The sequence below is a fragment of the Eubacterium sp. AF22-8LB genome (assembly GCF_003458715.1).
Lineage (GTDB): Bacteria > Bacillota_I > Bacilli_A > Erysipelotrichales > Erysipelotrichaceae > Holdemanella.
The window spans coordinates 1-40,831 of record NZ_QRVI01000021.1 but is presented as its reverse complement, the minus strand read 5'-3'; the positions used below and the strand labels follow the sequence as shown (position 1 = coordinate 40,831).

Here is a 40,831-nt window from a genome sequence, read left to right as displayed (position 1 = left end):
GGCGACAATAGTTGGGCTTGCCCCTGCGAAGATAGCTAGCTGCCGGGTCCTTTTTTTTTACATTGTCTTTAAATTATATTTATTCATTGAATATCTGAAACATTATGTTTGATGAATAGATAAATATTTATTGATTCTTAAGCATAAATTTGTTATTTTTTTATTTGTAGTATTGACTTAGGGCATGCAGGGAGGCTGATTCATGTATAAAGTGAGTGTATTGATTCCAGTGTATAATGTGGAAAAATATTTATCTAAATGTCTGGATTCGATTATTCAACAGACATACAAAGACATTGAAATAATAATAATAAATGATGGAACTACAGACTCATCATTAGATATCGCAAACCTATATGCTTCAAAATATAATTTTATTCATGTTTTTAGTTACGACAATGCCGGTATATCTACTACTCGTAATCGGGCTTTAGAAAAAGCTACGGGTGATTATTATTTATTTGTTGATAGTGACGATTATTTACATCCTCATATGATAGAAAATATGATAGAAAAAGCTATTACGACAAATAGTGACATTGTCACTTGTGGATATCGTATTGAATGTAAAGGATTGTCGATTCCTGTAAGCCCCATGCGAAAAAAAACAATGGATTCATTATCGGCATTACGTGCTTTAAGTCAAAATAAAGGTATTAACAATTATCCTTGGGGAAAACTATATGCTGCATCTTGCTTTAGAAATGTACAATTTCCAGATGAGAAGAAAGGCTTTGAGGATACTTATACGGTTTTTAAAGCTATTTATAATGCAAATCGTGTTTCAATTTTACCAAATTGTTACTATCACTATGTTAAACGACCTGGCTCTTTGACAGATCATATGGATATTGTACAGGCATATGAAATGCGTGCAGCTTATGAATATCAAGAGCTTTGTTTACATCAGTGGTTTCCACAAGAAAATTTTTATTATGATATTAATTTCTACAATAGTGATATGGTAATTCTTTATACACTAATATTCTTCTATTCTAGAAAGGATCAGCCAGTCTATGTGCCGGCTGTCATTGATTGGTCTAAAATCAATATATTTTATCGAATCGGATATGTTGTGTGGCGTCTGATTGCTTGTATTAAGTTTGGATGGTCTTTAAAATGGCAAGAAAATTAATTCGCAAGGCAACTCTAGAAGATATGCCTATATTATTAGAGATATATGAAAGAGCTAGAAATTTTATGATTTCTACAGGAAATACAAATCAATGGAAAAATGGTTATCCTTCAAGAGATCTTTTAGCTGAAGATATTAAAAAAAATGAAATGTACGTGTTGGAAGATGAAGATGGAATTCAGGCTAGTTTTGTCTTTTATTGTGGTATTGATCCTTGTTATAATATAATTTATGATGGTGAATGGTTAAATGATGAACCATATGGTGTAATCCATCGTATCGCAACACGTGGATTAAAGAAACATATGGCAGATATTATACTCGAATATTGTTCTAATAAAATTGATAATATTCGTATGGATACACATATGGATAATAAACCAATGCAAAATTTCATGTTAAAGCATGGGTTTAAACATGTTGGAACAATTTATTTAAAAAATGGAGAAAGTAGATTGGCATTCCATTGTAATTTAAAGGAAAATTAGGTAAACTAAAATAGTTTAGGGAGATTATTATTTATGGCATTTGAATCATTAAGTGAACGTTTAAATAAAGCATTTAAAAATATTTCAGGACAGGGAAAACTAACTGAAAAAAATATGACTGACATGTTAAAAGAAGTGCGCATGTCATTGTTAGAGGCAGATGTTAACTATGATGTAGTTAAGAGTTTTGTCGAAAATGTAAAAGAAAAAGCACTAGGACAAGAAGTTTTAGATTCTTTAAACCCTAGTCAGATGGTTGTTAAAATCGTACATGATGAATTGCAAGCATTATTAGGTGAAGAGGATGCACGTATTCACTTTAAAAAGCAAGGCATGACAACTGTTATGATGGTTGGTTTACAGGGTACTGGTAAAACGACTGCAAGTGCGAAAATTGCTAACTATGCAAAGAATAAATTGGCACGCCGTGTTTTATTAGTAGCATGTGACGTTGTTCGTCCTGCAGCAATTGAACAGTTACAGACATTAGGAAAGAGTATTGATGTAGAAGTTTTTACTTGTGGACCTGAAACATCGGCTGTTGAAACTGCAAAACAAGCATTATCATACGCAAAGGATCGTCAAAAAGATTTAGTTATTTTTGATACGGCTGGTCGTTTACATATTGATGAAGCATTGATGCAAGAACTTCAACAAATGAAGGAGCTTGTTGTTCCGGATGAAATTTTATTAACTGTAGATGCGATGACGGGTCAAGATATTGTCACTGTCGCAAAGGAATTCAACGAACAATTATCTATAACTGGATTAGTCGTTACTAAGATGGATGGTGATGCACGTGGTGGTGGATTATTATCTGTACGTTCAATCACAAATGTGCCAGTTTTGTTTGTATCGAATGGTGAAAAAGTTGATGATTTAGAAGAATTCCACCCAGATCGTATGGCAGACCGTATCTTGGGAATGGGAGATATTGTATCTTTAGTTGAGCAGGCACAAGATAAGTTAGATATGGATGTTCAGAAGAAAACAGCTGAACGTATGAAACAGGGTGTTTTTACATTCAATGATTTGCTAGCGCAACTAGGCCAAGTATCTAAAATGGGATCTATGCAAAAAATGATGAATATGATTCCAGGTATTAATAAAGTTGCCAAAAATTTAGATGATGAAAAAATGAATTCACAAATGAAAAAAAGTGAAGCCATTATTTTATCTATGACGGAGTATGAACGTGAAAATCCATCATGTTTAAAAGCATCAAGAAAGAATCGTATTGCGAAGGGTGCTGGTGTTAAAGTCATGGATGTTAACCGATTGATCAATCAGTTAGATCAAATGCAGATGATGACGAAATTGATGAGTGGTAAGACAAAAATGCCAGATATGTCAGCACTGCAGAATATGCAACGTGGTGGTGGAATGCCTGGAATGTCAAAGCATGCTGGTAGCAAGAAACAAAAATCAAAGAAGAAAAAGAAGAAAAAATAAAAATTATAAGGTGTAAAGTAAAAATACTTGACACCTTATTTTATTCGTGTTATTCTTTATGAGCTTTAATAAATTAGAAAAGGTAGGAATTTAAATATGGTTAAATTACGTTTAAAAAGAATGGGTAAAAAGGGTGCTCCTTTCTACCGTATAGTAGCTGCTGACTCACGTAGTCCTCGTGACGGTCGTTTTATCGAACAAATCGGTACATACAACCCAACTAAAGCAGAAAACAAAGTAACTTTAGACAAAGAATTAACAAAGAAATGGTTAAGCAATGGTGCACAACCAACTGATACAGTTCGTTCAATTTTATCACACGAAGGTGTTTTAAAAGAAATGCACGAAGCTAAAAGTTCAAAATAATGATTGATTTAGAAAAAACATTATTAGACATTTGTTTACCACTTGTAGATGATCAAAAAGCATTATCTGTAAAAACAATGGCAACTACAAATGATAATGAAATTTTATTGTATGTATATGCCAATAGCGAAGATGTCGCACGTTTAATTGGTCGTAAGGGAATTATGGCCAGCAGTATTCGTCAAATGATGTCTATTGCAGCTCGTGATGTACATAAAAGAATTTCAGTAAAATTTGAAGCTTATTAGGATGTGATTTCACATCCTGATTTTTTTAGGAGGAACATATGATAAAAGTAGCTCAAATCATTAATACTCATGGACTTAAGGGTGAATGTAAATTATATCTTGTGACAGATGATCCGCAACATCGTTTTGAAAAGGGTAGAGTATTACATTTAGAAGATGGTCGTACTTTAACCGTTGTGCGTTATCGCGAACAAAAGGGTTTTGGTTATTGTTACTTTGAAGGGGTAGATTCAATTGAAAAAGCTGAATTGTTGAAGACAAAGAATCTATTTATTGCCCAAGAGGATTTGCCTGAACTTGAAGACGGACAATACTATTATCATGAATTGATGCATTGTACAGTTTATAATGAGGAAAAAGAAAATCTTGGTGAAGTCGTGGATATCTTAGAAACAGGTGCCAATTTAGTACTTCGTGTTAAATCAAAGGGAAATAGTTTCTTATTGCCTTTTGTACAGGCATTCATATTGGATGTAAATAAAGATACACATGAAATCACAATTCGCGAAATGGATGGTTTACGATGAAAATATCAGTATTAACATTATTCCCAGAATATTTTGAACCATTGATGACGACAAGTATTCTTAAGCGTGCCAAAGAAAAAGAGTTATTTGAATTTGAAACTATTGATTTTCGTCAATTCACAAAAGAAAAACATGGCCATGTCGATGATACTCCATATGGTGGTGGAGCAGGAATGGTTTTAATGTGTCAGCCTATATTAGATGCATTAGAATCCATTCGTACGGAAAATAGTACGGTCATTTTATTGACACCACAAGGAAAAACCTTTAATCAGAAGGTAGCTAAAAAATTATCATTAAAAGAACATTTAATTTTTATTTGTGGGCACTATGAAGGATTTGATGAAAGAATTCGCGATTATGTAGATATTCAAATGTCTTTAGGTGACTTTGTATTAACAGGTGGTGAAAGTGCATGCATGGTTATGTGTGATTGTATATTACGTATATTGCCTGGAGTTATTCGTCAAGATTCAAGTGATGATGATTCTTTCTCAAATGGACTTTTAGAATATCCTCAATATACTAGGCCAGAAATCTATGATGGAAAAAGAGTTCCAGATGTATTGTTGAGTGGTCATCATGCGAACATCAAGAAGTATAGACATGAAGAGTCTTTAAAAAGAACAGCGATGTATCGTCCGGATTTATTAGAAAATTTAGATTTAAATAAAGAAGATCAAAAGATTGTCGATGCAGTATTAAAAAAAGAAAATTAACCTTGCGTAAAACCTATTGACATGATAATATAAATAGGCGTTTACGCATAGGTAGTTCCGCTGACACATTGTGTGAATGAACTGATAACCAAATATTAGAAGAGAAGGAGAAAAGAAAATGAACTTAGGATTAGTTAATGAAGTAACAAAATCACAATTGAAGACTGACATTCCAGCATTCCGTTCTGGTAGTACTGTTCGTGTTCACGTTAAAATCAAAGAAGGTGACAAGAGCCGTATCCAGGTATTCGAAGGTGTTGTAATTGAACGTGCAGGTGGAGGAATCTCTGAAACATTTACAGTTCGTAAGATTTCTAATCAAATTGGTGTTGAACGTAAATTCCCTATCCACTCACCAATCATTGATCACATTGAAGTAGTTCGTCACGGTAAAGTACGTCGTAATAAGTTGACTTACTTACGTAACCGTTCAGGTAAAGCTGCTCGTCTTAAAGAAGTTCGTTAATTGTTTAAAAAAGTCTGATTTTCAGGCTTTTTTTTCTAAATAGATTTATAATAGATTTATAACAATTTGGGGGATAAAAAGAATATGAAGAAATCAAACAAAAGTGAGCTAAGATATAACGAAGATGATGATCGCACATTATTAGAGGATATTTTAGGCTTTGTTAAAGTATTTGTTGTTAGTGCGATTGTAATTTTATTATTCGTGAATTTTGTTGCACACCCAGTACGTGTTGATGGCAAGAGTATGTATCCTACATTAAAAGATGGGGAATTCGGTTTCACAAACGTCGGTGGCGTTCTATTAAATGGTGTAGAACGAGGGGATATTGTCGTTGTAACAATGGAAGAAGATGGCCAAAAAACACACTGGGTAAAACGTGTAATTGGATTACCTGGTGATACAGTTACTTGTGTGAATGATGTTGTGTTTATAAACGGAAAGGTTTTGGATGAAACACAATATATTGATCCTGATTATCGTCAATCTTGTGTTGATAAATTTGGGTATTTTAATAAAGTGCCTAATGAAGACAATACAGATGTAAAAGATTTTGATGAAGTTAAATTAGATAACGATGAATATTATGTAATGGGGGATAATCGACCATATTCTAAAGATTCTAGATATGTGGGTCCTGTGAAAAAATCACAGTTATTTGCGAAGAATATGTTGGTATTATTACCATTTTCAGATATGGGAGTGAAAGACTAGTGGCAAATGTTCAATGGTTTCCAGGTCATATGACCAAAGCCAAAAGGCAAATGGAAGAGAATTTAAAAAAAGTTGATTTTGTGATTGAGATTCGTGATGCCAGAATGCCAGAGGCAAGCAAGAATCCAATGTTGGATCAATTGATACAAAATAAGCCAAGACTGATTCTTTTATCTAAAAAGGATAAGGCGGATAAGGAAGTTACCAAACAATGGGTATCTGCTTTAGAAACAGAGAATCAAAAGGTTTTGGCATTAGATTTTATTCATGAGAATTTTTCAAAGCAGCTAATTAAAGCATCCAATGATTTATGTGTGAATTTAATCGAAAAACAAAAACGTCGTGGCATGAAACCAAGAGCCTTGCGTGCAATGGTTTGCGGTATTCCTAATGTTGGAAAAAGTACTTTTATTAATACATTTGCGAAAAGAAAAGCAGCACAAACAGGAGATCGTCCAGGTGTTACGAAGAGTTTACAATGGATCAAGGTTGGACAAACGCTTGAGTTGTTAGATACACCAGGTGTCTTATGGCCAAAATTCGAAGATCAGGAAATTGGTTTGAAGCTAGCTTTACTTGGATCTGTAAAAGATCAAGTTGTAAACATGGATGATTTGGCATTATTTGCGTGTGAATATCTAATGAAGGAAAAGCCGGAAATTTTTGATACAGTATATCATGTTGAAATTGCCGATACACCTTACGAAACATTGCAAAATATTGCTGTTAAGCGTGGGTATTTATTAAAGGGTGACATAGACGAAAATCGTTTGATGTTAAGCTTTGTGAAGGATATTCGTGAAAACAAGTGTGAATTGATAACTTGGGAGAAACCAAATGCTTGCTAGACCATTAGAGTGTGATTTTTGGGATGAGAATAAAATTATACTAGGCATGGATGAAGCAGGCCGAGGACCCATCGCAGGTCCATTAATGGTTGCTGGTGTTATTTTTCCAGTTGGATATGAAAATGCATTGATCGATGATTCGAAAAAGTTAAGTGAGAAAAAGCGAGAGGCGCTTTTCAAAACAATTATTCAAGATGCTTTATATTATCAGATTCTTGTGGTGGATGAAAAAACAATTGATAAAAAAAATATTTATAGAGCTACTCAAGAAGCAATGATGGAGATAGCGAATCGTGCAAAATGTGATTTTGTGTTAAGTGATGCGATGCCGTTACCGAATATTGATAAATCGTATGAAGCTATTGTAAAAGGGGACCAAAAATCATTGTCGATTGCGGCTGCAAGTATTCTTGCAAAAGTAACACGAGATCGTTGGATGAAAAAATTAGATGAAATGTATCCTCAATATGGTTTGGCAAAACATAAGGGGTATCCAACAAAGGCTCATATTGAAGCTTTAAATCAATATGGACTACAAGATTTTTATCGTAGAAGCTATGGTCCTGTAAAAAAACTTGAAGAAATTAGACTTTTCTAAAAAAAAGTCTCTTTTTTTTCGTATATGAGTATATGAAAATAGAACGGGAAGCTATTTTATGGTATGCCATTCAATATGATGGAGATTGGAAAAAAATTGGCAATGCTATAAAGGCACATGAAGATTATTCCATCATTTCATATCCATATACATACTTTACAATCGTAGATGATATGTATCCAGATGCATTTAAAAGGCTACGTTATCCGCCATGGATTATTTTCTATCAAGGAGACATTGATTTATTAAAAAGAAAAGGAATAGGTATTGTAGGAGCACGAAATTGCTCATTAGAAGCATTACAAAACACGGATACAATTGTTCAAAGATTAAAATCAAAGTATGTGATTGTTTCAGGACTAGCAAAGGGAATTGATGCAAGGGCTCATTTAAATGCAGATAAAACAATAGGTGTATTAGGGTGTGGAATCAATGTTATTTATCCAAAGGAAAATGCATATCTATATGAGAGGATGAAAAAAAGTGGACTTATTTTAAGTGAATATCCGATGCACGTAAAACCATTGGCGTATCATTTTCCATGGCGAAATCGTTTGATTGCAGCACTAAGTGACAATTTAGTGGTGATTGAAGCTACATATAAAAGTGGTACTATGATCACGGTAAATGAGTGCTTAGAATTAAGTGTACCCATTTATTGGTAAATTACATTTCCATCCTTAATATTGGCGATATTTAGTTAATATTGATTTTGCAAATAAGCAATAGAATTCCCTCTCATCCTTAATATTGATGATGAGGGATTCTTTTTGTTACGAGTCATCTTTAATATCGAATAGGGGAAATAGCCTAAAATAGGGGGGTTCCAGAATATTGTAGATGTGACAAAATTTAATATTAAGAATGGGATGTAACTGAAAAAATCAGTTTCCGAATTCAATATTAAATTTGGAATGTAAGTGAAACAGCGTGTTATTTTTTCAATATTAAAAATATAAATGTAACAAGAATGTTCGTGAAAAGAGAAATTAGGGGCATTTTTGTTACATCCCATCTTTAATATTGAAATTAAGAATTTGACTAAGTGTTCCTATCCAACCTTAATAATGAAACATCAAATGGTTATGTTTGTTACGTTCCATCTTTAATAGGGTTTTTTATAATGCGTCTAACAATACCCTTATAACTTTAATATCAAATTTGCAACTAATATCCTAAATTACCAGTCATATTAAATATTGACTCATAGGGAGGAAACAATGTATAAATCGAAACGTAGCCTCAAAGTATATGAGGCACCACTTGGTTTAAATGGTAAACAGCAGATTCCAAGAATTCAGCTTCAGAATCAGTGGCTCGAAGCTCTTGGATATCATGTGGGCGATAAGATTGATGTTCAGTTTACTAATGATACAATTATCATCAATAAAATGAAGACTAAATAAACGAAGAGAATTCCCTCTTATATGAGATATCGTATAGGGGAAATTTTTTGTTTCCCTGATATTTGAAATAACGATACCACTAAAACCTTGATAAATAGGACTTTTTTGATGGTAAACCAAATTCGTGGCGTTTGATGTTGCGGGTTTTTCTTTTTCCCAAATATGCTGCCGAAATGCGTGTTTCTGAAGTCATTCATCTGCATTATGATATTATTTCCCACTCAAATATGCAGATTCACGTCCGAAATACTTCGGGTGTTGTACTCTGCCGAAAATATAGTTAAAATAATATTGACAATATGGCATATATACCATATGCTCTTAGCAGAGAACATAAGGAAAGAAAAATGAAAAAATTTAATGATTATTTAAGAGAACAAATGCAGAACCCGGAATTAAAAAAAGAATACGATAATTTGCAGCCGGAGTTCGACATCATAAGAGCAATAGTTGATGCCAGAACATCTCAGAATCTTACTCAAAAGCAGCTTGCAGAAAAAACGGGTATTCATCAGGCAGATATTAGTAAGTTGGAGAACGGTACAAGGAATCCGTCTATCAATTTATTAAAAAGATTAGCGGAAGGCATGGATATGATGCTTAAAATTGAATTCGTGCCAAAACAAAAAGCACACTGATGAAAAATTCTAATTATTCTCCACACAGAGGAATAGTTAGAGTATTTGGTAAACGAGCAACAAAACAAAATGGAGAGGCTTGCCAGTAATGGTGAGCCTTTTTATCTTCAAAAACACCCTTTGAAAAAACAGCCTTCAGGAAAGGAAATTTGCTGCCGGGGTAAAAAAATCAAAAGAGTTTGTGGAAAATTGGAATCAGAGGTTCCTTGATATAAAAGTTCTCGTTTCCATAGTGAATTTCGGAAAGGGAAGTAATTAACGGAAAAAAAGAACGAAAACATGCGAGTTGCCAGGCTTTAAAGGGAAGTGATTAATGGGGGAAATACAATAGTTGTAATTTTCCATTTAATCAGTTCTCTTCGTTAATCAGTTCTCTTTAAATGGGATATTTTCCATTTAATCAGTTCCATTCGTGATTTTAATTAGTTCTGTTCGCAAAATTTGATTAGCTCCGTTCGGAGATTTAATCATGTCTATATTCTGTTAAATATAGCGTATTAAGTTCTATAGGAGGAAACAACGTGTAAATCGAAACGTAGCCTCAAAGCATATGAGGCACCACTTGGTTTAAATGGTAAACAGCAGATTCCAGGAATTCAGCTTCAGGGCCAGTGGCTCGAAGCACTTGGATATCACGTGGGCGATAAAATTGATGTTCAGTGTACTGGTGACACGATCATCATCAATAAAATGAAGACTATATAAAACAAACAAGCGTCGGCTTATAAAGCAGGCGCTTTTTGGTTTTAAAATAAAACAAGCGAAGAGGATGGTAAAACAAATATTAAAAAAGACCTCGTGGCGTTAGATGCTGCGGATTTTTTTCTTTTTCCCAAATATGCTGCCGGAATGCCATTTTTTTGAAAAGTTTCAGACATATATATTGTGAATCAAGAAAAAAGGAGTGATGAATAATGATACGAGGACAGATTCTGTTTCAATTATATTCAAGAAGAAATATGAAAAAGCTAATCAGTTCGAGAAATTAGAAGGGAGATAGTACGGATGGATTTCTCTATAAACAGCGATACAGAAGTAAACAATGTTTATATTGCCACTACGGATGTATATGGTTATTTTAAATCAAGTGCAGAAGGATGGACAAAAGATAACAGTTTTATTACAGATATTGTTTGTTAAGGCAGATTGCCCTTACAAAGGAGAGGAGAATAATATGTCTGAATAGAGTTGTTGGGTATGTTATGAATGGAATTGACATAAGTGTACTGTTTATGTAGATATTCAAAATAGCATCCCTCTCCGTCTTAAAACAACGGAGTCTTGGATGCTTTTTCAGAGCTTTAACAAGATGGCAGTACTGCCATCTGAAAATATGGAGGATGATATTTATGGATGAGAACAAAAAGGATAAAAGAAAGAACATTATTATACTGATACTTGTACTGATTATTGCGTTAGGCGGCTTCTTTCTTTTCAACAGAAAGGATGACGAAAAGCCTCTGGATGTAGATACAGAACAGAGCAGTTATGTTAAGCCAGAAACCCCTGTGGATCGCAGTAAAAATGTAACTTTGCCAGGCTGGGGTGCATTCAATATTCCTGCCAATACAAAAGAAATTACGCAGGGATTTGAATTTCATAATCCAGAAGAGAACTACTGGTATGTTGATAAAATGTCTGTAGACGGCAAGGAAGTGGAAGACCTTGTTGTAGACAGTGGAAATAAAGTGGAATTGAACCACTATTTGAAACTGAATGGAATTGATTCTGAAGTAAAGTCTATCGGAAAGTATGACAAAGATTTGTTTGAAATCACAAAGACCAAGAAAGGGCAATACCAAATCGAGGCGATTGGATATTCAGACAAAGTTCAGGCTATCAAGATCAAAACCAAAGACGGTAAAAGTCATAAGATTGGCGTTGAATCTAAGTCTGACTGTTATTACATGACGTTTGCGTTATATCTTAAAGAAAACGATGAGCTTCTGTATCAATCGGGACTGGTATCACCAAACAACTACATTCAAAAGATGGAGATAAGGCCGTTGAAAAAAGGCTCTTATGATGCCTACATCGTTATCCAGCCTTATCGTTCTGACAAGAAGACAAAGACAAATCAGGGCGTTGTGAATCTAACACTGAATGTAAGATAATCAAACATCTATTCAAGGATTGCAGTACTGCCATCCTTTCGTGTTATATGAGCTTTTATGATTGGATGTACACCTTCCTCCTTTCCAGTGCATCCAGACATAAGGGCTTATATGTATAAACCCTTTATATCTGTATATGTGGGTCATAGACACAGTACAGAACAAATAATCGCAATTTAATTTTAATTTAGGAGGTAAGACGATTATGAAAAACTTTAGAAATTTATTATTGGCTGGTGCAACAGTTTTAGCTACATTAGCAGCTCCAATGAATGTGTTTGCAAAAAATGTAGACCCTGCTACTGTGGATAGTCAAGAAACAACTTTAAACTACAAAGTAGGTTCTCATTATACTTGGGAAATCCACTCTGACATTGATTTTGGTAAAGACGGTGGAACGAATGCAACTTTAAATGGTACTGTAAAAACTGGTGACCAAAAAGTAAAAGTAACAGAAAACGTTATTGAGGAAGGTAAAAAGCTTCACATTACTGCCCACGGTAGTGGAACAGATAAAACATTTACTATTACTAACGGAAGCAATACAGTATTAAATTATGCTGTTAAATCTGGAGATAAAGCTGTCGGTGTTGACGGGGATGTATTAGATGTTGTTGCAGGAACCAATACTGGTGAAACAGTTATGGACTTCAAATTAAGCACAACAACAGATACAGCTGAAAAAGCCGGAACATATACTGGTACAATCACTTACGCATCAAGTGTTGTTGATGCTCAGTAATTCAAAGCGGAACGTACAATTGAATATATGAGGAACGGGCTTCTATGACAGGTCTGTTCTTCTTTTGATTCTTTTATAAAATTGCTGATCCAAGTCAGAAATCAAGATGGCAGTACTGCCACCTTTCGAATATTTCTGGTTTAGATCAATGATTTTTCAGTTTCTTAAGTAAATGGAATGGAGGAGAGAACATGAAAAAACATTTTGTATTACTGGGGATGATGCTGATACCTGTGTTAAGCGGTATCAGCGTGCCTGTGCTTGCGGATGAGGCCACTGTACCCTTAACCTATGCAGTTTCCGCAAAAATCACATTGATAGATGGTGACATTTCATCGGTTGTGGAACTGGATGAATGTGGTCGAATCAGTGAACCCGCCCATTATTTGAAGGATGGTTATGAATTCGTTGGATGGATGAATGTAGAAACAGGAAAAATGTGGGATTTCAATGATGTTGTGAACACAAATATGACATTGAAAGCTGTCTACAGAAAGCTGGAATCAGCTTCTGTTCCACAAACGCCTTCATCAAACCAAACAGCCAATGTGAATACATCTGTAGACATGGATACAGGACGCTGGGTCCTGATTGGTGTACTTGCCTTGTTTGAGATGGGTCTTGTTATCTATTTAAAGAATTATGTGGATGGAACACAGCCACATCGAAAGGAGAAATAAGATATGAAACATATATGTTTAAAGACGGGAACTAGGATCTTATCAGGTATCTTAAGTATGTCTATGATGGCAGGAATTTTATCTATGCCAGTCATGGCCAACGAGGCGGATACATATAAGCCAGTCAATGATTTAAAATTTACATCGAACATTAAAATGAATACTGTAATGGAAACGGAGGAAGATGGCAGTACTGCCACCGACAATACAGTTCAGGAAAGTGAACCTGCCTCAAATGAGAATGTATCTTCTTCACAGAATACTGTGGATTCCTCTGAATCGGAAACAACCGAACAACAGACAAGTGGTGAATTAAAGTCTGAGACAACGTATTCTACAGACAACACATCAGCTACACTTCACATGGAATATACAGATTCTGGTAAAACATTAGAATTAACGGAAGATTCGAGTGAATTCTATAAGGATGTGTTTGATAAGAAGCTTTTAGTACAGAATGATTCTTCTAAGAATGCTTTAGATTTTACTGCAAATTCAAATGGTGTCTACTGTTTTGATGTGAATGTTAAAGATGATAAGGGAACTATAATCGACACTCAGCAGGTCCGATTCAAGATACTTGATATTGTCGATGCAGAAAACGAGGAAGTACAGCAAGACGAAAATGCGGTTGCACCTGCATCCGTACAGACAAATTCAACTGTACAGGCTAGTCATGATTCAAAATCATTAGGAGTCAGCTATACAAGCAATGGCAGTTACGCATGGACGATTCCTTCTGAAATTGATTTGAATAGACAGGATACTTTGACGGTATCGGCTACAAAGGTCAATGAGGAAGCTAACGCCAGTCTTAAAATCAGTGTCAAATCTGAAAATGGATTCAACATGAAATCCAGCTCAGGACGTATGGGTGCTTATAAGATCACAAAAGATGGAAACCAAATCGTAAACAATTCCATTGTTCTTGAGACTACATCATCAGGCACTACGACAGCAGACCTGAAATTTACTGCAAATCCGGCCAACTTTATGACTTCAGGAACTTATAATGACACATTGACATTCAAAGCACAGAATGGATATGCGACAGGTACTGTACTTGAAATCGAAGGAATGAAGTTCATCGTCATGGCTCAGACAGATGATGATACATATATGCTGATTGATGGAGAAAGTCTTGGAAACATCCAGTACCAGCCAAATGTAGATTCTGATGGAAACTACAAAGTTGGAACCTATGAAACACCGGATGAGAAGCGTTCGGATGGCCAGTATTCCAACACTTATGAAGGAAGCTACATTGATAACTATCTAGAAAATACGTGGTATAAACAGCTTCCTGAGAAGCTACAGAAAGCGATTCAGGCAACGGACATCAAGCAGGCTGCATATAATAATACTTCGTCAAATCCAAAATGGAGATGGTTTGATCCTAATGGAGGAAAGAACAACGATTGGTATTATAATGAAGGCACTACAGAAAATCCGAAATGGGTCATCTATTATAAGGCTAGTTTCCCAGATGATGCACAAGGTGCCTATCCTTTGAATTGTTGGAAGTACAGTGAAAAAGGCTATAACAACACAACTTATAACACGATTTCAAGACATGTATTCCTGCCAAGCGTTGAAGAAGTATCCAACCTAGTGGATCTAAACAACGCCAACAAGGTTTATAATTTCTTGAAAGGTACAAATAACTCCTTATCCCACATGTGGTTCAGAGACAGCAACTCCAGCTCGCCTCGCAGTGCGATGAATTTGATTTACGACAATCGTTCCTTGAACTACGACATTGTAACGGATACTTGGATCGGCGTGCGTCCCGCTTTCACGGTCGATTTATCGACCGTCTCCGCAAGCGTGGTGGATTCTGTGAACTACAAATAGGATGAAACATGGCTAGAGATAAAAACCACGCCTTCATTTCCTCAAGAAATGAAGGCAAACCGACATTTGAAGGTGGCAGAACTGCCATCTTATGAGAAACAAATGTCCGAATGAAGAGGGGAGTATGAGGGGAAACATCCCCTCATGATGATTTTGAATTATGGCAGAAAAGAAGAAAGAGTTACATCTGCTGAGACATGCAGAGTTGTTTGATGATGCACTTGTGACAGTAAGTGCTCATGCACCAAAGAAGTTTCGCAACAATATCGTGCATGACTTGCAGATAACATCGGAAAATATAGTGAAAAGTATATTCTGGGCCAATGAATATCGGCAGTCCGATATTCAGGCATGTCTAAAATATACAAAACAGGCAGAAATCAACATCCGCTGGATGACGAGAAGACTTGAAAGAGCCAGACGGATGCAGTGTATTACGCCTGTAGAGGAATTGGACTTAGGTGGACAGCTCGCAACTGTAGAGGAATATTTTGCGGGCTGGTCAGATTCAAATAAAAAACTAAGTGAAGAACTTAGACAAGAAGAACTTAGAAAAAAGAATCTCTAAGTCGGGATACAGGATAGAAACGCCGGTTCGTGTTGGGTTTCTTGAGTGTTTGTTGATTGCGTGGCCTTTTTATGGGTCTAGTCTCCAGCTCGCCTCGCAATGCGATGAATTTGAATTACAACAATCGTTCAATGAACAACAACAATGTAACGAATACTTGGATCGGCGTGCGTCCCGCTTTAGTAAGCATCCAGAAAGGATGTGCCAGCAGTCAGAATAAGACGATATGTCGAAAAGACCAGAGCATAACATAAAGGATCCTGTATCCTGCGTATTGTACGCAAATCAGTCATGCACGGATCTTGAGTAGGGCTACAGATACTCGTGACTACGTGCATGATTTTTTAATTTATTGAATGGAGTGAATGAATGTATATACCCGAACATTTAACAGAAATATTTACGTTTGAAAATCTGTTGAAAGCATTTCGAAGCTCAGCATCGAATCACAGACATAAAGAGGACGTACAGGAATTTCTGAATCATCTGTATCTGAATATACGAAGAATCGAAAAGACATTCAAGAGAGGAGAATATCCTGAAATCACGTATCATAGCTTTATAGTCACACAGCCAAAGCTGAGGGTCGTATGGGCAACATCATTTGAGATACGTGTGATACAGCACTGCTTCTGTGATGTATTTCTTACACCTTTCTTTGAACAGATATATGTACCTAGAAACTGTGCATGCAGAAAGGACAAAGGCACAGATTACGCTGCCAACTGTCTGAAAGCAGACTTGAAGTATTATTATCGGGAAAATGGCGATTCAAATTCAGGATATGTTTTAAAGGCTGACATTCATCATTATTTTCAAAGTATTGACCATGATATATTGAAACGCATGCTCCATCCAATCCTTCCAGATGGAGAAGTCAAAGACTTCCTGTTCTACATTATTGACAGTTTTGACAAAGGAGGTCTTCCTTTAGGCAATCAGACAAGCCAGCTGCTGGCATTATATTATCTTCATCCAGTGGATGTACTGATTCAGAACAAGTATGGTGTAATGTTTGATTACGGTGCCTTGTTTTCAAGATACATGGATGATCTGGCACTGATTGCAGAGGATAAACAGACTTTGATCGATGCATACAAGGATATAGATTTTATATTAAGAAATGCATTGAATCTATGCTTCAACGATAAGACGAGTATCCATCCATTAAAGAATGGAATCGGTTTTCTTGGATGGAACTACTACCTTTTAAAGACTGGACGTGTATTGAAAAAGCGGAAGAAGGATGCAAAGGACAGAGCAAAAAAGAAAGTAAAGCTGGCTATCTATTTATATAATGAGAATATCATTGATGCAAGAAGCTATGGGAATCGTATAACGAGTGTTCTGGCAACTTTGAAAAAAGGAAATGCGGGAGCATTTGAGAGAAACCTGATCCACATGCAGAATACCTGCTCAGACAGGTTTAGAAAGGAAATTTATGATTATTAAATTTGCTGCCGGGGTAAAAAAATCAAAAGAGATTGTGAAAAATTGGAATCAAAGGTTCCCTGATACAAAAGCTCTCATTTCCATAGTGAATTTCGGAAAGGGAAGTGAATAACGGGGAAAAATAAACGAAAACATGCGGCTTTCGAGCATCTAAACGGAAGTAATTAAAGGGGAAATACAGTAATTGTGATTTTCCATTTAATCATGTCCGTTTTTTAATCATGTCCGTATTGTAAGTTTAATTATGTCCGTTTTAGAATTTGATTACTTCTAAGTTGGAATTACAGGAGGGAACAATGTATAAATCAAAACGTAGCCTCAAAGTATATGAGGCACCACTTGGTTTAAATAGTAAGCAGCAGATTCCGAGAATTCAGCTTCAGGGCCAGTGGCTAAAAGCACTTGGATATCATGTGGGTGATAAGATTGATGTTCAGTGTACTAATGACACGATCATCATCAATAAAGTGAAGACTATATAAAATAAGCGTCGGCCAATGAATCGGCGCTTTTGTTTATAAAGTATTATTGTGCCTTACTGAATATCCAGTTATAATAGCAAATATAATAGCCAAGGAGGTTTATATATGAAAACAAAACAAATTTTAATGGCAGGAGCATTAGCTCTTAGTATGGTTTTATCTGGTGGAATGTTGACTGGATGTTCTAATTCTTCAAACACAAAAGATACAAAGACATCCGAAGTTGGTAAGAAAAAGGAAGTAAAAACACTTGGTCAAAAAACCAAGGATTCAAAATCCTTGAAGATTACAAACAGTACTGGAAAGAAGATCACTGTATTTGAAACGAAATCAAGTACAGAAGAAAGTTTCAGTGATAACTTGTTGGAAGATGGAGACGCTGTAAAAAACAAAGAAGAACGTACATTATACTATGATGTAAAAGAAAACGATAAGTTAGATGTAAAGATTGGTTTACAAGATCAGGATAAAACATTCGTTTTCAAAGATGTAGATACAGAAGATACTAAAAAGGTGGACGTTTCTTTAAAAGAAGATAAAGTCAATCTAGATGTAACGAAAAAAGATGGCACTACTGCCACTTTAACACCAAGTGAAGATTCTGCTAAGACAGAGGAAGAAAAAAAGGATGAGTCTGAAGTAAAACAGGAAGAAAAGAAAGAGGAGAAGAAGGAAGAAACAGCAAAAGCCGATTCTTCAAACAAATCGAATACTTCAGATTCAAAGAAGGACAATACAGCTTCGACTACAAATACTAGCTCGAATAAGAACAACTCAAGTTCTTCTAAGCCTTCAAACAGCAGTAACAATAACTCTGGCTCATCAAAACCATCGAATAACAGTGGTTCAAAACCAGCCGAACATCAGCACAACTGGGTGGCTCAGTACAAGACGGTAAATGTTCCTGAAAAAGGACACAACGAGCAGGTTTTGGTGCAGGCGGCTTATGACGAACAGGTTCCAATTACTGAGATGAAGGCGTATTCAATTTGTAATGATTGTGGTGCAGATATTACTGGAAACACTTACGAACATGTGAAAGATCATATGATTAATGACACTGGTAATGGAGGCTATCACACTGAATGGCGTGAAACAGTTGTGGGATACAATACTGTACATCACGATGCAGTGTACGAAACAAGATATGTGGTCGATTCACCTGCAACGACAAAGCAGGAATTGACAGGCTATAAGTGCAGCAGCTGTGGAAAAACGAAAGCTAACTAAATATAGATCAAAAGACAGAATATAGGAACTCAGATTGAGTACCTTTTCTGTCTTTCACACGCAATAAAACGGGGAGTACCCATACTATTGCACCAAAAGAAAGTAGTTATAAGAAAGGGTGGCGAAATATGAACAGATACAGTTTATTTGATGTACCTTAAATTAAATTGAAATAATATCAATATTTTTCCTTTCAGAATATTGATAGTACGAAACACTCAAAATATCAAGATTTCTAACGTTAGAGATTTTTATAAGGGATAGAGATAGAAATAAATAAAGGGGAAATAAATGAATTAAGGCAGTTTGCCAGGACCTGTTGAAAGAGGAACTTCATTTTGCCGGGTTGTTTGATAATTTACAGATTGTCTCGCTTCTTACGGATTTGGAAAGTCTTTTATAGGAGGTAGAGTAATATGCCAAGACAGAAAAAAGATGCAAAAATTCTCAATATCAAACTAGCAAAAGAGATTAGTGATCAGCTGGAACAGTTTTGCGAAGAATCAGGAATATCTAAAACTGTTGCTACAGAAAAAATTTTATCGAAGTATTTTGAGGAATATTTCAGCAGACCGGAAGAAGAGCGCACACTTTTCAAATAAGAATATTTAAGAATGCCCACAGGCCTAATAAGCTTGTGGGTATTTTTATGCCTAAATAGAACATGTATGTAAGATTTCTTTTGAGTTGCAATTAGGAAAAAGCGCGGATTTACAGGCAAAATTACAACATTCAGTTTGAGGCTGTATGAGAAACAAAACATGTTGTCTGATTCTGACATATAGTATATGCCAAAGTAATTTATCCCTAAAAATAGGGACAATATTAGGTATAAACAAATTATGTATTCAAAAAGGAGGAAACACATGGAGAAAATTGAATTCACAAACCCGGAGAGCAAGGAATTTAACGAAGAAGTAAGGAACTACCTTGAATTGATGAGGGATACGGAAGCCCTTATTGGTGACGGGATGGATAAGTTGAAAGGGGCTAATTGGGCAAAGCTTTGGAGCAGCCTTGATAAGCTGGTCTTTTATCCGAAGACATATGAGGGGAATTTGGCTATTTTTAAAACCCGATGCGATATTCGATACGTAAGCTTGTTTACGAAGCCAGCATTTTGCTGTGATAAGGAAGCAGACTTTGAGTTGGGCGGCATCCTTAGATCATGGCTTGATGATGGCCAGAAACGTGGCTATTCGATTCTTATTAACACGACCATCAATGAATATTGGGGACATGGCATTTTTATCGATCCAGATACGGGGCATATTGCGCCTGTGATGACGGACTATGATGCGGAGCACCGTACTTATACATTATATTGATCAGCATCAATTTCAACCGAACCAGGGAACATTTCCCTATATTCATCAACTAATTTTCGGAATATGTAACGGGTAACCGGTCCCTTATCTGGAAGCTTATCTGTCAATAATTTCATCGCTTGACGCTCAGTGATTTTATGTAGGCAGTATTGTTCTATAGCATCAAATGCTTCGCGGTTCAGGCTCATTAGTGATATACGACGTTTCGGTCTTCCAGAAGCTTTTCTGTGACCAGGAAGCTGCTCGATAGGCTGCGACTGACGGTAGTTATGGATTTGACTAAGTGTTCCGGATAATAGCTCATGGTCGTGGGTATCATCTTTGTCGTCATATTCAAGCGATGGGATTCGCAGGTGGATCTGTTTGTCTTGAAGGAGTTTTAGCGTTTTTTGTATTGTTGGCAGAGTACCGCCAAGTACATAGATATTTGCTACATATAACGTATCGCCACTTTGAACAGGGCGACGTGGGGAAATCTCACCTTTAAGTATGTTACCGTCTGAATAGACAGAACGAGCCACGTCGCAACATTTTATGTAGAAGTAGTTGTATTCTGAGCCGAGCCAGTGGGTTGTATCTGGCAAATGTTTGCGTGCTATTTCGTATTGTTCGTTTATATTTTCAATTCGTGTATTACGAAACAGCCACCACTCGCTCATGGCACAGCCTCCTCTCATTTGTAATGGTTACTAAGACTAACCACTGCATTATATCATATAATTTAAAAATGTTGTTCGAAAATTAGAAGTTTCAAAAAAATAAACAAAAATTGCATAAATAAGGTATTTGTAGATGAAATTTTGTCTGAAAATTGTTTGAAAACCCCCAATTATTTGTATGTGAAAATAAAAGCATGTGGAAAATCGGGCATAAGAGTAGGGAAGAGCAAAATCAAAGGAGGCAAAATATGAAAGAAAAAAGCGACATTAACAAACTGTTAGAGGGACGCTGTAGAGGACAGGGCGTTGAATATGTAGCATTCAAAAAAGCAAATGAATCTCACAGCATTGGTACTGCAACAGCTATTTATGACCCAATCGCTGGCAGAACTGTAGATGTACTCAGTATGAATGAGTTTCGATTTTTTATGATTACTAGATTTGATCCGAAAGTGGTCGAGATTAAGGAACAGATGCTTATGATCCCGGGGCTTGTAGCTAAAGCAGCTGCCAAGAACGGATTCCGAATTCCAACTAACATTCTCACAACAGATTTCGTTGTTTTCTATGAAGATGGCACAATCAAAGCTTTTTCGGTTAAGTCTAGTAAAAAGATCTTTGATAAGGAGCGTTATAAGGACAAGGGAAAATGGAGAGCACTTGTAAGACGCCAGAAATTAGAGCGTGATTATTGGGAGTTGCTTGGAGTTGAGTGGTCTATTATATACGGAGATGAACTCAATGTTATGGAAGCGGCAAATATCCGAGCCTGCTTGAAATGCTATAACCAGCAGAATGTCAGCACAATCGACCATATGTATAGATATCTTATCGCACACCATCATGTGGCGGTGGATCTCACCCAAAAAATCCATTTTGCAAAAGTTGCAAAAGAAAATGAAGAAGAAATCAGAAGACTTTATAAGGAGGTAACGGATAATGGCACAAAAACTTGTATTGGAACCCGGGAAAACAATCTGCTTCGAGGGAACCACTTATAGAATTCTTTCAATCAACGGTGGTTTTGTCGATTTGGTTGAAGTGGAAGGGAGTAAATTAAATGCTATTTCGGCAGCAATGGAGTTGTTTGAAGATATTGATCCTAAAAGAGTTTTCGAAATTGCAGATACCTTTGGCCCAAAGGAAGTATCTGTAACAGAAGAACAATGGGAAACAATGCAAAATAAAAGAAGATGTATTGAAGAAATGCTGGATAGTATCAATCATGACTATACTTTGATCCAGACAAAGAGGAGTGGATTGGATATTGGAAAGTACTGTTCTGAATTTAACTGCTCAAGACCAACGGCATTCAAAGCCCTGCGCCAATATATCCAGTCTGGCCGTAACATTTACAGCTTAGTGGATGGAAGAAGACGCGAAAACCTCAGCAGAGGCAATAGAAGAGAAAACAGATACCTGTGCGAGGAAGAAGAGATGGATGATGATACACGTAATATGCTTTACGCATACAAGCAGCTTAAAAAAGGGTTGTTTACATCTGTAAGGGAAGCTTATGACGATATGCTTACATACCGCTATGGACGAGTTCAAAGAGATGAAGATGGTCGTGCAGAATTTGTTGAAGTTTCAAAAGAAGCACCTTCATTGAGGGTTTTCCGTGGGTTCATCGAAACTAAGATTGCACCAATGAGTGTAGAAGCTTTCTTTAAGGGGACAAGGGAGCTCAGAAACTCTGACCGTATCAGATTCGGTCGTGCCCAGGATGGATGTACACATCCAGGTAGCATTATTGAAATCGATGCATGTGAGCTGATCGTGGTTGTAAATTCAGAAAAAGACAGAAGAAAATCAGTAGGAAAGCCGGTGGTGTATTTCGCTATTGATGTGTATTCCTGTTGCATTGTTGGTTATTATGTTGGCTTCGAAAACAATAGCTTTTTAGGGGCAACGTCGTTGTTTGCAAACATTTTTTTCAAACAACATCAGTTAACAAATAAAAATGGTGATGTTTTAACGCCTGGAGGATTTATTCCAGACTCTATCAGAGTCGATCAGGGATCTGAATGGGTTTCAAAAGGAATCCGTCGTATGACAAATGAAACAGAGATTGATGAAACAATTGCTCCTCCAGCAATGGGATCAATGAAAGGTCTCGTAGAAAACAGTTTTCTGGTTTACCAGAAGAAATTGCAGAATCTGGGACGCGGATATGGTGTTATCTATCATGAATACCAGTCCAAGCATTACGAAGAAGCCTGCATGATGTTGGAAGATATCAAAAGAGACATCGAGGATTTTATCATTGAATTCAATCAAAAGGAAAGAGAAGCGCTGGTAACTACCAAAGAGATGGTGCGAGAGGAAATCATTGCTTTGCCGTATAAACTTTGGCAGTTTGGCATTGGTTTCGATGGAAATCCAATCTGGGTAACAGATGCACAAAAACAGAGGCTGTTGTGGTCCCTTCTTCAGACTTGTACAGATGGGATGCATGCATCGGTTAATCTTCGAGGCATCACGATTAAAAGGTTACGCTATATTTCGAAAGAACGTGCGTTTACCAACATGTTAACTTACAACCACTTTCATAAACAAGATAAAATTCCATACGAGGTTCGTTATGACCCAAGAAGTGTAGATTGTGTGTGGATCAAGATTAATGGTGAAATCTATCAGATTCCTATGGCTGCAGATACGGTTGCGAATATGTTTAATATCAAGTATGTGAATCCATTAAAGATTATGAGACAGAATACACTGTATTTTGCGTTGTTCCCTTTTTTGACAGAGGGAACGCAGGCAAAGATAGTTCATCGTTTTTTGTACGGCGGAGATATACATTGGTTTCATACTACCACAGGACTTAAGTATTGTCCGAATTGTGTGAAAGATGATATGAACGACGGCAGATTGCCATATTACAGAGTTTGGCATCAGCTGGATGAAGTACATACGTGCTGCAGACACGGATGCAAGCTTAGAGTTATTCCAGGATTAAAACTTGGGATGTTAGATGCTGATGAAACAGTAGATGCTTCTGAGGAGGTATCTGCAGAAGGAGAAGATTATAGTGAACTTATCTATAAAATGTACAAAAATCCTATATATACCAGCATTGAAAAATGGGGGAATAAAAGTATTATAAATTTCCAGGCATCCCGCATTTCAAAAAAGCAGGGACTTGAAGCGGCCATGAAACAACTTCCAGTATCAGAAGAAGGCTATAAATATCTTACAGAGGGAAATTGTCAGATGTGTGGTAAAAGTTTCGTAGCACATCCATTTGTTCATGAAACTTTCGGAGTGTGTCCGGAGTGTGAGAAGACTCTTACAAAGCAACAGATTATCAACATTAGATCGAAGACGCAGGATGAGTATGAGATGGATGGCAGATTTGTTAAGCATAAAAAATGTGGAAGAAGATTATCAGGAGGATACCATAAGTTCAGATGGAGCAGAATCAGTTGCATGTGCGAATCGCTTCCAACATTACAAGACTATCAAGAGGAATTTGATGATGATGAATTTAAGGTAACAGGTTTTAAAACTGAAAAAGGGAAGACAACTCTTTCTATAAAACATAAAAACTGTCAAAAGGAATTTAATATCTGTAGAACTGATTTTATGACGAGGAGATATTGCAGAGTCTGCGAATCCTATGAAAATAAGTTTACTCAGCAGTTCAATAGTATGGTAAGAGACGAATACACCTTATTAAGCCGGCCTGTTTCTTCAGTAGATTATTTTGAAGCCCGCCACGAAACATGTGGCTTTAAATTTAGAATGCGGGCACGGAATTTCACAGAAGGTCAGAGATGCCCGTTCTGTCAAAAGAATATCGGCTTTGAAAAGGTAATGGGATTGTTAGAGGAGAATTGCAATCTGACAGGATACGAGATTGACGATACATCTCCGGATATAATCGTAACGCTGCCATCTGGGGAAAAGAAAACCATGCGGTGTGCATGGGCGCTACAGGAGCTGACAAGATATGATGAACCAGAATTCTTTTTAAGAAAGAATAGGATCAAACCAGTAATTAGTGAAAAAGCAAAGGTGTTTATATACATCAGGGACCATTGTGATGAAAACGGATATTTTCTTTCAAATAAGGACTATTTAAAGGCAGGGGTAACACAGGGCAATTTCTTTACGAGTGTCAGGTATCTGAAAAAGTCTGGACATTTGGAAGAGGTAGAGAAAGGAAAATACAGAGTATTGAAAAGGAGTGATGATTCATGATTAAATTACCGATTTATTTTCCACCATATGAAGACGAATTACTGTATGGTTGGTTTTTCCGATTAAGGAAAGCAATGCACGTAAGCGTTAGGCGCTTTAGACAGTATTTCTTTATGGATCCGAATGGAACCCCTGAGTTGATTCAATCTTTCAATATTTCGGGAATGTTCTGGGTGAGCAGAGAATGGGAACGTTTTCCTGAAATACTAGATATTTTATTTAGACATAGTACAGTGACTTTAAATTATGATAAAACATTGCCATTGTATGTTGGGAAAAAAGTACTTTCAATTCTATATAACCGTGGGGTCCCGCTTTACGATACGCCCAGCAAGTCGGCGCATTTCCCCAAATTATGCCCAGAATGCATGAGAGAAGACCGGGCAGCTGGAAGAGAACCTTATATCCGAACATGGCACTGCGGACGGGATGTGACGGTATGCAAAAAACATAAATGTAACCTGCATCGTGCAGAGTTTTATAATGGATATTATTCACTTGGGACGAAGCTGGATTCAGACGAAGGATCATATGCTGAAGCGGAGCATTTTTATAAAAAGTGGGCTTGTGCTGTAGAAAGTTCTGAACACCCAATTAGATTAGAGAATGAGCATATTGATGAATGCACGTTACTGATGGAATTTGGTCCAGTTGTCCTGGCAAAGTGTAACCGGTGTGGGCTGGAATTTTTTACTACACGATATATGCTTGAGCTTGGGCGTTCCTGCCCTGAATGTGAGCTTAAAGAGAATGTTCCACAAAATATTATTTCGAAAATAAACGGATACGTCTTTGTTAAAAATATTGAAGACATCAATGAAAAAGATTGCATCCGGCATGACAAATGTGGGGCGGTTCTTCCTTACAGCGCAAATGAAATCTTATACGGGGGAAGTCGATGTAAATGCGAAAGAGAGAGAAGCGATGAAGAATTGAAAAAAGATTGGGGAATCGGAGGCGATTATACAATTCTAGGTAGAAAACATGATGAGTCTGGAAGAATACTTGTAACGGTAAAACATAATCCATGTGGAGAAATTTCAGATAAGGGTAAGTATTTTTTCGATAAAGGTTGCCAGTGCAGGTGCGAGCGCCTGAAACTCACACAAGAAATGATTGACGAAAGGTATTCAATCGACGACCCGGATTGGGAGATCATGTCGGGGTACAGGGATGCAAGGAAAAGAATTCATCTTATTTTGAAACATATTCCATGCGGCCGAGAATATGATAAGGTGTTTTGGTCTACTAATTATCATTATAAACTTGGTTGTGTGTGTGACAAAAAAAATGAAAAAGACTAAGAGTGGAGTGGTAATAAAAAAGAAAACGTATACGAAAAAATATTTGATTGAACATTATCAAATCAGCGATGAATTTGATGTTTTATCGTGGAGGAAAACGAAAGGTGGAGATATTCGAATAACGGTCAAACATAAAACATGTGGTTGCATTTTAGAACGCAATGCACTTGCTTTCAAAAAAGGAATAAAGCACAAGTGCCGCGCTGGATATACAGAAGAAACACTTAGAAAAAAGTACGGAATTGGAGAAGACTATCTGATAAGAGGGTGGGATATAGACGAAAAAGGAGGGGTTACCCTTAAACTAACACATCTCCCATGTGGAAAGGAATACAGTGTACAAGAGCATCGTATTCGTCATGGGTGGCGTTGTCGGTGTGCTCAATCATTAACAGAAGAAGAACTGAGAGAAAAATACCAGATTCCAGATAGTTATGAAATCTATTCATGGTATAGAAAGGAAATTACGGGCATAACCATTGTAAAAGGGAAACACAAGCCATGTGGCTGCGAGTTTGAAAAGATGGCCAGCGTACTGAAAAAAGAAGAGTGTGCTGAATGCGATAGTCGTAGAAGACGAGCTGAAGAAAAAGCGAATTTCGAAAAGAAGGTTTCGGAATTAGTGGGAGATGAGTACGTTCTTGCTGGGGAATATCATGGGATTAGAGAAAAGGTGCCGCTGTATCACTCAAAATGTGGAAGGGTGGTCAACATTATTGCAGATAAGTTTTTAGATGGAGCTAGGTGTAGTTGTGAAAAGCGTATTGAGAAAGTAGATATTGACAGGTATCTTGATTCATTTGAACCAAACTTTACGATTGAGAAAGTAAAATCGGGATACAAAGTTACATTTAAAGACAGCGGAAATGAAGTAACAATGCAGGCCAGAAGAATAAGGCAGGAAGCAACCTGTCTATGTGAACCGACTTACTTCACAAGAAAGAAAAAAAGTTGAAAAGGTACGTCCATAAAAGTGGGCGTATTTTTTCTGTCATAAACTGTCGAAGAAAATTATATTTTTTTGACATATATAATTATTATAGAAGAATATTGTTCAGTATTTAAGATGAGATGTAACATAAAAGACGATTTCTAAACTTAATATTTAAAATGGGAAGTAACTGGAATGGGAGATGGAATTTCAATATTCAATACGGAAGGTGATTACAAAGCGAAACTAGCATATCGTATTAAGAATGAGAGCGGAGAAAAAGTGAAAATCAGAAATCCAGTATTTAAGATGGAAATCCAAACCGGTATTTAAGATGGAATGGGGATCTATCATTATTGCGTGCCAACTGCTTTTCAAAATGTAAAATATCAAGGCTGTAATTATTTGATTAACAATGGAGCGAATATTTTAGTGGATATAAACGATGTTGATGACATCTGAGGATTGACAAAATGAATTTTTTAATGTTTGATATAGCGTGAATATGGGGGAACCAAATGAAAAAACATTTAGTTATAGTGGAGTCGCCTTCCAAATCGAAGACGATTGAAAAATATTTAGGAAAAGACTATAGAGTTGTTTCCAGTAAAGGCCATGTATGTGATTTGGCAACAAGCGGAAAAGAAGGTTTAGGAATTGATGTGGATCATGACTTTGAACCTAAATATAAAATTAGTAAAGAAAAGAAAGAAGTAGTAAAAGAATTAAAGGAATACGCATCCAAAGCACAAGATATTTATCTTGCGAGTGACCCCGACCGTGAAGGGGAAGCTATCGCATGGCATTTAGCTCGTGTTTTAGATTTAAATACAGAAGACAATAATCGTATTGTTTTCCACGAAATTACGAAACCTGCAATTCTTGAGGCTATGAAAGAACCAAGAAAAATTGATATGGATCTTGTAAAATCACAGGAAACACGTCGTATGTTGGATCGTATTATTGGATTTAAATTAAGTAAACTTTTGCAGAATAAGATTCAGTCTAAATCTGCAGGACGTGTACAATCTGTCGCATTGAAATTGATTGTTGATCGTGAAAATGAAATTAAAGCCTTTAAACAAGAAGAATACTGGACGATTCATGCACAGTGTAAGAAGCAGAATAAAGCATTCGAAGCGGACTTGGTTAAGGTTGAAGGAAAAAAACCTAAAATCAAGAATGAAGAAGAGGCAAAGGCATTATTAGAAAGATGTAATGGAGAATATGTTGTTACGTCTATTTCAAAGAAACAAAAGAAAAAACAGCCAAAGCTTCCATTCACTACATCGACTATGCAGCAGGAGGCCAGTACAAAACTAGGTTTTGGTGCAAAGAAAACAATGAGCGTAGCACAAAAGATGTATGAAGGTATAGACCTAGGTGGAAACATGGAAGGTTTGATTACTTACATGCGTTCCGATTCAACACGTTTATCTGATATTTTTGTTGGGGATGCCAAAGACTTTATCACAAATACATATGGCAAAGAATATGTTGGACATGTACATCAAAAAAATGGTAAGAATACACAAGATGCGCACGAAGCAATTCGACCAACAAATATTAATCGTACACCAGAATCGATTAAGGACCACCTTACAAATGATCAATATCGTTTGTATTCCTTAATTTATGCACGTACATTGGCATCTTTAATGAAAGATGCAGTTTATGATGTGACAAGCATTAAGATCACAAATAACGATTTAGAATTTAGTGCAAGTGGGCAAACAATGACTTTTGATGGTTACTATAAAGTATACTCAAAATATGAGAAACAAAGCGATGCATTACTTCCTAAATTAGAGGAAAATGAAGTCTTAAAAAATGTGACACCAATTTCAAAACAACACTTCACAGAGCCACCAGCACGTTATACAGAAGCACGTTTAATTAAAGATCTAGAAGAAAAATCAATTGGTAGACCAAGTACATATGCGACAATTATTGATACGTTACAAAAACGTGGCTATGCATCTTTAGAAAAGGCAAGTGAATCATCAAAGACAAAAGTGTTTATTCCTAGTGAACAGGGAATTTTGACAAATGAAAAGCTTCAACAATACTTTTCAAGTGTAATCAACGTTGAATATACGGCAGACATGGAAAAAACATTGGATGAAATTGCCGAAGGAAATGAAGATTCCATTTCTTATATGCATAAGTTCTATGATAAATTTGCACCTCTTGTGGAGGATGCATATGAAAAAATGCCAAAGAAAGAATTGGAACGTGTAGGACGTACATGCCCAGAATGTGGTGGGGAGCTTGTTTATCGTAATGGACGTTTTGGTAAATTTATTTCATGCATTAATTTCCCAACATGTCGATACACAGAAAATGATGAAGAAGAACTTCCTGAAGAGGCAAAAGAAGAGAAAATCTGTCCAAATTGCGGAGCTAAAATGGTCATTAAAAGAGGTCGTTATGGACAATTCTGGGCTTGTTCAAATTATCCAGAATGTAAGACAATTGAATCTTTGAAAAAGAAAGCTAAGCCTGAGCCAACAGGTGAAATGTGCCCTGAATGTGGTCATGAGCTTGTAAGAAGAAAATCACGTTTTGGAACTACCTTCATTGGATGCTCTAACTATCCAAAATGTCGTTATATAAAAAAAGAACCTAAGAAAACAGAGGAAGATAAATAATGGAACAAGTTACAGTTGTAGGAGCAGGGCTAGCAGGTTGTGAAGCAACTTGGCAGCTCGTTAAAAGAAATATTCCTGTTCGTCTAGTTGAAATGCGTCCCAAAAAGGAAAGCCCAGCATTTCATACAGATCGCTTTGCAGAACTTGTATGTTCTAACTCACTTCGTTCAAATGCGATGAATAATGCGGTTGGAATTTTAAAAGAAGAACTTCGTCAAATGGATTCGTTGATCATGAAATCTGCGGATATGCATGCCGTACCTGCAGGAAGTGCGTTGGCTGTAGATCGTGAAACATTCTCACAATATATTACAGATACAATTAAAAATCATCCTTTAGTCGAAGTGGTCAATGAAGAAGTTACATCTTTACCTGAAGGACCTTGTATTATTGCGACAGGACCTTTGACGAGTGATTCTTTGGCGAAAGCCATTCATGAGTTTACATCAGAAGATACTTTTCATTTCTACGATGCAGCAGCACCCATCATTGAAAAGGATTCAATTGATTTTAGTAAAGCGTATTATAAATCTCGTTATGATAAAGGGGAAGCAAGCTATATCAATTGTCCAATGAATGCAGATGAATTTGAAGTGTTTTACGATGCTTTGATTCATGCAGAATGTGCACATATGCATGATTTTGAAAAAGAAACGTATTTTGAAGGTTGTATGCCAATTGAAGAAATGGCACGCCGTGGAAAAAAGACGATGTTATTTGGTCCCCTAAAACCAGTTGGACTTGAAAAAGATAAAGATTCACATCCAGTTGCGGTTGTTCAACTGCGCCAAGACAATGTTGCGGCAAGTATGTATAACATTGTTGGTTTTCAGACACATTTAACTTGGCCAGAACAACGAAGAGTATTCTCGTTAATTCCAGGCTTGGAAAATTTAAAAATTACACGTTATGGTGTGATGCATCGAAATTCATATTTATCGAGTCCTATTGTATTAAAAGAAACATATCAGGCAAAAAACAGAGAAAATCTATTCTTTGCCGGACAATTAACAGGCGTAGAAGGATATGTAGAATCTTGTGCATCGGGTTTAATTGCAGGAATTAACATGGCATTGTTGATGCAGGGTAAAGAACCAATTTGTTTTGGAAATACCTGTGTCATGGGTTCTCAAGCTTATTATATTACACATTGTGATCCTAAACATTTCCAGCCAATGAACGCAAACTTTGGGATTATGCATTTAAATGAAAAATGCAAAAAGCATGAACGTAAAGAAAAGCTTGCAAGTCAAGCACTGAGTCGAATTCAAGAAATCAAGGAACAAGTCAATGGATGAGTTGATTCAACGTTTTTTAAAGTATATCTATCGAAAAAACACGCAATCAGAAAAAACCATTGAGTCCTATAAAAACGATTTGATCCAATATAAAGAATATTTATTAAGTCAATCTATTGATTCTTTTGAATCGTGCGATAGATTGACTTTTATGAATTTTTTAACGACCATGGATCATTTAAAAACAAGTTCTATAGCCCGTAAAATGAGTGTTTATCGTTCTTTTTACGCGTATTTAGCAGAATATATGGGAATCATGGAAAATCCTTTAGTAGGGATTCAAACTCCAAAACAATCAAAACAGATTCCGGATTTTTTGTTTATTGAAGAAATTCAAGAATTCTTAAATTCCTACGATGATGCAAAAGAGGATGAACATAGAGACCGTATTTTATTTACAATCATGTATGCATGTGGATTGCGTGTAAGTGAATGTGTGAATTTAAAATGGACACAAATCGATATAAACAATCGTATTGTTCATATTCGAGGTAAAGGGGATAAAGATCGTATTGTACCTTTTTATAAAGGATTTGAGGATGAATTGTTAGAATATAAAAATAGCTTTTGGGCTAAATATGCGATAGATGACCATGTGTTTGTGAACTTAAGAGGAAAACAGCTTACATCTAGAGGAATTCAGTATTTGATGGATAAGCATGCAAAAAATATAGGAATGCATATGAAACTGCATCCACATATGTTACGACATAGCTTTGCGACACATTTACTGGATAACGGAGCAGATATTCGTGTGGTACAAGAATTATTGGGACACAGTTCTTTATCAACAACACAGATATATACACATGTAACAACAGCTCAGTTAGTAAAGGCTTATAAAAAAGCACATCCTTTTGAAAAATAACATCTTGCAAGTTAAAAAGGATATTGCTATAATGTAAAAGCGCGTGATTGCGCTTATTACACACATCATGGATTCGTGTGCCCGTGCACTTTAGTGTTGCATACGTCTGAAATGATGGAGGAGAAACGGAAAGGTAGGACTATTATGTCAATCGTATCAATGAAGAAAATGTTAGAGAACGGTGTTCACTTTGGTCACCAGACTCGCCGTTGGAACCCAAAGATGAAACCATTCATCTACACAAGTCGCAACGGGGTTTATATCGTAGATTTAAACCAAACTCAAGCACAAATCGAAGCTGCTTACAATGAATTAAAAGCTATTAGCGAACGTGGTGGAAAAGTATTGTTCGTAGGAACAAAAAAACAAGCTGCAGAAGTAGTTGAAGAACAAGCTTTACGTTCAGGATCTTTCTATGTTAATAAACGTTGGTTAGGTGGTTTATTAACAAACTTCCGTACTATTCAAAAACGTATCAAACGTTTAGTTGAAATCGAAGAAATGGAAGCTAGTGGAAAAATCGAAGTTTACACTAAGAAAGAACAAGCTAACTTACGTAAAGAAAAAGCTAAATTGGAAGGTTCTTTAGGTGGAATCAAAGAAATGAAGAAACTTCCAGATGCATTAGTTGTTATCGATCCAAAAGAAGAACACAATGCAATTGCTGAAGCTAAAAAATTAGGAATCCCTGTATTCGCAATGTTAGATACAAACTGTGACCCGGAAGATGCTGATTTTGCAATCGCTTCTAATGATGATGCAGTTCGTTCAATTAAATTAGTTACAACAATCTTGGCTGATGCTATCGTTGATGCTAAGGGTGGTCTATTAGAAATGGCTTACTTAGATGAAACTGAAGATGATGTAACTATGGAAGACGTTATTAAAAATGTTGAAGCTCAAATCGCTGAAAACGAACGTCGTCGTCGTCAAAGAAATGAAGAACGTAGAAAACGTAACTTTGAACGTAAAAATCGTCGTCCTTTCAACAAGAAAAATGATGACGCAAAACCAGCTGCAAAGGCTGAAGAAGCAAAAGCTGCTGAATAATTAAAAATATAGGAGGATGCTAAAATGGCTATCACTGCTGCTCAAGTAAAAGAATTACGTGAAAAAACAGGTGCTGGTATGATGGATTGCAAAAAAGCCTTAACTGAATGTGAAGGTGATATTGCAAAAGCTGTTGACTGGTTACGTGAAAAAGGAATTGCTAAGTCTGCTAAAAAAGAAGGACGTATTGCTGCTGAAGGTTTAACTCGTGCTGCTGTTAGTGGAAACACTGCTGTATTATTCGAAGTTAACTCAGAAACAGACTTCGTAAGTAAGAACGAACAATTCTTAAAATTAATGGATACTTTACAAGAAGCAATTCTTGCAAACAAACCAGCTTCAACTGAAGAAGCTTTAAACATCCAAACTGCTGAAGGAACTATCAATGATTTAATCATCAATGCAACTGCTACAATCGGAGAAAAAATTTCTTTCCGTCGTGTTGCTGTTGTTGAAAAAGCTGATGATGAAATCTTCGGTTCATACATGCACATGGGTGGTTCAATTTCTGCTGTTGTAGTTGTTAAAGGAACTCAAGATGCTACTGTAGCTAAAAACTTAGCAATGCAAGTTGCTAGTATGGCTCCAAAATATGTATCTCAGGCTGAAGTACCAGGTGAAGAAGTTGCACATGAACGTGAACTTCAGTTACAAATGATGAAGGCTGATCCTAAAATGGCTAGCAAACCAGAAAAAGTATTGGAAGGAATCTTAAAAGGAAAAGTTGACAAACACTTTAAAGACCAATGCTTATTAGATCAAGAATATTTCTTAGAACCAAAAACTAAGGTTTCTCAATTCTTGAAAGACAACAAAGCTGAAGTAGTAACTTTCGTACGTTACCAAACTGGTGAAGGTATCGAAAAACGTGAAGAAAACTTTGCTGAAGAAGTTGCTGCACAAATGGCTAAGTAACAAAACTTAACTATGACCCTTGGAAAGGGTAACCAAATAATCTAGGGGTTTCCAAGAAATATCTAGGGGTCAATTTAGGGGACTGATGCTATAAGAGCATTCGCCTATAGACCCCTAGATTTGTTTTTAATGATTAAAAGGATTTCAGTTATGGTTATAAAACTGAGATCTTTTTTAGTTATGTTCATTGTTCAACATTATTATAATTTTCTATTTATTACTTTTGATTTTTCTTTTTATATGATCCACGTTTCTTTCCTTTTTTTGAAAGAATCTGATCCATAGATTTAGGAACTCCTTTTATGCTTGAATTTTTCCTTGTACCCCATAGGATGCGATTACGTGTATAATAGAAGTCGGAAAAGCCTCTGGAATCTCTTTTTAAATCTTTTGGCTTGCGATTAAAGGATTCCATAGGTCCATTTGAAAGACGCGCGTAGTATCCTTTTTCTGTACGCGCGCTTTTTCTATAAACTTTTATACGAGTAAAGGAATTAACTATAGATCTAAGATTCCTTCTTAAGAAACCTGCAAAGTCACGGAATATAGATTGGTCAGAATTGTCATATTTATCAATTAATGTGTTTAAATCAAGAAGAACGTCGAATTCGTTGTCGTATTCTGTATGATTGAATTGAATATATTCTTCCTTAAGTTCACGAAGGCCTTCAAAGTTTGGATCCAGTTGAAGAAATAGTTTTTCAATTGTATAAGTATCGACATTCATGCCTAGCATTTTATGATAGTGTCGATTGTATGAGTAATTGATCTCGTCTCGATTCTTGAGCAGTACCCAGCGATAGTTTTGAAGTAGAATGACTTCTTTAGATTTCTTGATTGATTTATTATCGCGGTTTGTATCGTGATTTTTTTCTTCCAGAGCTTTTTTGTCACGATCCTGATATTTCTTCATGACTTTATTGATATATCCATTCAGGTAAGTGATAATAACTTTTACTGCATGAAACGAATCTAAAACTGTACAGGCATTGGGAAAATATTTTTCTGGCATGGTCAAATAAGTCTGGTATGCATCACAGATTACAGCTTTTACTTTAAGACGTTCCTCTAAAGGAATGTGAAGAAAATAATCTTCTAAAGTAGAACTCCAGCGATTGTGCACAATATCCACAATTTCACCATTTGAAAAATCCATAATGACAAATGCATATTTTTGAGAATTACTGATGTTCAAGTACACTTCATCAATTGACATATATTCTGGAAGAGGAAGTCTAGGAAGATCCACATACCTTTCAAATAAGATATGAGCGAGAGTGTCAGAAATATTGAATCTTTCGGCAATAGCTGCAGTACTTTGATCCAGGTGTTTAAATTCATTTAGAATAAGAAGTGGAGTGATGGTTGTAGAATGAGCATATCTATCCAAAAAAGGAAAAGAATCATTCATATATAAATTACACTCATCACAATGCCACTTGCGTTGTTTAACAATCATATAAAATTTAGTAGAATCCTGAAGGACAGGGTGATTAAGCTTACGAGTATAGAAACCTTTAGAATGCATTCTTGAACCACATCTAGGACAATACACAGGTTCCAACTTCTTTTGAATGTGCAGATATTTTTTATCATCAATCAATTCGACATTAGTAATAATAAAAGATTCATCATCTTGAATATCAAGTACAGCTAATAGTTTTGAAATAGAAATATTTTCGTTATTGTTCATTTATATACCTCCTGGTTGAAGACAATGAACATAACGAAATAATTATAAACGGTTATATCAGACATAAAAAAAGAAAATGAATAAGGGATGAAATAATCACATTTCATAGACCCCTAGATTCATTTCTCTTTATTGTCCCCCAGATTGCCCCCTAAATTCGAGACCCCTAGAAAATTTGGATACCCAGTATCGCTACGGTGATACTTTTTTCATATCAAAAATGACAAAAAACAACGTTTAACGTGTCAGAAAATGAAAAAAGTGCAATATCTGACACGTTAACTGCACTTTTTTTAAGGTTTAATCTAAGATTTTTCCATCTATTGAAATTGTGACGACTTGCCAAGGAATAAATTTTTTACTTTCCTGCAAAGCTTTCTTAACCGCATTTTCAAGGCCACCACAACAAGGTACTTCCATACGAACAATGGTTACACTTTCAATGGAATTCATACGAATGATGTCGCAAAGCTTTTCTGAATAATCTACACCATCTAGTTTTGCGCATCCAATTAGAGTCACTTTATTTTTCATAAATTCCTGATGGAAATTGGCATAGGCATAGGCTGTACAATCCGCAGCTACTAGTAACTTAGCATGTTGAAAGAATGGTGCATTGATAGGTGCTAGCTTAATTTGAACAGGCCAAGATGTTAGTTGACTTGATACATCAATCGATGGACTAGATACAACTGGATTCAGTGTATGCATCATAGATCCAGGACATCCTGAATGCATGGTGCCCGATTCATGCATGCGTTTTTCCATATTCTTTTTTACAGCCTCTTCATCATAAGCTAGAGTATCTTTTTCAATGAATGAAATAGCACCCGTAGGACATGTTGGTAAGCAATCACCTAGTCCGTCACAATAATCATCTCGCATCAATTTTGCTTTTCCATTCACTAAGCCAATGGCTCCTTCATGACAGGCATCTACACAGATACCGCATCCTGTACATTTATCTTCATCAATTTGAATTATTTTTCTTAACATAGAATCATCCTCATTTCTTATATGCTTATTTTAGTGTATAATACATTAAATTTATGTTGTTTAAACAACGAAAGGAAGATATTTATGGATTTACCATTCAAAAAATACAAGAAAAATGAAATTATTTATCATATGGAAGATATTCCCCAAGCCATTGGCATTGTCAAAGAAGGAAGTGTTGTGATAGAAACTGTAGACTTTTTAGGCAATGTTTCCCTATTATCACATGTAGGTCCCAATCAAATGTTTGCGGAAAGCTATGCCATAACCAAAACACCTATGTATGTATATGTAAGAGCAGTAGAGGATTGTACAATTCAATTTTTAGATGTTCAAGCCTTAGAAAAATCCCCAGAACTAAAGGATCAAATGATTCAAATACTTTCAAATAAAAACAAGATGTTGTCACAACACATATTCCATATTTCCAACAAAACCATTCGTAATAAAGTATTGTCTTACTTATCGTTTATGAAACTAGAAACACAAAATTCTACCTTTAAGATTCCGTTTGATCGTCAACAGATGGCTGACTATTTAAACGTAGAACGAAGTGCCTTATCAAAAGAGCTTTCTAAAATGAAAAGTGAAGGTTTAATTGATTATCACAAGAATACCTTCACTGTTTACTCTATTTAATTTTCACTGGTACAAAGCCATCATTGGTTAATATCTGCATTTCTTTAAATCCACAAGATTGAATCAAGTCTAAACTAGATTCAAAGGCACAATCCAAATAGTTCTTATCATGACAATCACTGTTTAGACAAATACGCGCATTCTTTGCGTATAAATATTCCAATATATTCTTAGATGGATATGGTGTTTTACGATAGCCTCTTGCGATAGCTCCGGTATTCACTTCAAAAATCTTATCATTAATAAGTAATCGGTCAATGCAGTCACAAACAATATTCATATAGTCTTTATCATTAAATTTAAAGTAAGATTCGTCCTCATTATATTTGGTGATCAAATCCAAGTGTCCAATGATATCCACTTCTTGCCAGTCATACATATTCGATAAGTCTGAATAGTAGTCTTTACACATCTTTTTATAGTCACCAGAATATGATTCAAATAAAGAATCAAATACAGGCTTTGAATAATCCACGGCAGTCTCACCTAAAAAATGTTTACTTCCAATCACATATTCAAATGGAGCTTTTTCAGTGATTCTTCCTAACATATCTTCTTCAATCCCTAAATGAATTTGAATAGATGAAGCGTATTTCAATTTAATTCTCTCAACCTCTGAAATATATCCTTTTGTATCTTGCATTGAACCATCGTCTATATTTAAATATCCATGTCCTGAAAATCCTAGAATGTCAAAGCCTTTTGAGATGGCTTCTAAAGTCATTTCTTCAATCGTATCTTTTCCATCACAAAAGATAGAGTGTGTATGTAGATTCTGTTTCATGATAATTTCTCCAACCAAGCTTTACAGCCTTCAAAAATATCATTATAAGCCGTTTCAAAATCATTACTATACCAAGGATCTGAAACATCCCTTGATAATAATTTATAGATCTTGTGATCTGGATCATTATCAAACATACGATTTAAATTACGCATATTATTTTCATCCATACAAATCAAATAGTCATATGACAAATAATCACTCATTGTAGCTTGTCTTGCGTAATGTCTAGAAAATGGAATCCCCTTCTCTTTTAGTTTACGCTTAGTCGGAGGATAAATATCATTACCAATCTCTTCACGACTTGTAGCTGCACTAGACACATATAGATCTACCCCATTTTTCTTAGCCAAATCTTTCATAATATATTCAGCACTAACACTTCTACAGATGTTGCCGTGGCAAATAAACATAATTTTCTTCATATTCAAATTAAACCTCCTTATACCAGATTATATCAGGTTATGCCTATAAATATAGGTTATTTCGTCATTCGCAAAGTTCCCTCAAATTTGTATTAACCTTGCATACTCTTGCATATCATACCATGTAATGGGCACAAAATGGGCACTAAAATTTTAAAGTTTGTGCCCATGGATTTTAGATACATTCAACTCCCTCAAGTTCTTCTATTACATCTTCTAAATGAATATGTGTATATATATTCAATGTAATCTCACTCGAAGAATGTCCCATTAAATATTGAACAACTTTAGGATTCACACCAGCTTTGATCATGTTTGAACAGTATGTGTGACGGCATATATGAGGAGTGATTTTAGGCAGTTCTTTTTTATAAATACGATTATGATGCAATACAGCATACTCAAATTTCTTTGCCCATTGAAAAGCTACCAATGGCTTACCAGCTTCGCTCAAATACAAGAAGCCCTTGACTTCATCCACTTCTGGTTGATTTTTTCTCATCCTTGCCCATTAACGCTCAGAGTGTAATTCAGTAAAAAACGCAAAAATAGCTATAAGACTTCATTTTTTAAATCTTATAGCTTTTAATGATATTAATATTTGGATTGTTAGATTGTTGTTAAATTTCTTACATCTTTCCACCATAAACTGGGAAAATTCCACTGTCACCATAGTTCTGAATTTTCTCAAAATTCTTTAACAGGTCCATGTCTTCAGCACTAATTTCAAAATCTAGTTCTGCATTACTCTTCATATGTTCAGGATTACCTGTTTTTGGTAAAGAAACGGCACCAAGCTGAATCGTATATTTAATACAAAGTTGTGGAACACTCACACCATACTTCTTTGCGATCGCAGCTATCTTTGGTTGATTTAATATTTCACCATGCGCAATCGGTGAGTATGCTTCTACAACAATATTATTCTTCTGACAATATTCGACTAACTCCATCGGCGTATTACTTATGTGAAGAAGGATTTGATTAACCATTGGCTTAATCGTTGCCGTTTCAAGAAGACTTTCAATATCTTCAATCAGAAAATTAGAAACTCCGATTGCCTTAAGTTTTCCAGCCATATATGCATCCTCAAGAGCTTTCCATGCCGCACGATTTCCCTCTATATATCTATCTTCGCTCTGATTCACCTTTGCCCATGGCTGTGGACTGTGAATAATCATCATATCAAGATAATCCAGTCCCATCTTTTCAAGTGTCTCATTGATTCCTGCCATTGCTTCCTCATAAGTCTTATGCTCTGCGGCTACCTTTGATACAACAAACAACTCCTCACGCGCAATACCACAGGTTCTTATTCCTTCACCGACGCCACGTTCATTTCCATATGCCTGTGCAGTATCAATATGTCTATATCCAATTTTTACTGCTGCTTTTACAACATCAGCAGCCTGATCATCATCAATAAACCAGGTTCCAAGACCAAGCTGTGGAATTTTCACTCCATTATTCAATACAATATTTCTATCAAACATTCATCTACCTCCTATTTTAGTTTTCCATATTCCTCATCACTTACCGGTTCAAACCATTCATTGGAACAATTTTCACCCGGAACTTCTATAGCAAGATGAGAAAACCAACTGTTAGGAGTTGCTCCATGCCAATGCTTTACTTCTGCTGGAATATTAATGCAATCCCCTGGCTTCATTTCTATAGCTTCTTTGCCTTCTTCCTGATAATATCCTCTTCCTGCAACGCATACCAGAATTTGTCCCCCGCCACTTTTTGCGTGATGGATATGCCAGTTATTACTGCATCCAGGTTCGAATGTCACATTAAAAATTCCAACCTGAGAAATAGAAATCGGTGCAAGAAAACTTCTGCCGGAAAAATACTGTGCAAATCCATCATTTGGTGCACCAATCGGAAACATCATTTCTTTTGCATGCGCACACATTGCTTCCTCTTCGTATGGCAAATCTCCTTCGCCTGCTTTCCATACTTCCTTTGCAAGATTGAAAACAGCCCATGCTTTTGGCCAACCTGCATAGAATGCGACATGTGTGATCACTGCAGCAATCTCTTTTTGTGTCACTCCATGATTTTTTGCATTTTGAAGATGATATTTTAAAGAAGAATCCGTAATTCCGGAAGCCATCAGAGTCACCACTGTAATGATACTTCTTGTTTTTACATCGATATCCTGGTTATTCCAGTTTTCACCAAAAAGTATATCATCGTTAAAATGTGCAAACTCTGGTGCAAATTCACCAAGTACATTTCTTCCTGCTGTCTGTATTATTTTTTTCATATTCTGTATACCTGGTATATTGTAATTGACCCATCTAACCGGTCATCTACAATATACTTCTCCTTTCTTTCAACCTTTAATAACC

44 protein-coding genes and 1 pseudogene are annotated in these 40,831 nt (G+C 36.0%); 37 read left to right on the top strand and 8 right to left on the bottom strand.

Annotated elements, in window-relative coordinates; translation table 11 throughout:
- Positions 1–202: 202 nt before the first annotated feature.
- From DWY01_RS08590 to DWY01_RS08465, 26 genes are all read left to right on the top strand, one after another.
- Complete coding sequence (locus DWY01_RS08590) at positions 203–1,135, top strand: glycosyltransferase (protein WP_117995730.1); 933 nt, start codon at positions 203–205, stop codon at positions 1,133–1,135.
- Entirely contained in the window at positions 1,120–1,623 is a 504-nt protein-coding gene (locus tag DWY01_RS08585; RefSeq protein ID WP_117995729.1) for a GNAT family N-acetyltransferase, read from the top strand. The genes DWY01_RS08590 and DWY01_RS08585 overlap by 16 nt, the downstream gene beginning before the upstream one ends.
- Before the next feature lie 33 nt (positions 1,624–1,656).
- Positions 1,657–3,075 (top strand): signal recognition particle protein, encoded by a 1,419-nt coding sequence (gene ffh / locus DWY01_RS08580; RefSeq protein WP_117995728.1) that lies wholly within the window; start codon positions 1,657–1,659, stop codon positions 3,073–3,075.
- 96 nt (positions 3,076–3,171) lie between these two features.
- A complete protein-coding gene (gene rpsP, locus DWY01_RS08575; protein ID WP_117995727.1) occupies positions 3,172–3,441 on the top strand; it encodes a 30S ribosomal protein S16 in 270 nt (89 codons plus the stop codon).
- Positions 3,441–3,689 carry a KH domain-containing protein gene (locus tag DWY01_RS08570; RefSeq protein ID WP_117995726.1) on the top strand — a complete coding sequence of 83 codons (249 nt, stop codon included), beginning with the start codon at positions 3,441–3,443 and terminating at the stop codon, positions 3,687–3,689. Before rpsP ends, DWY01_RS08570 begins: the two co-directional genes overlap by 1 nt.
- 38 nt (positions 3,690–3,727) lie before the next feature.
- On the top strand, positions 3,728–4,216 hold the full coding sequence (rimM, locus tag DWY01_RS08565) for a ribosome maturation factor RimM (protein WP_117995725.1): 489 nt from the start codon (positions 3,728–3,730) through the stop codon (positions 4,214–4,216).
- The gene (trmD, locus tag DWY01_RS08560; protein ID WP_117995724.1) at positions 4,213–4,935 is read left to right on the top strand and encodes a tRNA (guanosine(37)-N1)-methyltransferase TrmD; all 723 of its coding nucleotides are present in this window, start codon (positions 4,213–4,215) and stop codon (positions 4,933–4,935) included. Before rimM ends, trmD begins: the two co-directional genes overlap by 4 nt.
- 118 nt (positions 4,936–5,053) lie before the next feature.
- Positions 5,054–5,401: a 50S ribosomal protein L19 gene (rplS, locus tag DWY01_RS08555; protein ID WP_117995723.1), complete on the top strand. Its 348-nt coding sequence runs from the start codon at positions 5,054–5,056 to the stop codon at positions 5,399–5,401.
- An 84-nt stretch (positions 5,402–5,485) separates the two neighbouring features.
- On the top strand, positions 5,486–6,115 hold the full coding sequence (gene lepB / locus DWY01_RS08550; protein ID WP_117995722.1) for a signal peptidase I: 630 nt from the start codon (positions 5,486–5,488) through the stop codon (positions 6,113–6,115).
- On the top strand, positions 6,115–6,963 hold the full coding sequence (gene ylqF, locus DWY01_RS08545; RefSeq protein ID WP_117995721.1) for a ribosome biogenesis GTPase YlqF: 849 nt from the start codon (positions 6,115–6,117) through the stop codon (positions 6,961–6,963). Before lepB ends, ylqF begins: the two co-directional genes overlap by 1 nt.
- Positions 6,953–7,561: a ribonuclease HII gene (locus DWY01_RS08540; protein WP_117995720.1), complete on the top strand. Its 609-nt coding sequence runs from the start codon at positions 6,953–6,955 to the stop codon at positions 7,559–7,561. Before ylqF ends, DWY01_RS08540 begins: the two co-directional genes overlap by 11 nt.
- Before the next feature lie 32 nt (positions 7,562–7,593).
- The gene (locus DWY01_RS08535) at positions 7,594–8,226 is read left to right on the top strand and encodes a DNA-processing protein DprA (protein WP_117995719.1); all 633 of its coding nucleotides are present in this window, start codon (positions 7,594–7,596) and stop codon (positions 8,224–8,226) included.
- Positions 8,227–8,781: 555 nt separating this feature from the next.
- Positions 8,782–8,967: a SymE family type I addiction module toxin gene (locus tag DWY01_RS08530; RefSeq protein ID WP_117995718.1), complete on the top strand. Its 186-nt coding sequence runs from the start codon at positions 8,782–8,784 to the stop codon at positions 8,965–8,967.
- 347 nt (positions 8,968–9,314) lie between these two features.
- On the top strand, positions 9,315–9,605 hold the full coding sequence (locus tag DWY01_RS08520; protein WP_117995717.1) for a helix-turn-helix domain-containing protein: 291 nt from the start codon (positions 9,315–9,317) through the stop codon (positions 9,603–9,605).
- 585 nt (positions 9,606–10,190) lie between these two features.
- Entirely contained in the window at positions 10,191–10,310 is a 120-nt protein-coding gene (locus DWY01_RS11910) for a SymE family type I addiction module toxin (RefSeq protein WP_117995733.1), read from the top strand.
- Between the two features lie 300 nt (positions 10,311–10,610).
- Positions 10,611–10,745 carry a hypothetical protein gene (locus DWY01_RS11905; protein ID WP_256372089.1) on the top strand — a complete coding sequence of 45 codons (135 nt, stop codon included), beginning with the start codon at positions 10,611–10,613 and terminating at the stop codon, positions 10,743–10,745.
- Between the two features lie 209 nt (positions 10,746–10,954).
- Positions 10,955–11,719, top strand: a complete 765-nt coding sequence (locus DWY01_RS08510; protein WP_117995716.1) for a hypothetical protein — start codon at positions 10,955–10,957, stop codon at positions 11,717–11,719.
- Positions 11,720–11,924: 205 nt separating this feature from the next.
- Positions 11,925–12,461: a hypothetical protein gene (locus tag DWY01_RS08505; protein ID WP_117995715.1), complete on the top strand. Its 537-nt coding sequence runs from the start codon at positions 11,925–11,927 to the stop codon at positions 12,459–12,461.
- 191 nt (positions 12,462–12,652) lie between these two features.
- Positions 12,653–13,141: an InlB B-repeat-containing protein gene (locus DWY01_RS11665; RefSeq protein WP_199519933.1), complete on the top strand. Its 489-nt coding sequence runs from the start codon at positions 12,653–12,655 to the stop codon at positions 13,139–13,141.
- A 3-nt stretch (positions 13,142–13,144) separates the two neighbouring features.
- The gene (locus tag DWY01_RS08495; protein WP_117995714.1) at positions 13,145–14,995 is read left to right on the top strand and encodes a DUF6273 domain-containing protein; all 1,851 of its coding nucleotides are present in this window, start codon (positions 13,145–13,147) and stop codon (positions 14,993–14,995) included.
- Positions 14,996–15,155: 160 nt separating this feature from the next.
- Positions 15,156–15,563, top strand: a complete 408-nt coding sequence (locus tag DWY01_RS08490; RefSeq protein ID WP_117995713.1) for a hypothetical protein — start codon at positions 15,156–15,158, stop codon at positions 15,561–15,563.
- 369 nt (positions 15,564–15,932) lie between these two features.
- On the top strand, positions 15,933–17,015 hold the full coding sequence (locus tag DWY01_RS08485) for an RNA-directed DNA polymerase (RefSeq protein ID WP_117995712.1): 1,083 nt from the start codon (positions 15,933–15,935) through the stop codon (positions 17,013–17,015).
- Positions 17,016–17,311: 296 nt separating this feature from the next.
- A complete protein-coding gene (locus DWY01_RS08480; RefSeq protein WP_117995711.1) occupies positions 17,312–17,497 on the top strand; it encodes a SymE family type I addiction module toxin in 186 nt (61 codons plus the stop codon).
- 105 nt (positions 17,498–17,602) lie between these two features.
- A complete protein-coding gene (locus DWY01_RS08475) occupies positions 17,603–18,727 on the top strand; it encodes a hypothetical protein (RefSeq protein ID WP_117995710.1) in 1,125 nt (374 codons plus the stop codon).
- Between the two features lie 416 nt (positions 18,728–19,143).
- Entirely contained in the window at positions 19,144–19,329 is a 186-nt protein-coding gene (locus tag DWY01_RS08470) for a hypothetical protein (RefSeq protein WP_040389629.1), read from the top strand.
- 264 nt (positions 19,330–19,593) lie between these two features.
- A complete protein-coding gene (locus DWY01_RS08465) occupies positions 19,594–20,055 on the top strand; it encodes a hypothetical protein (protein WP_117995709.1) in 462 nt (153 codons plus the stop codon).
- Here DWY01_RS08465 and DWY01_RS08460 read toward each other — a convergent pair.
- A complete protein-coding gene (locus tag DWY01_RS08460; protein ID WP_199519932.1) occupies positions 20,040–20,714 on the bottom strand; it encodes a hypothetical protein in 675 nt (224 codons plus the stop codon). The two genes, DWY01_RS08465 and DWY01_RS08460, sit on opposite strands and share 16 nt — an antisense overlap.
- 248 nt (positions 20,715–20,962) lie before the next feature.
- On the opposite strand from DWY01_RS08460, the gene DWY01_RS08455 reads away from it, so the two are divergent.
- From DWY01_RS08455 to tsf, 10 genes and pseudogenes are all read left to right on the top strand, one after another.
- Positions 20,963–21,715, top strand: coding sequence for a TnsA endonuclease N-terminal domain-containing protein (locus DWY01_RS08455; protein WP_158553691.1), 753 nt, complete (start codon positions 20,963–20,965; stop codon positions 21,713–21,715).
- Entirely contained in the window at positions 21,654–24,920 is a 3,267-nt protein-coding gene (locus DWY01_RS08450) for a TniQ family protein (RefSeq protein ID WP_117995706.1), read from the top strand. The genes DWY01_RS08455 and DWY01_RS08450 overlap by 62 nt, the downstream gene beginning before the upstream one ends.
- On the top strand, positions 24,917–26,224 hold the full coding sequence (locus DWY01_RS08445) for a TniQ family protein (protein WP_117995705.1): 1,308 nt from the start codon (positions 24,917–24,919) through the stop codon (positions 26,222–26,224). Before DWY01_RS08450 ends, DWY01_RS08445 begins: the two co-directional genes overlap by 4 nt.
- Entirely contained in the window at positions 26,211–27,179 is a 969-nt protein-coding gene (locus tag DWY01_RS08440) for a hypothetical protein (RefSeq protein ID WP_147332182.1), read from the top strand. The genes DWY01_RS08445 and DWY01_RS08440 overlap by 14 nt, the downstream gene beginning before the upstream one ends.
- A gap of 171 nt (positions 27,180–27,350) precedes the next feature.
- The gene (locus DWY01_RS11560; protein WP_158553690.1) at positions 27,351–27,488 is read left to right on the top strand and encodes a hypothetical protein; all 138 of its coding nucleotides are present in this window, start codon (positions 27,351–27,353) and stop codon (positions 27,486–27,488) included.
- Positions 27,489–27,673: 185 nt separating this feature from the next.
- Positions 27,674–29,806, top strand: coding sequence for a type I DNA topoisomerase (topA, locus tag DWY01_RS08430; RefSeq protein ID WP_117995703.1), 2,133 nt, complete (start codon positions 27,674–27,676; stop codon positions 29,804–29,806).
- Positions 29,806–31,104 carry a methylenetetrahydrofolate--tRNA-(uracil(54)-C(5))-methyltransferase (FADH(2)-oxidizing) TrmFO gene (trmFO, locus tag DWY01_RS08425; RefSeq protein ID WP_117995702.1) on the top strand — a complete coding sequence of 433 codons (1,299 nt, stop codon included), beginning with the start codon at positions 29,806–29,808 and terminating at the stop codon, positions 31,102–31,104. Before topA ends, trmFO begins: the two co-directional genes overlap by 1 nt.
- The gene (xerA, locus tag DWY01_RS08420) at positions 31,097–31,972 is read left to right on the top strand and encodes a site-specific tyrosine recombinase/integron integrase (protein ID WP_117995701.1); all 876 of its coding nucleotides are present in this window, start codon (positions 31,097–31,099) and stop codon (positions 31,970–31,972) included. Before trmFO ends, xerA begins: the two co-directional genes overlap by 8 nt.
- Positions 31,973–32,116: 144 nt before the next feature.
- A pseudogene (rpsB, locus tag DWY01_RS08415) lies at positions 32,117–32,848 on the top strand (30S ribosomal protein S2); the annotation flags it as partial.
- Positions 32,849–33,046: 198 nt separating this feature from the next.
- Entirely contained in the window at positions 33,047–33,937 is an 891-nt protein-coding gene (tsf, locus tag DWY01_RS08410) for a translation elongation factor Ts (RefSeq protein ID WP_117995699.1), read from the top strand.
- 217 nt (positions 33,938–34,154) lie between these two features.
- On the opposite strand, the gene DWY01_RS08405 is transcribed toward tsf, so the two are convergent.
- Positions 34,155–35,630 (bottom strand): transposase, encoded by a 1,476-nt coding sequence (locus tag DWY01_RS08405; protein ID WP_117995698.1) that lies wholly within the window; start codon positions 35,628–35,630, stop codon positions 34,155–34,157.
- A 300-nt stretch (positions 35,631–35,930) separates the two neighbouring features.
- A complete protein-coding gene (locus tag DWY01_RS08400) occupies positions 35,931–36,626 on the bottom strand; it encodes an ATP-binding protein (RefSeq protein ID WP_117995697.1) in 696 nt (231 codons plus the stop codon).
- Between the two features lie 84 nt (positions 36,627–36,710).
- On the opposite strand from DWY01_RS08400, the gene DWY01_RS08395 reads away from it, so the two are divergent.
- Positions 36,711–37,265: a Crp/Fnr family transcriptional regulator gene (locus DWY01_RS08395; protein ID WP_158553689.1), complete on the top strand. Its 555-nt coding sequence runs from the start codon at positions 36,711–36,713 to the stop codon at positions 37,263–37,265.
- Here the strand turns inward: DWY01_RS08395 and DWY01_RS08390 are convergent.
- The 5 genes from DWY01_RS08390 to DWY01_RS08370 form a co-directional block, all read right to left on the bottom strand.
- Positions 37,258–38,049 (bottom strand): histidinol-phosphatase, encoded by a 792-nt coding sequence (locus DWY01_RS08390; protein WP_117995695.1) that lies wholly within the window; start codon positions 38,047–38,049, stop codon positions 37,258–37,260. The two genes, DWY01_RS08395 and DWY01_RS08390, sit on opposite strands and share 8 nt — an antisense overlap.
- The gene (locus tag DWY01_RS08385; protein ID WP_199519931.1) at positions 38,046–38,474 is read right to left on the bottom strand and encodes a low molecular weight protein-tyrosine-phosphatase; all 429 of its coding nucleotides are present in this window, start codon (positions 38,472–38,474) and stop codon (positions 38,046–38,048) included. Before DWY01_RS08385 ends, DWY01_RS08390 begins: the two co-directional genes overlap by 4 nt.
- Positions 38,475–38,649: 175 nt before the next feature.
- Positions 38,650–38,976 carry a tyrosine-type recombinase/integrase gene (locus tag DWY01_RS08380; RefSeq protein ID WP_117995694.1) on the bottom strand — a complete coding sequence of 109 codons (327 nt, stop codon included), beginning with the start codon at positions 38,974–38,976 and terminating at the stop codon, positions 38,650–38,652.
- 127 nt (positions 38,977–39,103) lie between these two features.
- Positions 39,104–39,967 carry an aldo/keto reductase gene (locus DWY01_RS08375; protein WP_117995693.1) on the bottom strand — a complete coding sequence of 288 codons (864 nt, stop codon included), beginning with the start codon at positions 39,965–39,967 and terminating at the stop codon, positions 39,104–39,106.
- An 11-nt stretch (positions 39,968–39,978) separates the two neighbouring features.
- Entirely contained in the window at positions 39,979–40,746 is a 768-nt protein-coding gene (locus tag DWY01_RS08370) for a carboxymuconolactone decarboxylase family protein (RefSeq protein ID WP_117995692.1), read from the bottom strand.
- Positions 40,747–40,831 lie beyond the last annotated feature (85 nt).

Coding starts and splice junctions, on each gene's coding strand:
- DWY01_RS08590 (WP_117995730.1), top strand. CDS start 203: ATGTATAAAGTGAGTGTATTGATTCCAGTGTATAATGTGGAAAAATAT.
- DWY01_RS08585 (WP_117995729.1), top strand. CDS start 1,120: ATGGCAAGAAAATTAATTCGCAAGGCAACTCTAGAAGATATGCCTATA.
- ffh (WP_117995728.1), top strand. CDS start 1,657: ATGGCATTTGAATCATTAAGTGAACGTTTAAATAAAGCATTTAAAAAT.
- rpsP (WP_117995727.1), top strand. CDS start 3,172: ATGGTTAAATTACGTTTAAAAAGAATGGGTAAAAAGGGTGCTCCTTTC.
- DWY01_RS08570 (WP_117995726.1), top strand. CDS start 3,441: ATGATTGATTTAGAAAAAACATTATTAGACATTTGTTTACCACTTGTA.
- rimM (WP_117995725.1), top strand. CDS start 3,728: ATGATAAAAGTAGCTCAAATCATTAATACTCATGGACTTAAGGGTGAA.
- trmD (WP_117995724.1), top strand. CDS start 4,213: ATGAAAATATCAGTATTAACATTATTCCCAGAATATTTTGAACCATTG.
- rplS (WP_117995723.1), top strand. CDS start 5,054: ATGAACTTAGGATTAGTTAATGAAGTAACAAAATCACAATTGAAGACT.
- lepB (WP_117995722.1), top strand. CDS start 5,486: ATGAAGAAATCAAACAAAAGTGAGCTAAGATATAACGAAGATGATGAT.
- DWY01_RS08540 (WP_117995720.1), top strand. CDS start 6,953: ATGCTTGCTAGACCATTAGAGTGTGATTTTTGGGATGAGAATAAAATT.
- DWY01_RS08535 (WP_117995719.1), top strand. CDS start 7,594: ATGAAAATAGAACGGGAAGCTATTTTATGGTATGCCATTCAATATGAT.
- DWY01_RS08530 (WP_117995718.1), top strand. CDS start 8,782: ATGTATAAATCGAAACGTAGCCTCAAAGTATATGAGGCACCACTTGGT.
- DWY01_RS08520 (WP_117995717.1), top strand. CDS start 9,315: ATGAAAAAATTTAATGATTATTTAAGAGAACAAATGCAGAACCCGGAA.
- DWY01_RS11905 (WP_256372089.1), top strand. CDS start 10,611: ATGGATTTCTCTATAAACAGCGATACAGAAGTAAACAATGTTTATATT.
- DWY01_RS08510 (WP_117995716.1), top strand. CDS start 10,955: ATGGATGAGAACAAAAAGGATAAAAGAAAGAACATTATTATACTGATA.
- DWY01_RS08505 (WP_117995715.1), top strand. CDS start 11,925: ATGAAAAACTTTAGAAATTTATTATTGGCTGGTGCAACAGTTTTAGCT.
- DWY01_RS11665 (WP_199519933.1), top strand. CDS start 12,653: ATGAAAAAACATTTTGTATTACTGGGGATGATGCTGATACCTGTGTTA.
- DWY01_RS08495 (WP_117995714.1), top strand. CDS start 13,145: ATGAAACATATATGTTTAAAGACGGGAACTAGGATCTTATCAGGTATC.
- DWY01_RS08490 (WP_117995713.1), top strand. CDS start 15,156: ATGGCAGAAAAGAAGAAAGAGTTACATCTGCTGAGACATGCAGAGTTG.
- DWY01_RS08485 (WP_117995712.1), top strand. CDS start 15,933: ATGTATATACCCGAACATTTAACAGAAATATTTACGTTTGAAAATCTG.
- DWY01_RS08480 (WP_117995711.1), top strand. CDS start 17,312: ATGTATAAATCAAAACGTAGCCTCAAAGTATATGAGGCACCACTTGGT.
- DWY01_RS08475 (WP_117995710.1), top strand. CDS start 17,603: ATGAAAACAAAACAAATTTTAATGGCAGGAGCATTAGCTCTTAGTATG.
- DWY01_RS08470 (WP_040389629.1), top strand. CDS start 19,144: ATGCCAAGACAGAAAAAAGATGCAAAAATTCTCAATATCAAACTAGCA.
- DWY01_RS08465 (WP_117995709.1), top strand. CDS start 19,594: ATGGAGAAAATTGAATTCACAAACCCGGAGAGCAAGGAATTTAACGAA.
- DWY01_RS08460 (WP_199519932.1), bottom strand. CDS start 20,714: ATGAGCGAGTGGTGGCTGTTTCGTAATACACGAATTGAAAATATAAAC.
- DWY01_RS08455 (WP_158553691.1), top strand. CDS start 20,963: ATGAAAGAAAAAAGCGACATTAACAAACTGTTAGAGGGACGCTGTAGA.
- DWY01_RS08450 (WP_117995706.1), top strand. CDS start 21,654: ATGGCACAAAAACTTGTATTGGAACCCGGGAAAACAATCTGCTTCGAG.
- DWY01_RS08445 (WP_117995705.1), top strand. CDS start 24,917: ATGATTAAATTACCGATTTATTTTCCACCATATGAAGACGAATTACTG.
- DWY01_RS08440 (WP_147332182.1), top strand. CDS start 26,211: ATGAAAAAGACTAAGAGTGGAGTGGTAATAAAAAAGAAAACGTATACG.
- DWY01_RS11560 (WP_158553690.1), top strand. CDS start 27,351: ATGGGAGATGGAATTTCAATATTCAATACGGAAGGTGATTACAAAGCG.
- topA (WP_117995703.1), top strand. CDS start 27,674: ATGAAAAAACATTTAGTTATAGTGGAGTCGCCTTCCAAATCGAAGACG.
- trmFO (WP_117995702.1), top strand. CDS start 29,806: ATGGAACAAGTTACAGTTGTAGGAGCAGGGCTAGCAGGTTGTGAAGCA.
- xerA (WP_117995701.1), top strand. CDS start 31,097: ATGGATGAGTTGATTCAACGTTTTTTAAAGTATATCTATCGAAAAAAC.
- tsf (WP_117995699.1), top strand. CDS start 33,047: ATGGCTATCACTGCTGCTCAAGTAAAAGAATTACGTGAAAAAACAGGT.
- DWY01_RS08405 (WP_117995698.1), bottom strand. CDS start 35,630: ATGAACAATAACGAAAATATTTCTATTTCAAAACTATTAGCTGTACTT.
- DWY01_RS08400 (WP_117995697.1), bottom strand. CDS start 36,626: ATGTTAAGAAAAATAATTCAAATTGATGAAGATAAATGTACAGGATGC.
- DWY01_RS08395 (WP_158553689.1), top strand. CDS start 36,711: ATGGATTTACCATTCAAAAAATACAAGAAAAATGAAATTATTTATCAT.
- DWY01_RS08390 (WP_117995695.1), bottom strand. CDS start 38,049: ATGAAACAGAATCTACATACACACTCTATCTTTTGTGATGGAAAAGAT.
- DWY01_RS08385 (WP_199519931.1), bottom strand. CDS start 38,474: ATGAAGAAAATTATGTTTATTTGCCACGGCAACATCTGTAGAAGTGTT.
- DWY01_RS08380 (WP_117995694.1), bottom strand. CDS start 38,976: ATGAGAAAAAATCAACCAGAAGTGGATGAAGTCAAGGGCTTCTTGTAT.
- DWY01_RS08375 (WP_117995693.1), bottom strand. CDS start 39,967: ATGTTTGATAGAAATATTGTATTGAATAATGGAGTGAAAATTCCACAG.
- DWY01_RS08370 (WP_117995692.1), bottom strand. CDS start 40,746: ATGAAAAAAATAATACAGACAGCAGGAAGAAATGTACTTGGTGAATTT.